Annotated in this window: 53 protein-coding genes and 1 tRNA gene (2 of these 54 only partly in view); 22 read left to right on the top strand and 32 right to left on the bottom strand. The window is 66.3% G+C overall.

Annotated elements, in window-relative coordinates:
• Window positions 1-65: the start of a plastocyanin gene (locus J4O73_RS06750; protein ID WP_426215773.1), read on the bottom strand. The gene continues 313 nt to the left of window position 1, outside the view; the window shows 65 of its 378 coding nt (coding positions 1-65); its start codon is at window positions 63-65; its stop codon lies beyond the left edge, outside the window.
• Between the two features lie 205 nt (window positions 66-270).
• On the opposite strand from J4O73_RS06750, the gene J4O73_RS06745 reads away from it, so the two are divergent.
• Window positions 271-3,105 carry an EAL domain-containing protein gene (locus J4O73_RS06745; RefSeq protein ID WP_426215771.1) on the top strand — a complete coding sequence of 945 codons (2,835 nt, stop codon included), beginning with the start codon at window positions 271-273 and terminating at the stop codon, window positions 3,103-3,105.
• 41 nt (window positions 3,106-3,146) lie between these two features.
• Here the strand turns inward: J4O73_RS06745 and J4O73_RS06740 are convergent, their stop codons facing one another.
• The 7 genes from J4O73_RS06740 to J4O73_RS06710 form a co-directional block, all read right to left on the bottom strand.
• Entirely contained in the window at window positions 3,147-4,529 is a 1,383-nt protein-coding gene (locus J4O73_RS06740; RefSeq protein WP_426215768.1) for a class II 3-deoxy-7-phosphoheptulonate synthase, read from the bottom strand.
• A 133-nt stretch (window positions 4,530-4,662) separates the two neighbouring features.
• On the bottom strand, window positions 4,663-4,986 hold the full coding sequence (locus J4O73_RS06735) for an RNA polymerase sigma factor region1.1 domain-containing protein (protein ID WP_378965947.1): 324 nt from the start codon (window positions 4,984-4,986) through the stop codon (window positions 4,663-4,665).
• 77 nt (window positions 4,987-5,063) lie between these two features.
• Entirely contained in the window at window positions 5,064-6,443 is a 1,380-nt protein-coding gene (gene gor, locus J4O73_RS06730) for a glutathione-disulfide reductase (RefSeq protein ID WP_426215767.1), read from the bottom strand.
• Window positions 6,440-7,654: an O-antigen ligase family protein gene (locus J4O73_RS06725; protein WP_426215765.1), complete on the bottom strand. Its 1,215-nt coding sequence runs from the start codon at window positions 7,652-7,654 to the stop codon at window positions 6,440-6,442. The genes gor and J4O73_RS06725 overlap by 4 nt, the downstream gene beginning before the upstream one ends.
• Before the next feature lie 6 nt (window positions 7,655-7,660).
• On the bottom strand, window positions 7,661-8,206 hold the full coding sequence (locus J4O73_RS06720; protein ID WP_426215763.1) for a DUF2059 domain-containing protein: 546 nt from the start codon (window positions 8,204-8,206) through the stop codon (window positions 7,661-7,663).
• 29 nt (window positions 8,207-8,235) lie between these two features.
• Window positions 8,236-8,946, bottom strand: a complete 711-nt coding sequence (gene rpiA, locus J4O73_RS06715; RefSeq protein ID WP_426215761.1) for a ribose-5-phosphate isomerase RpiA — start codon at window positions 8,944-8,946, stop codon at window positions 8,236-8,238.
• 127 nt (window positions 8,947-9,073) lie between these two features.
• Window positions 9,074-9,538, bottom strand: coding sequence for a hypothetical protein (locus J4O73_RS06710; protein WP_426215759.1), 465 nt, complete (start codon window positions 9,536-9,538; stop codon window positions 9,074-9,076).
• A 161-nt stretch (window positions 9,539-9,699) separates the two neighbouring features.
• Here J4O73_RS06710 and J4O73_RS06705 point away from each other — a divergent pair, with 161 nt between their 5' ends.
• Complete coding sequence (locus tag J4O73_RS06705) at window positions 9,700-10,377, top strand: HAD-IA family hydrolase (RefSeq protein ID WP_426215757.1); 678 nt, start codon at window positions 9,700-9,702, stop codon at window positions 10,375-10,377.
• A 6-nt stretch (window positions 10,378-10,383) separates the two neighbouring features.
• Here the strand turns inward: J4O73_RS06705 and J4O73_RS06700 are convergent, their stop codons facing one another.
• Window positions 10,384-11,538 carry a pyridoxal phosphate-dependent aminotransferase gene (locus tag J4O73_RS06700; protein WP_426215755.1) on the bottom strand — a complete coding sequence of 385 codons (1,155 nt, stop codon included), beginning with the start codon at window positions 11,536-11,538 and terminating at the stop codon, window positions 10,384-10,386.
• A gap of 122 nt (window positions 11,539-11,660) precedes the next feature.
• Between J4O73_RS06700 and J4O73_RS06695 the strand changes: the two genes are divergently transcribed.
• From J4O73_RS06695 to aat, 4 genes are all read left to right on the top strand, one after another.
• Window positions 11,661-12,437, top strand: coding sequence for a DsbA family protein (locus J4O73_RS06695; RefSeq protein WP_426215753.1), 777 nt, complete (start codon window positions 11,661-11,663; stop codon window positions 12,435-12,437).
• A 160-nt stretch (window positions 12,438-12,597) separates the two neighbouring features.
• Window positions 12,598-13,062, top strand: coding sequence for an acetyl-CoA carboxylase biotin carboxyl carrier protein (accB, locus tag J4O73_RS06690; protein ID WP_426216001.1), 465 nt, complete (start codon window positions 12,598-12,600; stop codon window positions 13,060-13,062).
• Window positions 13,063-13,082: 20 nt separating this feature from the next.
• Window positions 13,083-14,435, top strand: a complete 1,353-nt coding sequence (gene accC / locus J4O73_RS06685) for an acetyl-CoA carboxylase biotin carboxylase subunit (RefSeq protein ID WP_426215751.1) — start codon at window positions 13,083-13,085, stop codon at window positions 14,433-14,435.
• Window positions 14,436-14,494: 59 nt separating this feature from the next.
• A complete protein-coding gene (aat, locus tag J4O73_RS06680; protein WP_426215749.1) occupies window positions 14,495-15,175 on the top strand; it encodes a leucyl/phenylalanyl-tRNA--protein transferase in 681 nt (226 codons plus the stop codon).
• Between the two features lie 25 nt (window positions 15,176-15,200).
• Here the strand turns inward: aat and J4O73_RS06675 are convergent, their stop codons facing one another.
• Together J4O73_RS06675 and J4O73_RS06670 are read right to left on the bottom strand one after the other, a co-directional pair.
• Entirely contained in the window at window positions 15,201-15,779 is a 579-nt protein-coding gene (locus J4O73_RS06675) for a DUF2155 domain-containing protein (RefSeq protein WP_426215999.1), read from the bottom strand.
• Window positions 15,780-15,938: 159 nt separating this feature from the next.
• Entirely contained in the window at window positions 15,939-16,352 is a 414-nt protein-coding gene (locus tag J4O73_RS06670) for an NADH:ubiquinone oxidoreductase subunit NDUFA12 (RefSeq protein WP_426215747.1), read from the bottom strand.
• Between the two features lie 483 nt (window positions 16,353-16,835).
• On the opposite strand from J4O73_RS06670, the gene J4O73_RS06665 reads away from it, so the two are divergent.
• From J4O73_RS06665 to J4O73_RS06655, 3 genes are all read left to right on the top strand, one after another.
• Entirely contained in the window at window positions 16,836-20,540 is a 3,705-nt protein-coding gene (locus tag J4O73_RS06665; protein WP_426215745.1) for a vitamin B12-dependent ribonucleotide reductase, read from the top strand.
• A gap of 270 nt (window positions 20,541-20,810) precedes the next feature.
• On the top strand, window positions 20,811-21,170 hold the full coding sequence (locus J4O73_RS06660) for a glycosyltransferase family 2 protein (RefSeq protein WP_426215743.1): 360 nt from the start codon (window positions 20,811-20,813) through the stop codon (window positions 21,168-21,170).
• A gap of 138 nt (window positions 21,171-21,308) precedes the next feature.
• Complete coding sequence (locus J4O73_RS06655) at window positions 21,309-21,890, top strand: hypothetical protein (RefSeq protein WP_426215741.1); 582 nt, start codon at window positions 21,309-21,311, stop codon at window positions 21,888-21,890.
• Window position 21,891: 1 nt separating this feature from the next.
• Here J4O73_RS06655 and J4O73_RS06650 read toward each other — a convergent pair whose 3' ends face one another.
• From J4O73_RS06650 to J4O73_RS06625, 6 genes are read right to left on the bottom strand one after another with little or no spacing between them, the layout of a single operon-like run.
• Window positions 21,892-23,601, bottom strand: coding sequence for an alpha/beta fold hydrolase (locus tag J4O73_RS06650; RefSeq protein ID WP_426215739.1), 1,710 nt, complete (start codon window positions 23,599-23,601; stop codon window positions 21,892-21,894).
• 4 nt (window positions 23,602-23,605) lie between these two features.
• Complete coding sequence (locus J4O73_RS06645) at window positions 23,606-26,044, bottom strand: glycosyl hydrolase 2 galactose-binding domain-containing protein (RefSeq protein ID WP_426215737.1); 2,439 nt, start codon at window positions 26,042-26,044, stop codon at window positions 23,606-23,608.
• Between the two features lie 4 nt (window positions 26,045-26,048).
• Window positions 26,049-27,059, bottom strand: coding sequence for a DUF1839 family protein (locus tag J4O73_RS06640; protein WP_426215735.1), 1,011 nt, complete (start codon window positions 27,057-27,059; stop codon window positions 26,049-26,051).
• Window positions 27,023-27,991 (bottom strand): amino acid--[acyl-carrier-protein] ligase, encoded by a 969-nt coding sequence (locus tag J4O73_RS06635; RefSeq protein ID WP_426215733.1) that lies wholly within the window; start codon window positions 27,989-27,991, stop codon window positions 27,023-27,025. The genes J4O73_RS06640 and J4O73_RS06635 overlap by 37 nt, the downstream gene beginning before the upstream one ends.
• The gene (locus J4O73_RS06630) at window positions 27,991-29,157 is read right to left on the bottom strand and encodes an acyl-CoA dehydrogenase family protein (protein WP_426215731.1); all 1,167 of its coding nucleotides are present in this window, start codon (window positions 29,155-29,157) and stop codon (window positions 27,991-27,993) included. The genes J4O73_RS06635 and J4O73_RS06630 overlap by 1 nt, the downstream gene beginning before the upstream one ends.
• Entirely contained in the window at window positions 29,154-29,408 is a 255-nt protein-coding gene (locus J4O73_RS06625; RefSeq protein WP_426215730.1) for an acyl carrier protein, read from the bottom strand. The genes J4O73_RS06630 and J4O73_RS06625 overlap by 4 nt, the downstream gene beginning before the upstream one ends.
• 549 nt (window positions 29,409-29,957) lie before the next feature.
• Here J4O73_RS06625 and J4O73_RS06620 point away from each other — a divergent pair.
• The 3 genes from J4O73_RS06620 to J4O73_RS06610 are packed head-to-tail and all read left to right on the top strand — an operon-like array spanning window position 29,958 to window position 35,267.
• Window positions 29,958-30,539, top strand: a complete 582-nt coding sequence (locus J4O73_RS06620) for an ImuA family protein (RefSeq protein ID WP_426215728.1) — start codon at window positions 29,958-29,960, stop codon at window positions 30,537-30,539.
• Window positions 30,505-31,983 (top strand): DUF6504 family protein, encoded by a 1,479-nt coding sequence (locus J4O73_RS06615; RefSeq protein ID WP_426215726.1) that lies wholly within the window; start codon window positions 30,505-30,507, stop codon window positions 31,981-31,983. The genes J4O73_RS06620 and J4O73_RS06615 overlap by 35 nt, the downstream gene beginning before the upstream one ends.
• Window positions 31,980-35,267 (top strand): error-prone DNA polymerase, encoded by a 3,288-nt coding sequence (locus J4O73_RS06610; protein WP_426215724.1) that lies wholly within the window; start codon window positions 31,980-31,982, stop codon window positions 35,265-35,267. Before J4O73_RS06615 ends, J4O73_RS06610 begins: the two co-directional genes overlap by 4 nt.
• 30 nt (window positions 35,268-35,297) lie before the next feature.
• Here J4O73_RS06610 and J4O73_RS06605 read toward each other — a convergent pair whose 3' ends face one another.
• On the bottom strand, window positions 35,298-35,474 hold the full coding sequence (locus J4O73_RS06605; RefSeq protein WP_378965989.1) for a hypothetical protein: 177 nt from the start codon (window positions 35,472-35,474) through the stop codon (window positions 35,298-35,300).
• Window positions 35,475-35,607: 133 nt separating this feature from the next.
• Between J4O73_RS06605 and J4O73_RS06600 the strand changes: the two genes are divergently transcribed.
• Window positions 35,608-36,057 carry a hypothetical protein gene (locus tag J4O73_RS06600; RefSeq protein WP_426215722.1) on the top strand — a complete coding sequence of 150 codons (450 nt, stop codon included), beginning with the start codon at window positions 35,608-35,610 and terminating at the stop codon, window positions 36,055-36,057.
• Window position 36,058: 1 nt separating this feature from the next.
• Here the strand turns inward: J4O73_RS06600 and J4O73_RS06595 are convergent, their stop codons facing one another.
• A complete protein-coding gene (locus tag J4O73_RS06595; protein ID WP_426215720.1) occupies window positions 36,059-36,223 on the bottom strand; it encodes a hypothetical protein in 165 nt (54 codons plus the stop codon).
• A 145-nt stretch (window positions 36,224-36,368) separates the two neighbouring features.
• Window positions 36,369-37,274: a histone deacetylase family protein gene (locus J4O73_RS06590; RefSeq protein ID WP_426215718.1), complete on the bottom strand. Its 906-nt coding sequence runs from the start codon at window positions 37,272-37,274 to the stop codon at window positions 36,369-36,371.
• A gap of 141 nt (window positions 37,275-37,415) precedes the next feature.
• On the opposite strand from J4O73_RS06590, the gene J4O73_RS06585 reads away from it, so the two are divergent.
• A complete protein-coding gene (locus J4O73_RS06585; RefSeq protein WP_426215716.1) occupies window positions 37,416-38,558 on the top strand; it encodes a ceramide glucosyltransferase in 1,143 nt (380 codons plus the stop codon).
• A 25-nt stretch (window positions 38,559-38,583) separates the two neighbouring features.
• Here the strand turns inward: J4O73_RS06585 and J4O73_RS06580 are convergent, their stop codons facing one another.
• The 4 genes from J4O73_RS06580 to J4O73_RS06565 form a co-directional block, all read right to left on the bottom strand.
• Entirely contained in the window at window positions 38,584-39,072 is a 489-nt protein-coding gene (locus J4O73_RS06580; RefSeq protein WP_426215714.1) for a hypothetical protein, read from the bottom strand.
• 265 nt (window positions 39,073-39,337) lie between these two features.
• Complete coding sequence (locus J4O73_RS06575) at window positions 39,338-39,808, bottom strand: hypothetical protein (RefSeq protein ID WP_426215712.1); 471 nt, start codon at window positions 39,806-39,808, stop codon at window positions 39,338-39,340.
• A 28-nt stretch (window positions 39,809-39,836) separates the two neighbouring features.
• A complete protein-coding gene (locus tag J4O73_RS06570; RefSeq protein ID WP_426215709.1) occupies window positions 39,837-41,573 on the bottom strand; it encodes a chromosome partitioning protein ParA in 1,737 nt (578 codons plus the stop codon).
• A gap of 337 nt (window positions 41,574-41,910) precedes the next feature.
• The gene (locus tag J4O73_RS06565; RefSeq protein ID WP_426215707.1) at window positions 41,911-42,750 is read right to left on the bottom strand and encodes a metallophosphoesterase; all 840 of its coding nucleotides are present in this window, start codon (window positions 42,748-42,750) and stop codon (window positions 41,911-41,913) included.
• Window positions 42,751-42,958: 208 nt separating this feature from the next.
• Here J4O73_RS06565 and J4O73_RS06560 point away from each other — a divergent pair, with 208 nt between their 5' ends.
• Both J4O73_RS06560 and J4O73_RS06555 read left to right on the top strand, forming a co-directional pair.
• The gene (locus J4O73_RS06560; protein ID WP_426215706.1) at window positions 42,959-43,489 is read left to right on the top strand and encodes a hypothetical protein; all 531 of its coding nucleotides are present in this window, start codon (window positions 42,959-42,961) and stop codon (window positions 43,487-43,489) included.
• Window positions 43,489-44,034 (top strand): hypothetical protein, encoded by a 546-nt coding sequence (locus J4O73_RS06555; RefSeq protein ID WP_426215704.1) that lies wholly within the window; start codon window positions 43,489-43,491, stop codon window positions 44,032-44,034. Before J4O73_RS06560 ends, J4O73_RS06555 begins: the two co-directional genes overlap by 1 nt.
• A 9-nt stretch (window positions 44,035-44,043) precedes the next feature.
• Here the strand turns inward: J4O73_RS06555 and J4O73_RS06550 are convergent.
• Window positions 44,044-44,128: transfer RNA gene (locus J4O73_RS06550), tRNA-Leu, on the bottom strand.
• Window positions 44,129-44,289: 161 nt separating this feature from the next.
• Between J4O73_RS06550 and J4O73_RS06545 the strand changes: the two genes are divergently transcribed.
• Together J4O73_RS06545 and J4O73_RS06540 are read left to right on the top strand one after the other, a co-directional pair.
• On the top strand, window positions 44,290-44,871 hold the full coding sequence (locus J4O73_RS06545; RefSeq protein ID WP_426215702.1) for a YqaA family protein: 582 nt from the start codon (window positions 44,290-44,292) through the stop codon (window positions 44,869-44,871).
• Window positions 44,872-44,873: 2 nt separating this feature from the next.
• A complete protein-coding gene (locus tag J4O73_RS06540) occupies window positions 44,874-45,362 on the top strand; it encodes a disulfide bond formation protein B (protein WP_426215701.1) in 489 nt (162 codons plus the stop codon).
• Here J4O73_RS06540 and J4O73_RS06535 read toward each other — a convergent pair.
• From J4O73_RS06535 to cpdR, 4 genes are all read right to left on the bottom strand, one after another.
• Window positions 45,359-45,817: a DUF1178 family protein gene (locus J4O73_RS06535; protein ID WP_426215699.1), complete on the bottom strand. Its 459-nt coding sequence runs from the start codon at window positions 45,815-45,817 to the stop codon at window positions 45,359-45,361. The two genes, J4O73_RS06540 and J4O73_RS06535, sit on opposite strands and share 4 nt — an antisense overlap.
• Window positions 45,818-45,836: 19 nt before the next feature.
• Window positions 45,837-46,676 carry a carbon-nitrogen hydrolase family protein gene (locus J4O73_RS06530; protein ID WP_426215697.1) on the bottom strand — a complete coding sequence of 280 codons (840 nt, stop codon included), beginning with the start codon at window positions 46,674-46,676 and terminating at the stop codon, window positions 45,837-45,839.
• Entirely contained in the window at window positions 46,669-46,938 is a 270-nt protein-coding gene (gene grxC, locus J4O73_RS06525; protein WP_426215696.1) for a glutaredoxin 3, read from the bottom strand. The genes J4O73_RS06530 and grxC overlap by 8 nt, the downstream gene beginning before the upstream one ends.
• Window positions 46,939-47,040: 102 nt before the next feature.
• Window positions 47,041-47,397 carry a cell cycle two-component system response regulator CpdR gene (gene cpdR, locus J4O73_RS06520; protein WP_003603128.1) on the bottom strand — a complete coding sequence of 119 codons (357 nt, stop codon included), beginning with the start codon at window positions 47,395-47,397 and terminating at the stop codon, window positions 47,041-47,043.
• 210 nt (window positions 47,398-47,607) lie between these two features.
• Between cpdR and J4O73_RS06515 the strand changes: the two genes are divergently transcribed.
• Window positions 47,608-48,519: an N-formylglutamate amidohydrolase gene (locus tag J4O73_RS06515; RefSeq protein ID WP_426215692.1), complete on the top strand. Its 912-nt coding sequence runs from the start codon at window positions 47,608-47,610 to the stop codon at window positions 48,517-48,519.
• 201 nt (window positions 48,520-48,720) lie between these two features.
• Here the strand turns inward: J4O73_RS06515 and J4O73_RS06510 are convergent, their stop codons facing one another.
• A complete protein-coding gene (locus J4O73_RS06510; protein WP_426215690.1) occupies window positions 48,721-49,587 on the bottom strand; it encodes a UTP--glucose-1-phosphate uridylyltransferase in 867 nt (288 codons plus the stop codon).
• A 166-nt stretch (window positions 49,588-49,753) separates the two neighbouring features.
• Between J4O73_RS06510 and galE the strand changes: the two genes are divergently transcribed.
• The 3 genes from galE to J4O73_RS06495 all read left to right on the top strand — a co-directional run bounded on the left by galE (window position 49,754) and on the right by J4O73_RS06495 (window position 53,404).
• The gene (galE, locus tag J4O73_RS06505; RefSeq protein WP_426215688.1) at window positions 49,754-50,746 is read left to right on the top strand and encodes a UDP-glucose 4-epimerase GalE; all 993 of its coding nucleotides are present in this window, start codon (window positions 49,754-49,756) and stop codon (window positions 50,744-50,746) included.
• Window positions 50,747-50,748: 2 nt separating this feature from the next.
• Window positions 50,749-51,936 (top strand): lytic murein transglycosylase, encoded by a 1,188-nt coding sequence (locus tag J4O73_RS06500; protein WP_426215686.1) that lies wholly within the window; start codon window positions 50,749-50,751, stop codon window positions 51,934-51,936.
• A gap of 76 nt (window positions 51,937-52,012) precedes the next feature.
• A complete protein-coding gene (locus J4O73_RS06495; protein WP_426215684.1) occupies window positions 52,013-53,404 on the top strand; it encodes a DUF459 domain-containing protein in 1,392 nt (463 codons plus the stop codon).
• Window positions 53,405-53,416: 12 nt separating this feature from the next.
• On the opposite strand, the gene J4O73_RS06490 is transcribed toward J4O73_RS06495, so the two are convergent.
• Both J4O73_RS06490 and gltB read right to left on the bottom strand, forming a co-directional pair.
• On the bottom strand, window positions 53,417-54,850 hold the full coding sequence (locus J4O73_RS06490; protein WP_426215683.1) for a glutamate synthase subunit beta: 1,434 nt from the start codon (window positions 54,848-54,850) through the stop codon (window positions 53,417-53,419).
• 106 nt (window positions 54,851-54,956) lie between these two features.
• On the bottom strand, window positions 54,957-55,906 hold the 3' end of the coding sequence (gltB, locus tag J4O73_RS06485; RefSeq protein ID WP_426215681.1) for a glutamate synthase large subunit. The gene runs 3,745 nt beyond the window's last position; the window shows 950 of its 4,695 coding nt (coding positions 3,746-4,695); its start codon lies off the right edge, out of view; its stop codon occupies window positions 54,957-54,959.

Raw genomic sequence — 55,906 nt, 5'->3', positions numbered from 1 at the left:
GCGAGGCTGGGAAGCAAAAAGGCGAGACGGGACTTCCGTTGCTTGGCTGTTGCTAGGCTCAGCATGTCGGCTCCCGAGTTCTCGCAGGTCGTACGCCGACAAGGTTGAGAAAAAGCTTATGCACAATGCTCTTGGCAGCGATCGTTCGGTTCCACCTGCACAAGCGATGCCAGCGGGGCACTTATCTAGATCAAACAAAGGCTGAGCTAATCACACTTTAATATGTAGCCCATAGGACTGTGCACGACGACCGAGCGGTGACCCGGCGAGATGCAATATTCCGAGGCGGTAATTCCGACGAAGGCGAGGCCGTCCGTTCGCGGACGGGTTTTGTCGCTCGGCACCTTCGTCGCCACGATCAAGGCGAGGATCTTCATCGCCTTCTTCGTCATGAGCCTCCTGTCTGGAGCGCTCGGCATCTATGCCATCATCGCGATCGATCACGTCGGCGATCTCGTCGGTAAGACGTACGATCAGTCGCTGATGTCTATCAATTACGCACGAGCGACGGCGGCGGATTTTGCCAAGATGCGTGCGGTCTTCGCCCGCCAGGGTCTGACCAGCGACAAAGCCGCCATCGCCAAGCTCGATGCCACCATCGTCGAATTGCACACCACGCTCGCCGAAGACCTGACCATCGCCGTCGAGCGCGCTCAGTCCGATCGGGCCGTGCGGGCGGCCCATGCGGTGCAGGCCGGCGTCGCAGCCTGGGACGATATCCGCCGTGGCTTCGGGGATCTCTCTACGGTTCGCCAGGACAGGTGGGATGCGCTCGACCATCAGGCCGATATCGTCGACGCGCAGCTGGATATGCTGGTAAATTACACGGCGGGTGATGGCTTCACCTTCCGTCAGGCTGCGCGCATGGCGGTGAACAGCGAATTGCGGCTGAATATGGCGGCTGCGGCGCTGGCCATCTTCGGTTCGGCCCTCATCGCCTGGCTTCTCCATCGGCGTATTCGCGGACCGATCGTCTCGGCCTCGATCGCCGCCGAGCGGATCGCGGCGGGCCATCTCGACGATTCAATCCCCACAGATGGACGGGACGAATTGAGCAGCCTGCTGCGGTCGATGGCAGCCATGCGGGACAACATTCGCGTGATGATGGAACGGGAGGTGCGTCAGCGCCGCTCGGCCGAGCGCTTGCTCACGGACGCGCTGCAAAGCTCGCGCGAAGGCGTGATCGTCATCGATGCGGCGGGTCAGATCGCGTTCGCGAACCCGGTTGCTCTTCAGTTCTTCGACGGAGTCGAGTCGCAGGGCGATGCGACCAGAGAGGCCATTTTCCGCGAAGCACTCTGGCAGGACGGCGAATTCCGCTTGCCGAACGGGCGATGGCTGCGCGTGAGCCGCAGCGCAATCGAAGAAGGCGGCTTTATCGCCGTGTGCAGCGACATCAGCGTCGTAAAGGAACAGGAAGACCAGCTTCGCGAGACCAACCTGCGCCTTGATGCGGCCCTGGACAACATGTCCCAGGGCCTGTGCCTGTTCGATGCCAATGACCGGCTCATGGTGGTGAACCGCCGCTACGCGCAAATCTACGGATTGCCGGTCGGCGCCGTCGCACCCGGGATGACGGCGAAGCAAGTGATGGCGGTCAGTTTCGCCGGGCCCGATGCGGGACGCATGCTGACCGAAGTTGCCCGCGGACAGCGCGACGGATCACACGGACCGACCTCCTTCCCGGTCATCGACGAACTGCCCAACGGCAAGGTCATCGCCATAGAGCGCCGGAACACCGCCGATGGTGGATTCGTAGCGACCTATGAGGACGTGACGGAACGGCGCCACGCGGAGGCGCGGATCGCCTTCCTCGCCCATCATGACGTATTGACCGGCCTGCCCAACCGCGTGGCCCTGGAACAGCAGATCACCTCGGCCGTCGCTCAGGCCGGCCGCGAACAGGGCTTCGCCCTCTTCGCCATCGATCTCGACGATTTCCGCCCGATCAACGACATGTTCGGCCACGCGGTCGGCGACGAATTGCTTGTGGCCGTCGCGAACCGGCTGAGCGCCTGCGTCCGCGAGATCGATTGTGTCGCGCGCATCGGCGCCGACGAGTTTGTGGTCGTCCAGCGTGCCGTCGAGCGGCCCGAAGATGCGGCCGTGCTGGCGCGCCGGATCATCGACGTGGTCAAGGCGCCCTACGTTCTGTCGAACCATGTCGTCAGCGTCGGCGTCACGCTGGGAATCACCGTTGCGCCGGGTGACGGCACGAGCGCGGGCAAGCTCCTGAAGAACGCCGACGTTGCCCTGGCCCGTGCAAAGGCTGAGGCGCGCGGCTCGTTCCGTTATTTTGAGCCCGACATGGATGCCCGGCTCCAGGCCCGCCGCGTGCTTGAGAACGACCTGCGTCACGCCCTGGAGACCGAGGCGTTCGAGGTCTACTATCAGCCCATCTACAGCCTCGGTGCAGAGCGTGTTTGCAGCTTCGAGGCGCTGTTGCGGTGGAAGCACCCGGTTCGGGGCTTCATCTCACCCGCCGAGTTCATTCCCCTGGCGGAGGAATTGGGGCTCATCATCCCACTCGGGGAATGGGTGCTCGCCAAGGCCTGTGCCGATGCTGTGCGCTGGCCGGATGGATTGAAGATCGCCGTGAACGTCTCGGCGGTGCAATTTACCTCCGCGAGCCTCGTCTCCGCCGTGCGCGATGCCCTGCGTGTCACCGGCCTGCCGGGACGACGCCTCGAACTGGAGATCACCGAATCGGTCCTGGTGGCCAATCCGGGGACCACCACCGCGATTCTGCACAGCCTCAAGGGGCTCGGGGTGCGCGTCTCGATGGACGACTTCGGGACGGGTTACTCGTCGCTCAGCTACCTGCGCAGCTTCCCCTTCGACAAGATCAAGATCGATCAGTCCTTCGTCCGGGATCTGTGCGAGGAGGACGGCACGGACTTCATCGTTCGCGCCGTCATCAGCCTCGGTGCCAGCCTCGGCATGACGACAACAGCAGAGGGCGTCGAGACGGAAGCACAACTCGCCCGGTTGCGGGCGGAAGGCTGCGACGAGGTGCAGGGCTACCTGTTCAGCCGCCCGGTGCCGATCACTGAGGTGCCGAACATCCTGACGAGGTGGAACGGCGCGGCCAGGGCCATCGCCTAATCCAGACAGGAAAGGCCGGGCTCATCACCCGGCCTTTTGCCTTATTCAGCCGCGTCGAGGCGCGGCGTGTCGAGGTCGGCGCGCTCGCGCTTCACCAATTCGGCCGTGCGGAAGGCCACTTCCAGCGCCTGCTCCGCGTTGAGGCGCGGGTCGCAGTAGGTGTGGTAGCGGTCACGCAGATCGTCCGCCGTCAGTGCGCGGGCGCCGCCAGTGCACTCCGTCACGTCCTTGCCCGTCATCTCCAGATGGATGCCGCCCGCGATCGTGCCCTCGGCCCGGTGGACGCCGAAGAAGCCTTCGATCTCCTGCATCACCCGGTCGAACGGACGGGTCTTGTAGCCGCCCGCCGAGATCGTATTGCCGTGCATCGGATCGCACACCCACACGACCGACCGCCCTTCCCGCTCCACCGCCCGCACGAGGTTCGGCAGGTGCTCACCCACCTTATCGGCGCCGAAGCGGCAGATGAGGCTGAGGCGGCCAGCCTCGTTCTCGGGGTTCAGGGCGTCGATTAGCTTGATCAACCCCTCGCCCGTCATGGATGGCCCGCACTTCAGCCCGATCGGGTTCTTGATGCCGCGGGCGTATTCCACATGGGCGTGGTCCGGCTGCCGGGTGCGGTCGCCGATCCACAGCATGTGCCCCGAGGTTGCGTACCAATCACCGCTCGTTGAATCGACGCGGGTCAGGGCCTGCTCGTAGCCGAGCAGCAACGCCTCGTGGCTCGTGTAGAAATCGGTAGTCCGCACCTCCTGGTGGGTCTCTGGATTGATGCCGATGGCGCGCATGAAGCCGAGCGCATCGCTCATGCGCGAGGCGACATCCTGGTAGCGCGAGGATTGCGGCGAATCCTTCACGAAGCCGAGCATCCAGCGATGCGCGTTCTCGAGATTGGCATAGCCGCCGGTGGCGAAGGCGCGCAGCAGGTTGAGCGTGGCCGCCGACTGGCGGTACGCCTCAAGCTGGCGGCGCGGGTCCGGTACGCGGGCCTCTTCCGTGAAGCCGATGCCGTTGACGATGTCACCCCGGTAGCTCGGCAGCGACACCTCGCCCTGCGTCTCGTTCGGAGACGAGCGCGGCTTCGCGAACTGACCGGCGATGCGGCCGACCTTCACCACAGGCGAGCCGCCCGCGAAGGTCAGCACCATCGCCATCTGCAGGAACACGCGGAAGAAATCGCGGATGTTGTCTGCGGAGTGCTCGTCGAAGCTCTCGGCGCAATCGCCGCCCTGCAGCAGGAAGGCCTCACCGGCCGAAACGCGTGCCAGAGCCGCCTTCAGCTTGCGCGCCTCTCCTGCAAAAACCAGCGGCGGAAACGTCGCGATCTGCGCTTCGACGGCAGCCAGGGCAGCAGCGTCCGGATAGGCCGGCACCTGCTGAATCGGCAGGTTCCGCCACGTCGTCGGTGTCCAGCGCTCGCCCATGATCTTTCTCCACGCACCTCGTTCGTGCGACCGCGCCCACCGCGCGGATGGGGGCTTATAGAGAAGTTCACATCGGATCGCGAGAGCCCGAACACCATCACGGCGTGTCGAATGGCTGAGTTGCGTCGCCGTCCTAAAGGCCGGGGTCGCCGTCCTCGACCTCGATGCCGTGTTCGGCCAGAATCCAGAAGATCGCTTCCAGATCCTCCGCCGAGACGTCCCTCGGCGGCAGCGCCTCCTCCAGATCGTCGTAGGTTAGGCAGCGGCTTCGCTGCGCCTCGGCCTTCGCCAATAGCTGGTCGATTGCCCGCCTGATGTCGGCGGGCAACGCATCCTGACTCGGCAGGCGATACGTGAAAGCCGGCCGTAAGGCATCGGCCAGAAGGCCGTCTATGATCGCTTGACGCCGCGTTTGGGCGTCATCGCGCTTTCCGTCGCCAGAACCGTGCTTGCCCATGAGGCTGATATGGCTCAGCGATTGGGCGCGTCGAGACCCAACCGGTGCGGCTTCCGTCGCTATCCCTGAACGAGAGCCTAACCGACCCCGACCGGATGCTTCGTGACGGCGGGTACCCGCATGGTCACGAGTTCCTCGGCGGCGGTGGGGTGGACCGCGATGGTGCGGTCGAAATCCGCCTTGGTCGCCCCCATCGTGACGGCGATCCCGACGGCCTGAATCAACTCGCCCGCATCCTGCCCGAAGAGATGCACGCCGAGCACACGATCCGTCGCGCATTCGACGATGACCTTCATCATCACCCGCTCGTCACGTCCCGATAGCGTCGCCTTCATCGGCCGGAACGACGCTTTATAGACGTCGATCTCCCCGCATTGCTGGCGAGCCGCCGCCTCGGACAACCCGACCGTCCCGATCTCGGGTGTCGAGAACACGGCGGTGGGGATGAGGTGATGATCGACGCTCGTCGGCTTGCCGCCGAATTCCGTATCCGCGAAGGCGTGTCCCTCCCGGATCGCGACCGGCGTCAGGTTTGCCCGGTTCGTCACGTCGCCCACGGCATAGATGGACGGCACCTGGGTCCGCGAAAATTCATCGACGGGAATCGCGCCAGCGGCATCCGGCACGATGCCGACCCGATCGAGACCGAGCCCACCGATGTTCGGCTTGCGGCCGGTAGCGAGGAGGATCTGGTCCGCCTCGATCACGCTGCCGTCGCTCAAGGTGGCGGCGAGGCCGCCATCGTGGCGCTCGATCTTCGACAATGTCGCACCGAGGCGGAGGTCCATACGCTTCTCATAGGCATCGGCCAGGGCATCGCGCACCTCGTCATCGAAGCCTCGCAGGAGCTTGTCGCCCCTGTGCAGCAGGGTGGTGCGGCTCCCGAGGGCCGCGAACACGCCTGCGAATTCGACCGCGATGTATCCGCCGCCGACGACGAGAATCCGCTCCGGCAGGCTCTCCAACTCGAACACCTCGTTCGAGGTGATGGCGAATTCGACGCCCGGCACGGCGGGCTCCTTCACGGGATGGGCGCCCACCGCCACGAGGATGCGTTGCGCACGCACGAGGCGGCCGGACTTCACGAGGCGGACCGTATTCTCATCCTCGATCACCGCCCGCTCGGGCACGATCTCGACGCCCGCCCGCATCAGGTTCGCGTCGTAGATGCTTTCCAGCCGCGTGACCTCGGCGTCGCGCCGGGCTTTGAGCACGCTCCAATTGAAGCGCGGCCTCTCCACCGTCCAGCCGAACCCGGCAGCGTCCTCGAATTCGTCGGCGAAACGGCCCGCATAGACCATCAGCTTCTTCGGCACGCAGCCGCGGATCACGCAGGTGCCGCCGACACGGTATTCCTCGGCCAGCATCACCTTGGCGCCGTAACCGGCGGCGATGCGCGCGGCCCGGACACCGCCGGAGCCGCCACCGATGACGAAGAGATCGACGTCGAAACTCATGTCGGCAGGTCCGTCGTAGATGAAGCTGTGTGAGCGCGGGCGGCCCTCGCCCAGGTGATGGCAGCACCGAGCCCAGCCGTCCACCAGCCCGCCCAAGCGTTGTGTTCCACAAAGGCGATGGCTGCTGCGCAAGCCACGAGGCCCAATCCAACGGCAAGGTCGGCGATCGGTAGCACGCTCAATCGGGAGAGCATCAGCATCAGCACGAGGGCGGCAAGAAAAGCGCCGGGCAGGCCGAGTTCGGCCCAGACCTGAAGGAAGCTGTTATGCGGATGGCCGACGCCGAGCAGGATGCGCATTTCCGGCTCGATCCTGGCCGCGACGGGCGTCTCCGCGAAACGCCCGCTGGTGCCGAACCCGGCGCCACGCCACGGTGAGAGCGCCACCGCCGTGCCGAAGCTCCGGGCGATGGCGACTCGCGCCCGCGACGAGGATTGCGTGAGCTGGGCATGCGCCGCCTCGGGCATCACCTTCGACAGGAGGTCGCCCTCGATTGGCGCCAGCGTGACCGCGAGGCCGAGCCCTAGCCCCGCCAGGGCCACGGCGCCCCGCCGCGGCAGAATCCGGCTCAAGCCAGCCATGGCGAGACCGGCGAACAGGCCCATCGCCGCCGCGCCGCTGATCGACTTCAGGATGCCGAGCCCGGCACAGGCGAGCATCGCCAGGGCAGCCAGCCGCGAACCCCGTCTCCACAGCAGCAGAGCCAATGGGGCGGCCACGAGATCGAGGATCATCGCGGGCCGGTTGTGCACGAAGGCCGCGACACGGCTGCCGAACAGCCGCTCCACCGGAAGATCCAAAGCGAGGTCGATCGCGATGAACGGACCCGCCAGGAAAATCGCGAAACACGCGAGTCCCGGCGCGAAATCCGGCAGACGCCCCGGTGCGAGCCGCGCGAGGAGATAGGCGGCGACCAGCGTCGGGAGGAACTCGCCGAGCATCCGGAGCGAAGAGCTCGGGAAGGGGCTCCACGATATGGAGACGACGCACCAACCGAGAAAGGCCACAGATGCCAAACCCATCGGCGTCCGCAACTGTGCGACGAGCAGGGCCAGCAAGTCACCCCGCTGCTCTCGCCACCGCCCGGCGAGGAAGGCCAGGGCGGCGATGGCCACGACGGCGGGGCTCGACCGGTTGGCCAGCACCATCACGAGTGGCAATAGCGCCAGGGCCGCCCCGCCCAGGGCGTAGAACGGCCGTGCCGCCTGCATGTCGGTTTACTGGAGTTCGTGGCCGCGCTTGGCCATCTCCGCGCGGACGCGGACCATGATGTATTCCGAGACTTCCTCGGTCCAACCCTGCATCGCGCGGACCATCTCATCGAGCAGCGCGGGCTGCATCTCGACGTAGCGCTTGCCTGCGGGCGAGCGGAAGAAGTTGGCGATGTCGGTGAGTTCGGCCTCGCTGAACTTCGCGGCGTAGGTGCGCGCGGCGATGTCGATCAGGCGCTGCTTCTGCAACTCCATTTCCGGCTGGATCGCGATCAGAACCTCTTCGAGGTCCTTCTGGATCTCCGGCCGGGTAATCGCCTGCTTGCGGATCTGATCCGCGAAGGATGGTATGATCGAATCGAACGACCGGGCGATGCCGGAGCTGAGCATGACCTCCCGGGCGAGTGCGAGGTGATTCGCGCTGTAGGTCGGCGCGGCCGGGGCAGCGGTTGCGGGAGCGGCTGCCGGGGCAGGCTTCTTCACCTGGGCGAGAACCGGCGTGACGGGCGCCGCAAGCGCGAGGCCGAGCAGAGCGGCGAGAAGGCGGGACATCGATAGGTCCTGTCGGTTGGAGAATCGGTTCAGGCGAGGGAGCCGAGGACGGTCACTTGGGCTTTCCCGCCGACATCGGCGGCGAGGATCGCGGCGGAGGCGATTCCGAGGAACAACCCATGCTCCACCACGCCGGGCACGGACCAGAGGGCAGCCCCGAGACGTTCGGGATCGGGAATGCGGCCGAGCCGGGCATCGAGAATCATGTGACCGCCATCGGTCATGACGGGACGGCCATCCTTCTCGCGCAGGATCACCGGGCCTTCGCAGCCCGAAGCGGACAAGGCCGCCTCGACGGCCAGGCGCGTGGCGGCGAGGCCGAACGGGTTCACCTCGATGGGCAGCGGGAAGGCACCGAGAGTGCCGACGTGCTTGGCGGCATCCGCGATCACCACCATGCGGCGGCTGGCGCAGGCGACGATCTTTTCGCGCAGCAGAGCGGCACCGCCGCCCTTGATCAGACGCAACTGGTCATCGACTTCGTCCGCACCATCGATCGTGAGATCGAGTTGAGGCTGCTCGTCCAGGGTGGCGAGGCGGATGCCAAGCCCTTCGGCCTGGATGCGCGTCGCCTCCGAAGTCGGCACGCCGACGATGTCGAACCCATCACGGACTTTCGCGCCGAGCAGATCCACGAAGGCAGCAGCCGTCGAACCCGTGCCGAGCCCAAGCTTCATGCCGGGCTGAACCAGTTCGAGCGCACGGGCAGCGGCGGCGCGGCGGAGGTCGGGACCGCTCATCACAGATCGCTCCGGCGGGGCTGAACGGGGATCGAAACGGACATGGTCGGGCTGGCCCTGAGGGATGCTCGCCGCGCCCCTAACACGCCGAATGCCAGACCGGAACGGGCCTGCGGCGCGTGGCTGGTCACGGACGCCCACCCTGTGAAGGGGTGACGCTCGTTCCCGGCCGCCCGGCCGAGGTGCCGGGAATCGGTGCATTGTCCGAAGCCTCGGCACCTGGGCGCGACTGCTGCGTGCAGACGACCTGTTGGTTCTTCACCAGCACGAAGCAAATGCTCATCTCGCCGGTGCGATAATTGACGCGGAACACGCCCGCCTCGCGGCCGTGGCGACTCGCGACGAGGCCGTATTCGGAAGGCGCCTGCGGCCCTGCTCCCTCGCCCGCGCCGAAGCACACCGTCTGACCGATGCCGCCGCCGGATTCCTGTAGGCCGTACTGACAGGAGATGACCTCGCCGGTCACCTTGTCGATCCGGTACATGCGGTTCAGGTCGGTCTGGGGGGCGGGCACGAATTCGTAAGAGGTCGCCGCCGCCGGGAGAGCGTGCAGCAGGCCGCAGACGATGAGCGTCGGCAGAATGGGGCGCATGGGACTTCCGCTGAAGGGAGGCCCCGCTTTCGCGGAGGTTTCAGGCGAGTCTTAGGCAGGGATGGCGGAACAGGATTGCCTGCTGCTTCGCCGCGTACCCTTGCCGGGTCGCCGCGTCGCCGGTAGCCAAGCGCCACTTTCCGAACGAGTGGATCTCCGACATGGTCGCCCCGCCCATCGCCGTCTTCGACCTCGACGGCACTCTCGCCGAAACAGCGGGCGACCTGATCGGTACGCTCAACGTGCTCCTGACCCGCGAGGGTCTGGCCGAACTCCCCCTGTCTCAGGCTCGCGAATTGATCGGGGCCGGGGCGAAAGCCTTGATCAAGCGCGGTTTTGAGGCGGAGGGCCGTGCCCTCGCACCGGCCGAGCACGACAGGCTGTTCGATGACTTCATCACCCATTACGGCGAGCACCTCGCCGATTCCTCCCACCTGTTCGATGGCGTGGTCGAGTCGCTCGATCGGCTTGCCCAAGCGGGCTTCACGTTGGCCGTCTGCACCAACAAGTACGAGGGGCAGTCCGTTAAGCTCCTGAACATCCTCGGCATCGCCGATCGCTTCGCGGCGATCTGCGGCCGGGACACGTTCCCGGTCTACAAGCCCGATCCCCGCCACCTGACCGATACGATCGCTCAGGCGGGCGGCGATCCGGCGCGCGCCGTGATGGTGGGCGATTCCCGCACCGACATCGATACGGCAAAGGCGGCGGGCATCCCCGTCGTCGCCGTCACCTTCGGCTACACAGACACGCCTGTCAGCGAGTTGGGGCCCGATCGCGTGATCGAGCATTTCGCCGATCTCTACGAAGCCGTGACCTCGCTGGTCCCGCAGCACTGAATCGGGTCAGCGAAGCCACGTCCTGAGACGGGCCACCGTATCCCGGCAATCCTTCTCCGATCCGGCGAAGGAGAAGCGGATGTGGTGGCCGCCCGCCGAGGGGTCGAAATCGAGGCCGGGCGTCGCGGCGATGCCGGCCTCATCGAGCATGCGCCGACAGAACCCCGCGGCATCGTTCGTAAGGTTCGACACGTCGGCATAGATGTAGAACGCGCCGTCCGCCGGGTGGACCTTGCCCAGGCCGAGGCCGGGAAACGCATCGAGCAGGATCGCGCGGTTGCGCGCATAGCCTTCGCGCACTGCCTCCAACTCCTCGGTCGCGTCGAAGGCAGCGAGTGCCCCGATCTGCGAGAGGTAGGGTGCGGAGATATAAAGGTTCTGCGCCAGCCGCTCGACGGCCCGCACCAGCCCTTCCGGCACGACCATCCACCCGATCCGCCAACCGGTCATGCAATGGTACTTGGAGAAGGAGTTGATGATCACCGCATCCGGCTCGAACTCCAGCGCGGTGGCGGCAGGCGCGCCGTAGGTGAGGCCATGATAGATCTCGTCCGAGATCAGCGGCAGGCCGAGGCGGCGGGCGCGCGCGCAGAGATCGCCGAGGGCATCCGGCACGATCACCGTGCCAGACGGATTGGCCGGGCTCATCACGAGGACGCCGTTCAGGGCTCCCATCTCGTGGGTGGATTGCAGCAGATCGGCCGTTGGAGCGAAGCGGTCCTGCTCGCGCAGCACCATGGGCACCGGTTCGATGCCGAGCGAGGCGAGGATGTTGCGATAGGCCGGATAGCCCGGCTGCGGCACGCCCACCCGGTCGCCCGCATCGAACAACGCCATGAAAGCCAGAAGGAATCCGGCCGAGGAGCCTGTCGTCACCACGACCTGCTCCGGCGCGACCGTGACACCGTACCGCCCCCGGTAATCCTGCGCGATCCGCTCGCGCAGGGCCGGCAAGCCGAGAGCCTCGGTATAGGGCACGCGCCCGAGCGTGAGCGCATTGCGTGTCGCCTCGATGACCGGGCGGGGCGCCCCCGCCGAGGGCTGGCCGACCTCCATATGTACCACGTCGAGGCCCGAACGCTCCCGCGCCGCGGCGGCGCTCATGACGTCCATGACCATGAACGGCGCGACCTGCGAGGACCGGCGGGAGGGGTTTGGCATAGGATCCGTCTGCTCAGGGTGCCCATTGGGCGCAATCGGTCTATTTGACCGCGCGCCGCGAAAACGCCAAACCCGGCGGCAATAGGCTCAGCCAGTCCGACGCCCGCGTCTCGCGAGGAATCATGTCTTTCTTCCGCCCCCTGCCCGTCCTCGCTCTCGCGCTCAGCCTCGGCGCCTCAGCCACGGCCCTGGCGCAGAATGCCGCCGCGCCCTTCACCGACGCACAGCGTTCGGCGATCGAGGGCATCATCAAGGATTACCTGATCAAGAACCCCGAGGTTCTGCAGGATGCGATGGCCGAGGCCGAGAAGCGGCAGGTCGAGACGCAGCGCCTCGCCCAGGCCGCTGCCCTCAAGGAGTCGCGCGAGCTGCTGGTGAACGGCAAGCACGATGTGGTCGCGGGTAACCCGCAGGGCGACGTCACCCTCGTCGAGTTCTTCGATTACAATTGCGGCTACTGCCGCAAGGCCCTCGGCGACGTGCAGACGCTCATCAAGTCGGATCCCAAGCTACGGGTCGTCATCAAGGATTTCCCGGTGCTCGGCCAGGAATCCCTGGAGGCGAGCCAAGTGGCCGTCGCCGTGGCGCAGCAGCTGAAGGGTGATAAGCTCTTCGAGTTCCACCAGAAGCTGCTCGAGTCCAAGGGCCGCGTGAACGGCGCCAAGGCCCTCGACGTCGCCAAGCAGATGGGCCTCGACACCGCCAAGCTCCAGAAGGACATGTCGTCCCCGGAGGTGAAGGCGGTGATTTCCGAGAATCGCGGCCTCGGCGACCGGCTCGGCCTGTCGGGGACGCCCGCCTTCATCGTGGGCGACGAAGTGATTCCCGGCGCGGTCGGCGTCGAGCCGATGCGCAAGACCATCGCGGATGTCCGGCAGTGCGGCCACGCCTCTTGCTGAACCTCTGAACGAAACACCATTTCATCGCGGCTTGTCGCGGGGCTGTCTGGTCGTCTAAGACCACAAGGCCCGCGGCGAAGCGCGGTGTTCCCGGCGCCCGGTTGAGCCTGAGCCCCCGCCCGCCGGACGATCGGACCCGATGCCAGACGAAGAAGGCCGGATGCCCAAGCACGATTCCATCGATCCCGAGCTCGTTCGCGAGCTCGCCCACCTCGTCACGGAGACGGGTCTCTCCGAGATCGAGGTCGAGAAGGGAGATCTGCGCATCCGGGTCGCCCGCCGGATCGAGCCGGTCTCCGTCCAGGTCGCGGCGCCCGCCCCGATCGCGGCGGCGCCCGCCCCGGTTCACATGCCGGCGGCCCTCGCCCCGGCCGAGCCCGTCCGCACCGATCCGGGTACCGTGCCCTCCCCCATGGTCGGCACGGCCTACCTGCGTCCGTCGCCCGACGCGAGACCGTTCATCGAAGTCGGCACGCGAGTCGAGGTCGGCGACAAGCTGCTCCTGATCGAGGCGATGAAGACCTTTAACGAGATCGTTGCGACCCGCGCCGGCACCGTGACGGCGATCTTCGTCGAAGACGGCCAGCCGGTCGAGTTCGGCGAGGCGCTCCTCGTCATCGCCTGACGCCCCGGGAAGCAGCCGCCATGTTCGACAAGATCCTGATCGCCAACCGGGGCGAGATCGCGCTGCGGATTCTGCGGGCGGCGAAGGAACTCGGCATCGCCACCGTGGCGGTGCATTCCACCGCCGACGCGGACGCGATGCATGTGCGCCTCGCCGACGAGAGCGTCTGCATCGGCCCGCCCGCCGCGCGGGACAGCTACCTCAACATCCCCTCGATCATCGCCGCCTGCGAGATCACCGGGGCGGATGCCGTCCACCCCGGCTACGGCTTCCTCTCGGAGAATGCCCGCTTCGCCGAGGTGCTGGCACACCACGATATCGGTTTCATCGGCCCCAAGGCGGAGCACATCCGCATCATGGGCGATAAGATCGAGGCGAAGCGGACGGCGCTCCGCCTCGGCATTCCCTGCGTTCCCGGTTCCGAGGGCGGGGTTGAGACGGGCGACGAGGCCAAGCGCGTCGCCGCCGAGATCGGCTATCCCGTGCTGGTGAAGGCCGCCTCCGGCGGTGGTGGGCGTGGCATGAAGGTCGCGCGTACCGAGGCCGATCTGGATCAGGCCATCGGCATGGCCCGGTCGGAGGCCAAGGCCGCCTTCGGTGACGATGCCGTCTATCTCGAAAAGTATCTCGAGAAGCCGCGCCATATCGAGGTTCAGGTCCTGGGTGACGGCAAGGGCGGCGCCGTCCACCTCGCCGAGCGCGACTGCTCGCTTCAGCGTCGTCACCAGAAGGTGTGGGAAGAAGGCGGTTCGCCCGCCCTCAATGAGGCGATGCGGGCCGAGATCGGCGGCATCTGCGCCAACGCCATGAAGGAGTTAAGCTACCTCGGCGCGGGCACGGTGGAGTTCCTCTACGAGGACGGCCGCTTCTACTTCATCGAGATGAACACCCGTATCCAGGTGGAGCATCCGGTGACGGAGATGATCACCGGCATCGACCTCGTGAACGAGCAGATCCGGGTTGCGGCGGGAGCGCCGCTTTCGGTGGCGCAGAGCGACATCAAGGTCGAAGGCCACGCCATCGAGTGCCGCATCAATGCCGAGGATCCGGAGACCTTCCGTCCTTCGCCGGGGCAGATCACCTATTATCATCCGCCGGGCGGCCTCGGGGTTCGCGTCGATTCCGCCGCGTTCCAAGGCTACAAGATCCCGCCGAATTACGACTCGCTGATCGGCAAGCTCATCGTCCATGGGCGCACCCGTAACGAGTGCCTGATGCGCCTCCGCCGTGCGCTCGATGAGTTCGTCATCGACGGTGTCGATACGACACTGCCGCTGTTCCGTGCCCTGGTCCGCAATCAGGACGTGCAGAATGGACTGTACGACATCCATTGGCTCGAAACGGCCCTGGCGAATGGCGTCCTGAAGACCTGAGCGGGAGCGGCCATAGGACCCTCTGGCCTTTCCCCTTTGAGCGGGCGACAGTCATCGCCATGCATGACGGCGCCCGCATCGACATCACGCCCGAAATCCTCCTGAGGGCCTACGCCGCGGGGATCTTCCCGATGGCGGAGGATGCTGACGATCCAACCCTCTACTGGGTCGAGCCGCGCGCCCGGGGCATCCTGCCGATCGACGGGTTCCGCATTCCCCGGCGCCTCGCCAGGACCGTGCGATCTGACGTGTTCGAGGTCTGCTCGGACACCGATTTCCAGGGGGTGATCGAGGGCTGCGCGGGGCCGCGTCGCGATAGCGAGCGCACCTGGATCAATCAGCGCATCCGCGACCTCTACGGCGCGCTGTTCAATGATGGCTACGTCCACACGATCGAGGTCTATGCCCGCGAACCGCGCCGACTCGTCGGGGGTCTCTACGGCGTCTCGCTCGGATCGGCCTTCTTCGGCGAGAGCATGTTCCACCTTGCCCGCGATGCATCCAAGGTGGCGCTCGTTCACCTGATGGCCCGCCTTCGCACCGGCGGCTACCGGCTGGCCGACACGCAATTCGTGACCGACCATCTCGCCCAGTTCGGCGCCGAAGAGATTCCGCGCCACGCCTACAAGCGCCGTCTCGCCACCGCGCTCGATGCGGAGGCGGATTGGAACATCTGGCCCTGCGACGGGACCGTCACGGGGGAACAGGTGTTGCTGGCACTCGACCCTGTCGAGGAGTGATCCCCGCTCGCCGAAGCGAGTCCGGCTAGCGGAAGATCGCGTCGAAGATCGATTGTGGCTGGGGCGGCGCCACGGGGGCCGGGGCCGGACCTTCGTTCGACGGGAAGAATTTGCGCGAGGGCTTCTGCTTCGGTTGAACCGGCACGCCGCGCGGCGCCTCGACATCCACCTGCCCGGACGAATTGACCTGCTGGGCCGTCTTGGTCGCGTCCTTGCGCTTGCCCGGCTTCTCGGGCTTGGCGGCCATGGCAGGGACGTCTTCCTGCTCCTTGGCCTCGGCGATCACATCGTTGCCGCCCTTACAATCGACCAGCCACACATCGTAGATCGGATGCTCGATGGCGTGCAGGCCAGGGCTCGACGCGAACATCCAGCCCGTGAAGATCCGGCGATACTTGTTGTCGAGGGTGACCTCATCGACCTCGAGAAAGGCCGTGGTCTTGGCCGGCTCGGTCGGCGGGCGCGAATAGCAAACGCGAGGCGTCAGTTGCAGGGCGCCGAACTGGACGGTTTCGTCCACTGCGACCTCGAACGAAACGATGCGGCCGGTGATCTTGTCGAGGCCGGAGAACACCGCGGTCGGGTTCTTGATCTTGTCGGCCATGGCCGGAACGGCCGCGAGGCAGACGGCGCCGAAGCAGAGCGCCCGAACGGTGCGGGAAGAGGTGCGGCTCAAGGCGTCTGCCTTTCGGCGGTCGGGACTAAGCGGGTTGCGCCCGGTTCAACACCGCAACGGTGGCGGCAAAAGGGCGCCGCGCAGGGCCTATTCCGGCGACCAGGGGGCGTAATCGCCCGTCGCGGCCGGCCGGGAGCCCCAGGAAAGCTGCGAGCCCTGCGGCCGGTAGGCGTTGGCCGTGCCGGTCTGGTTCTCGACATGCGGCTTCTGCCAGGGCTTGGGCGTGTACTGCTCCTCGCTCGGCGCTACATCGACGTTATGGCAGAGCCAGCCGCGCCAGCCGGGCGGCACCTTCGAAGCGTCCGCATAGCCGTTGTAGACCACCCAGCGTCGCTCGCTGCCGACCGAACGGTCGATCAGTGCGCCCTGCGCCTTGTAGTACTTGTTGCCTAGCTCGTCCTCGCCGACGAAGATTCCCGAGCGCGCGGTATCGACGGCGACCGAGACGGTCTGCCCGTTCCACCACGTGAAGATGCGCAGCAGGGTATCCTTGAGAGCCATCACCCGATCCGGTCCGTGGCCGCGCCCGCAGGCGCGTCGGACGCGGTTATGGGCAGGCAACGCGCGCGAGTCCAGTGCTGCGATGCGAAGGGCCCACCTGTCGCATGGATGACACGCCAGGGCCGCTGCGAAAATCGGGTCCGGCTCAGACCCATGTGGACGCAAAATTTTCCCGGCGGGAATCCTCGACGTGCAAAGGACACTTACGCGGATCGACGCCGATATCCACAGGCTTTTTCCTCACACCACAAGATGTAGCGGGAAACCTTCCGCCCGCACACCACTTGTTGACGTGAAAGGCGGGTCGGCGTTAATCTCTTGGACATGGTGGTGCCCCCTCGGTCACGGCGTTCAGTGGGCCGCCCCCGTCTCTAAAATCAACGTTGCGGAACCGAACCGAGCCTAGTGCGGGCCGGGTCGGAACCGCTGCCCCCGCTTGTGGCGGGATCGGGGCCCTGTGCCCCGTCGGGAGAGGTGTGACTTATGCGGTTCGAACGTCGCTTCACCACGGCCGGGCAGTCGCCTTACGCGGAGATCGCGTTTCGCAAGGCGCTGAGCGAGATCCGCAATCCGGACGGGTCGGTCGTGTTCCGCCTCGATGGGATCGATGTGCCGGACAGCTGGAGCCAGGTCGCGAGCGATGTGCTGGCCCAGAAGTATTTCCGCAAGGCGGGCGTCCCCGCGCGGCTGAAGAAGATCGAGGAGAACGACGTCCCCTCCTTCCTATGGCGCTCGGTGCCGGACGATGCGGCGCTCGCCGAGGTTCCGGTTGAGGAGCGCTTCGGCTCGGAAACCTCCGCGACGCAGGTGTTCGACCGTCTCGCGGGCTGCTGGACCTACTGGGGCTGGAAGGGCGGCTACTTCTCGTCGGAGGAGGATGCCAGCGCGTTCATGGACGAACTGCGCTTCATGCTCGCCCGGCAGATGGTGGCACCGAACTCGCCGCAATGGTTCAACACCGGCCTGCATTGGGCCTACGGCATCGACGGTCCGGGCCAGGGCCACTTCTATTGCGACTACCGCACCGGTGAGTTGACGCGCTCCAGCAGCGCCTACGAGCACCCGCAGCCGCATGCCTGCTTCATCCAGTCGGTGCAGGACGACCTCGTGAACGAAGGCGGCATCATGGACCTGTGGGTCCGTGAAGCGCGCCTCTTCAAGTACGGCTCGGGCACGGGTTCGAATTTCTCGATGCTCCGCTCGGAGAACGAGAAGCTCGGCGGCGGCGGCAAGTCGTCCGGACTGATGTCCTTCCTGAAGATCGGCGATCGCGCGGCGGGCGCGATCAAGTCGGGCGGCACGACACGCCGCGCGGCCAAGATGGTGATCGTCGATATCGACCACCCGGATATCGAGGCCTTCATCGACTGGAAGGTGAAGGAAGAGCAGAAGGTCGCCGCCCTGGTGACCGGCTCGAAGGTCGTCTCCAAGCACCTCACCGCCGTCATGAAGGCCTGCACGCAGTGCGAGGCCGAAGGCGACGCCTGCTTCGATGCCGAGCGCAACCCGGCGCTCAAGCGTGAGATCAAGGCCGCCCGCAAGGCGATGGTGCCGGATTCCTACATCAAGCGCGTCGTCCAGTTCGCCAAGCAGGGCTTCACCAAGATCGAATTCCCCGTCTACGACACTGACTGGGATTCCGAAGCCTACCTCACCGTCGCCGGCCAGAACTCCAACAATTCGGTCTCCCTGACCGACGACTTCTTGCGCGCCGTCGAGGCCGACAAGGAGTGGAACCTCACCGCTCGCGTCACCGGCAAGGTCGCTAAGACCCTGAAGGCGCGCGACCTGTGGGAGAAGATCGGCGAAGCAGCCTGGGCCTCGGCCGATCCGGGCCTGCACTTCAACACCACGATGAACGACTGGCACACCTGCCCGTCGGGCGGCCGGATCCGGGCCTCGAACCCGTGCTCCGAGTACATGTTCCTCGACGACACCGCCTGTAACCTCGCCTCGACGAACCTACTGACCCTATACGACCGTCAGGCGAAGCGTTTCGACGTGGTGGGCTATGAGCACGTCAACCGCCTCTGGACGGTGGTTCTCGAAATCTCGGTGCTGATGGCGCAGTTCCCGTCCCGCGAGATCGCGGAGCTGTCCTACCGGTACCGCACCCTCGGCCTCGGCTACGCCAATATCGGCGGTCTGCTGATGACGATGGGCCTGTCCTACGACTCGCATGAGGGCCGCGCCCTGGCCGGTGCCCTCACCGCCATCATGACCGGCGTCTCCTACGCGACCTCGGCCGAGATGGCGGCGGAACTCGGCCCCTTCCCGGCCTATGACGAAAATGCCGACGCGATGCTGCGGGTGATCCGCAACCATCGCCGGGCCGCCCACGGCGAGGCCGACGGTTACGAGTTCTTGCAAATCGCCCCGGTCCCCCTGGATCACGCCAACATCCCGCAGGACGATTTGGGCCAGCACGCCCGCGCCGCGTGGGACCGCGCCCTGGCGCTCGGCGAGGAGCATGGCTACCGCAATGCCCAGGCGACCGTCATCGCGCCCACCGGCACGATCGGCCTCGTGATGGATTGCGACACCACCGGTATCGAGCCGGACTTCGCCCTGGTGAAGTTCAAGAAGCTCGCGGGTGGCGGCTACTTCAAGATCATCAACCGCGCGGTGCCGGATGCCCTCCGGGCGCTGGGCTATCGCGAAAGCGAGATCGCCGAGATCGAGGCCTATGCCGTGGGCCACGGCTCGATGGGTCAAGCTCCGGCGGTCAATCCGGCGAGCCTGCGTGCGAAGGGCTTCACCGACGAGAAGATCGCGGCGGTGGAGAAGGGTCTCAAGTCGGCCTTCGACATCAAGTTCGTGTTCAACCGTTGGACGCTCGGTGACGACTTCCTGACGAAGGACCTCAAGGTCCCGGCCGAGAAGCTTGGCGACCCGACCTTCGAGCTGCTGCCTTTCCTCGGTTACACCAAGAAGGAGATCGAGGCCGCCAACACCCATGTCTGCGGGGCGATGACGCTGGAAGGCGCGCCGTTCCTGAAGACCGAGCATTACGCGGTGTTCGATTGCGCCAACCCCTGCGGGCGGATCGGCAAGCGGTACCTCTCGGTCGAGAGCCACATCCGCATGATGGCGGCGGCGCAGCCCTTCATTTCGGGGGCGATCTCCAAGACCATCAATATGCCGAACGACGCCACGGTCGAGGATTGCAAGGCGGCCTACCTGCTGTCCTGGCGCCTCGCCTTGAAGGCGAACGCCCTCTACCGCGACGGCTCGAAGCTCTCGCAGCCGCTCAACTCGGCCCTCATCGCCGATGAGGAGGAGGATGCGGACGAGGCGGTCGAGGCTCTGGTCCAGGCCCCGGCGGCGGCCAAGGCTGCGGCGGCGGCCGAGCGAATCGTGGAGCGCGTCATCGAGCGGGTCGAGCGCATCCGTTCGCGGGAGAAGCTCCCGGGCCGCCGGAAGGGCTACACCCAGAAGGCCGTGGTCGGCGGGCACAAGGTCTATCTCCGCACCGGCGAGTACGACGACGGTCGCCTCGGCGAGATCTTCATCGACATGCACAAGGAAGGCGCCGCCTTCCGCAGCTTGATGAACAACTTCGCCATCGCGATTTCGCTCGGCCTTCAGTACGGCGTGCCGCTGGAAGAGTTCGTGGAGGCCTTCACCTTCACACGCTTCGAGCCCTCGGGCTTCGTGCAGGGGAACGACGCGATCAAGAACGCGACCTCGCTGCTGGACTACGTGTTCCGTGAGCTGGCGATCTCGTATCTCGGCCGCACGGACCTCGCGCACGTCAACCCCAACGAGATCGGCAACACCGTGCTCGGCGGCGGCGAAGCGGGGGACACCACCCGCGAGGGCCCGAAGTCGACCTCGGCGGCGTCCATCGTGTCGCGCGGCCTGCTGCGCGGCTCGGCCGATCGCCTGACCGTGATCCAGGGCGGCCCGGCGGGCCAGACGCTCGCCGTCTCCCCGGCTCCGGTCACCGGCACGGTCCACGCCGTGCGGGGTGCGACGGCTCTGAAGGCTGAGCCCGTCGAGATGGCCCAAATCGCCGAGACCCTGCCCTTCGCCGCGCCGACGCGCTCGGTCGAGGACCGCCGGGCCGAGGCGAAAATGAAGGGCTATGTCGGCGAGGCTTGCCCGGAATGCGCGAACTTCACGCTCGTCCGGAACGGGACATGCCTGAAGTGCGACACCTGCGGCGGCACCACCGGCTGCTCGTAACGTAGCACGCCGGGCGAACTCAGCCCTGCCCGACTGTAAATCAGTCGGGCAGGGCTTTGTTTTGTGTGGTCAATCTCGATGCGACCTGACACTTCATATCGAAACGACATGGCACTGTAGGCCATGGGAAACAGCAAAAGTTGTAATCCGATCGAAAGTTTCAATCTTGAGCTTGTTTTAGTCGAGATCGATAAATCGTAGGGAAAATGATCTCCGCCCGCTGAGGCCGGAGCATGCTTTGCCCGCGCGGACGCGCCTGGACTTCGTGCGATGTCTTCCCCTCGTTTGTCGATCGTTACGCCGACGCGGAACGCGCCGCACTTATTGGACCGTCTGTTCTACAGCCTGGTCAATCAGACCTGCCCCGACTTCGAATACGTTCTGGTGGACACAAGTTCGGATGATCTGACCATGGAGCGATGGTGGCGGGATTTCGCGCCCCATCTCGATCATCGGTTTCGCTATGCGAGGGTCCATCTGCCGTCACCGAACATGGCCGATGCCTTCGAGTATGCCTTCGGCCAAGCCAAGGGTGAGTACGTTTGCCCGATGACCCATAAGGCGATGTGGCGCCCGGACGGCGTGGAGAACCTTCATCGGATCATCGATCGTCACCCGGAACTCCCCTGATTCGCCTTCAAATCCCTCTACACCGACTACGATATCCATCAGGGAAGCTTCGCTGACCTGGAACCGATCGAGTTCGGAAGTCCTTGGGACGGCTCAGGGCCGGAAGTCTTCGACAGTCGCGCGATATTTGCGGAAAGCGTGGCCGCATTCGCAGATCACGGATACGAACCTGACTATACAGATATGCATCTCACCATGCCGTTCAGCTCTCATGCCGTGTTTTCAGCAGAGTTGCTGACTCGGGCGAAGGACCGGTTCGGGGCGATCGTGGCGGGACGATTTGCTGGAGATTCTCGGCTCGGCTATCGCATCATGGATCTTGAGGAGCATGTGCACCTTTTCAGGGATTTCGAGCCGCGCATCAGCAGTATGCTTGCACGAACCGGCGCGGCGGGCGCGCAACTGAATGATTGGCGCTATCTTTCGTCCGTCTTCTCTACATTGAGTGTCGAGACGAAACAGGTCATCTCGCGCTCCCCCTTCGGCTACATGCCTCTCTGGGCCGTTTTGACGACATGGGAACTGTTCTCGAACGTAAAGGAAGCGCAGGGACACCTGCGAATGACGCTCGAGTTTCCGGCGGTCAAAATAAAGGCGATGCTCGTTCGTGAATTGTCACGGCTGAGGAACGTTGACGAGCCGGTGCGGGCAGGCCTGTTGCGCCATGTCGAGGCGATCGCCGCGCGTCTCGAACCACACGGTCTGCGCGCGTGGTTCTGATTCACGTCGATGAGATGGCGTCGATGATGATCCGTTTCATCCGCTCCTGAGCACCTGCGGTGCTCATGTTGTGATCTGTATCGGGCATCAGGATCACCGGGTGGCCGAGGCGCTTCGCGACCTTGGAGGGCGAGCGGCCGAGATGCATCGCGACTTCGCCGAGCCCGGCTTCCCCTTCACTGAAGATGAGCAAGAGACGCGCCCCGCGCTTGCGGAAGGCGGCGCAGCGGCCCGCGACGCTGGCCGCCGAGGGAAAGGGTTGCAGAATCTTCGCCGCCATCTGGCCGATGCGGCCGAGGGCGACGGAGACGAGACGCGAGGCGATGGCGCCAACCTTCACCTCTCCGCGCAGCGCACGCTGCCACGTCCCCTTCTGACGAAGCAACGAAGCGTAGGTCGCCGGGCTCCGAAAGCTCGGCTTCAGGGCCGCGCTGAGATCCGTATTGGGGTCCCAATCGAAGCAATAGAGGTTCGAGATCACAGCGGTCCGCACCCGGGGATCGGTGCAGAGCAGGTGAAAGCCGAAATAGGCGCCGCTGCAATTGCCGGTGACGACGACCCCCCTGCCCTCGTCCAGCCGGTCGATGCCCGCCCGCGCTTCGTCGAGGGCGTCGGCACTGTAGAGCGGCGGCTTGCCATCCGGCCGATCGCCGCTGTCGCCGACGCCGCGTAGATCCACGCGCAGGGACTTGATGCCGAGAGCGGCCAGGGACCGGGCGAGTTCCGTGGTCTGGCGGCCGTAGCCTGAGCGCGGGTTGACCCCGGAATTCAGGAACAGGACCGGCGGCTTGTCTGAAGCCGGGATCTCCGGCGCGCAGACGATGCCGACATTCTCGCCGAAGCGGATAACCGTCTCCGTCCAGCCGGGTCCGGTGATGGGCGAGGCGGGCGCCGGGAGTCGTGGAGCGCCCAGCGGGGCCGCAGCGCCCTGTTTGGCGAAGGCAACGACCTGCGCGAACACCTCGGTCGGGGTTTCGGAGATCAAGGCGTTCGACAGGAATGGCGCGAGGCCGGGGAACGGCCCGGCCGTGACGTGGCTGCCGCCCGCCCGGAGGCGCCCGGCGAGCCCGGCCGGATCCGCGCCGAGGATGAGGACATCCGGCACGGGCGCGGGCGGAAGTTTGGCGAGATCGACCTGGCCGAGAGACGCGAGCAGGCCTGCCGCCGGGCGGAAGCCGCCGAACACCGGAGAGGCCGGGTCCTGCGGGAAAGGGCGGCCATCGGGCAATTGGTCGATGGTCTTCGCGCGGATGTTCATCTCGCGCAGATAGGCGCGGCCGGAGGCGAAGGGCGCCAGGAGGACCAGCCTGTCGATGCCGCCGTCCTCGGCGGACAGGAGAGCGAGGGTCGCCCCGACGCGCAGGCCGACAAGGACAATCTCTTCGACGCCCCCCTGCTCGCGCAGGAAGCGCACGGCGCTCTTGATGGCACGCACCATCGTCTCGACAGCGGGCTGATCCGGATCGGCGGAATCACCCTCCCCCGGGTAGTCGAAGCGCAGGGTCGGGAATCCGGCGGCCGAAAGGTCGGCGGCGAGGCGCCGCCAGCCGCGACCGGCCGAGATCTGCTCATAACCGAGGGTGCCGCACAGGACGATTCCCCGGCGGGAAAAGCCTGCGCCGTACCAGCCGAGCATGTTCTCGAAGCTGACCGGCATGCCCGAAACCGGGGTGGCTCCGGCGAAGGCTTTGTCGGGCGTGGCCAGCGTCATCGCGTCAGAGCCTTACGGATGAAACATCGTTGAGGGCGCGCACGCAGCCTTCCGGCCGCCGGGACAGACCGGTAAGGGCGATGCGACGCGGATACCCGGGCAGGAGGTGGAAGCCGTTATCGGCGGGCCGCCCCTGCCCTTCGAGGTCGATCTGCACGTTGAGGGCCGGACGCTCGGTGGAGAGACGCAAGCCCCAACCGTCCGGCCCCTCGGCGATCTCTGCCGACAGCCCGGTCTCGACGGGCGTCACGTCCCGCCCGGTGGGATGATGGATCGCGTCGGCGATCACGTCCCCCGCGCCGTCGAGCAGCGCGGCATGGGCAAGGCGGTGCTGCGCCGGTCCGAAGCGATAGGCCGACGTGGCATCAAAGAACCGGCCGAGCAGTTCGGCGGAACTGAAGGTCAGCGCACCGCGCGGAGGGATCTCGACCGGCCGCTCGGACTTGGCCACCGCCTTACCCGAGGCATCGAGGAAAGCGAGGCGCAGGGTCGCCCCGACACTCTCGGCGGTCTCGTTGATGAGGTGAACGTGAAGTCCGTTCAGCCCCTCGTCGGACAGGATCAGCTCCACCGGCCGGAAGGCGCGCTTCAGGGCATACCAAGCGGATTTCGGCAGGCCATCATGGGCCACCACCCCCCAACCCGCGCCGGGAGCGAGATCGCGCCAGGACAGGACGAGCCCCCCCATGGTCGGCGAGCGAGCCCGCCGCCACTCGGCAAAGGTCGCCTCCATGCATTCGGCTACGGCGGCCCGGCCGAGGGCGAGATAGCGCTCTGGGTCCTCCCGGCGCAGGCGGTCGGGATCGGCCCCGTAGAGCGTAGCGACGTAATGGTCGCGGACCGTCTCGAAATCCCAATCCGCGCCGCGATCACGGGGGACGCCCGCCGCCCAGCGGGGATCCGTCGGGTCCGTCAGGTCGGCGCGGCGCAGGCTCTCCGGCTCCGGTACGTTGGCAAAGGCTAGGCACTCGCTCGCGAAGCCGACCTCCGCCCGGCGGGCATCCTCAAACGGGCGCAGATAGGCGCCGACGCCGAAGTAATGCGCGACACCCGCGCTCACCGAGAAGGGCAGATCACCCCCAGAGGGTGAGTTCGGCACCACGATCAGGTCCGGTCGCTTGTCCGCCACGAGCCCCGGTAAGGTCTCGCCGGGAAAGCCGCCGCTCCATGTTTCACGCGGCAGCCCGAGCATGGAGGCCTGCTGCCAGACCTCGCTGCCGCCGCAGACGACGCAGAGGGAGGGCGAGGTCTGCGTACGGTCGAGGAAAGCAGCGATCTCGGCGGCGAGGTTTTCGCGGAATGCCGGATCCTCGTGGGGATAGTCGAAATTGGCGAGCATCAGGTCCTGCCAGACCAGGATGCCGTATTCGTCGCAGAGGTCGTGGAAGGCATCGGCCTCGTAGAGGGTGATGCCCGGCACGCGCAGCATGTTCACCCCGGCCTCGCGGGCGAGGTCGAGCAGGGGCCGCAAGGTTTCCTGATCGCCGGAGAGGCCGACGAGGTCGGCGGGCGTCCAGATGGCACCCCGGCAGAAGACAGGAACGCCGTTGATGGTGAGGCTCAGACCCTGCTCGAATGGCCGGGTCATGGTGAGGCTGCGGAAGCCGACACGACCGAGCGAGAGGCGTCGGCCGCCGATCTCCGCCTCGACCGTGTGGAGGGTCGGCGTGCCGTGGGTATGCGGCCACCAAGGCGCGATACCGGGAAGCGTCAACGTGCCGACGAAGAGACCAGGCGCCTCTTCCGTGAGGTTCATCTCGCATCCGTCGCAGCGGAGCACGGCCTTTCCGCCCTCCGAACCCGGCAGGCGCAGGCGGGCGACGAGCGTGCCGACGTCACCGTCGAGGCTCGCGCGAAGATCCGCCTCGTACGGGGCGCCGGTCTGCCGGGTGATGGGCCGGAACGGACCGACATGGTCGATGACCGGCGACCAGCCGGGCATGAAGCCGAGGAGCGTGGTGCGGGCATTCCGCAGGGAGCCCGGTGTCGCGAGGCGCGGACGCCAGCGCCCGCGCTTGTGCGGCTTGGCCAGCGACGCCGAGAGGGAGCGGAAGCAGAGGACGAGTTCGCTCGTCTCCGTCAGGTCCGCTTCGACGGTATAGGGCCGGAACATGGAATCGGTCGCGAGAACCTTATCGCCGTCGATCCAGATCTCGGCATTCGTCGCCAAGCCCTCGAAAGTCAGGCGCTCGCGGCCGGAGCCGGAGATCGGCACGCGATACCAGATGTCCTGATCGTGGATCGGCGCGGGGTCGGCCTCACGCCACAGACCCGCGTCGCTCAGGGCAGAGGCTGCGGTGCCGGGGACGGCGGCAGGGATCCAGCCTTCACGCCCGGCGCAATCGGCGGGCGAGGCGCAGGCACCGGCTTGCGTAGCGAGGAGTTGCCACGGGCCATCGACGGCGCGAGGGGCCGCCCCGTCGATCGCGCGGATCCGGGCCATGGTGTCAGGCCAGGGCGTCGCGGAGGGCGCCGAAGACCTCGTCGTAGGTCTCGGTGGCTTTGTCGAGCCGCTGTGGCAGGCCCACGGCACTGCGCTTGGCGAAGGCACGGGCCAGTTGGAACTGGAACGCCTTGGCCTCGCTGCCGAGCCGCGTCGCGGCTTCGGCGGCGGCAGAGAAGTCGCCCGCGCCGGTTGCCGTCAGCCACGCGAGATGGCTTCCCAGCATCTCGAAGTTGGCGCCGAGCTGACGCGTCGTGTTGAACGCGTATTTGTGGAACACCGAGAGCGGACGCACCACGAGCCCATCGCCGATTTCACCGAGCGCGGAGGCGAAGCCCTTCACGGGGTTATGGTTGGGTGCCCCGGACAGGTTGGCCCGCAAGAGGTCGAGAGCTACCGCAGGCAGCCGACCGGCCAGGACCGGATCTGCGACCGGGCGGACGAACTCGGCATAGGGAGGTAGCGTCGTCTCCGCGAAGATGCCGTCGTAATCGGCGCCTTCCAGGGTGAAGCGCCCGGCATTGTGCAGATAATCGAGCCGACGCCCGGCCTTGTCGATGGCGAGGATGCCGATCGTCGTCTTGGAATGCTCGCGGCCGTAGGTCGTGCCCGCCGTATCCGGCAGGAAGATCGCATCGACCTCCACCAGTACGACGTTACCCCGCGCGGCCTGAATCACGGCGTGGCGTTCGAGGCCATCATAGATCGCGAGTTCATCGAGACGCAGACCATAGAGGGCCTCGATCTCGGCCATCGACGGTTTGAAGAAGGTGAATTGGTCGCCTTCGAAATCCTGCCGCAGGGTGAAGCCGAGCATCGCTTCGGGCACGAGGCCGCGATGATGCAGAAGCTCGATCCAGAGATCGACGTAGCAATTGGTTTCGGGCCACGCCCGATCCTGCCCGTGCAGCGGATGGGAGGCGAAGACCGGCGCATCCGGCCGGTCTTCACGGATGGCGAAGCTGGCGGACAAGGCGCTCAGCCCCAGAGGGTGGCGCGCACGTCGGCGGGCCATTGGGCGAGGTCGAGCCCATGGTGGCGCAGCAGGGCGAGGGTGATGCGCTCCAGGCCGAAGCCGACGCAGGCCGTGTGGGCGACGCTGCCATCGGCCTGTGTGAGCCCCCAGGTCGTACCGAAATGGTCCTGGTGGTAGTTGAAGCTCAGGCAGGCGGTCGGCTTCTCGACGCTGTTGACCGGCACGTTCAGCTCGAACTTCAGGTTCTGGTTACGCTGGTTGTTGGCGAGCATCTTGCCCGCGCGACCGAAGAACGGATCGTTGGCGAGATCGACTTCCAGCGGCAGGCGGAGACCGGCCATCATCTTGGTGCCCCGGTCGAGCCACTTTTCGCGGAAGGCCAGCACTTCGTCGGGGCTGCCCATGCGCACGTATTCGCGCATCCGGAACAGCTGCATCCGGGTCGGCTCCAGCGAGGGCTCGTGCCGGAAACAGTAGGATTGCAGGTCGAACAACAGGCCGCCCTGTGGGAGAGGGCCGCGCGCCGCGGCCGTCGGGTAGAGCGGGTAGCAGGCCGCAGGCGTCAGGACGATGTCGGTCGCCGCCTGCTTCTCCGTCCAGTCCTTACCGGCCTCGACGCAGGCGAGCATGCGCGCATGGTCGGCTTCGTTGCCGCAGAAGCTGTGAACGGTGCCCGCAAGGTGCGGGAAGCCCTTCAGGTAGCCGCTGCGCTCGAAGGCCGAGCGGCTCATGCCCGGCGGGAAGCGCATCACCTCGGCTCCGTCATCGCCGCCGAGGCGGGAGACGAGACGGTCGAGGGCCTCGACCACGGATTCGAACGCGCCGCTGCGGCCATAGAGGCCATCCACGCCGGTGCGGACGAGGAGACCGGCATCGAACAGCCGGTCGAGGAAGGTCGGGGATTCCACGGTCGTGGAATCCTGCGGCACCTCGGTGGAGGCGACGGCGTCGAGGGCGGGCAGGCTGTCCATCAGGCGCTCAGGAGCTGGCCGCCGCCCTTCTGCACCAGCAGGAGGTTGGCGGTGTTGGAGAGGATGCGATCGTTGGCGATCATCAGCGGGGCCGACATCACGTCACGCAGCGGACGGCCGAGGCTGAACGGCGTGTCGTTGCGGTATCCGGCGATGCCGACGATCCCGAGGGACTTCTGGACGATGTCGACGGCCATGCTGGACGAGGTCGTCTTGACGTTGTTCAGGCTGACCGCGAACCCGAGGGAGCTGAGCTCGTCGGGCTCATGCTGGGCGCCCTCGTAGCGGCGCAGCCCGCCGAGGACGGTGGCCTTCATCGCCTGAAGGGCGCTGGCGGCCTCGGCGAGACGCAGGGCGCTCGGCGGCACCGTGCCGGGGCGGCGGCGGGCTTCACCCTGGACGAAGCTGCGCGCCCGGTCCACGGCATAGGTCGCGATGCCGAACCACACGCTGCTCCACAGCAGGTGTGAGGAGGCGAGCATCGACTGCGCCGCGATCTCGGCGAAGGGCTTCGGCAGGATCTGGACCGTGGGCACGCCCTTGGCTTCCAGGCGGAAGCCTTCGCTGCAGGTGCCGCGCATCCCGAGCGTGTCCCAGGTCGAGGTCCGGGCCAAGCTCATCTGATCGCGCATCAGCGCGACGAGCACCTGGTCGGATGTCGGAGCCTCCGGGTTGCGCCGGGCCGTGACGAGGATCACGTCGGCCTGCGATCCGTAGGAGATGACGCTGGCATCCTTGCCGAGGGAGAACACGTCACCTTCGGCCTCGACGGCGCACAGGCTGTTGCGCAGATCGCCGCCGATGCCCGCCTCGGTGGTGGAGGAGGCGATGAGCAATTGCTCGTTGGCGACTTTGGCCATCAGGCCGCAATGCCAATCGCTCGTGAGCCCGTGGGTCACGAGGCTCGCGAGCTTGATGTGGTGCATGGCGAAGACCATCGCCGAGGCGCTGCACGCCTGGCCGAGGGTGCAACACACTTCCGCGATCTGGGCGAGGCCTGCGCCCTCGCCACCGTATTGCGTCGGAATCTGGAGGCCGAGCAGCCGCTCCGTCTTCAGGGCGGCGACGGCCTCGGCGGGGAAGCGGCCCTCGCGATCGACCGCATCGGCATGAAGCGCAGCGACCTCTGCGACGCGCTTCGCCCGGCGAGCGAGGTCTGTGCTCACGCGGCGGCTCCCATGGACAGCTTGGTGACCGTCTCGCGGATGATCCGGATGGTCGAGAAGGAGCGACGGTTCAGGAGCGTATCCGGGAACTCGACCTCGAACTTCTCTTCGAGGCCCAGCATGAGCTGCACCGAACCGAAAGAGTCGAGCCCCTTCTCGAACAGGTCGTCGTCTTCGTTCAAGCTATCGACGATGGGAGACATGGCTTCATTCTGCCGAAGGATGTCCCTGATGACTTCGTCGGAGACCATTGCGATGCCCTCTATTGATGTTGTCACTCATACGCCGCAGATGATGATTGTCAAATCTAGGTATTTTCTATCGTAAATTTTGATCATTTTGCGGCGCCGGCATTAAGCTTTGATTTCGGATTGGGCTTTTGCCTCGTGAGCACACACTCGCAGACCTTCACGAATGAATCGTTCCACCAAACGGCGAGATCCGCAGAATCACCCCCTTGAGTTGTGGAAGCGGGGACGCTCCGGGGGGCGTCCACAGCCATCCACACCAGTCCACAGGCCAAGGCGCTGACACCACGTTCAAATCCGGGACGGCTCAGGATCCGGTTGAGTTTGTTCTTGTTATGTTCCTATCTCACAGCATGACCAGACCCAGCGACGATGGCACAGGTGCCGATGAGCCCCCCGAGATCGGCGAGCGTGGTGGACGAGCTTGCACGCCTGAGGGCGGAGCTGTCCGCAAGGCATTCTCCCGCGATCCCCGTCATGCCCCTCGGGCTGGCCGCGCTCGACGCACATCTACCGGGGGGTGGTCTAGTCCTGGGACCTCCTCACGAAGTCGTGCCCGCCGAACCCGACGACGCCATCGCCGCCCTGGCTTTCGCCATGGCCCTTTGTGCCCGCCGCCTCGGAGAGGATCCGGGCGAGGCGATGATCGCCGCCGCCTCGGGCCATTCTCTCCCCTATGGCCACGGCCTCGCCTCCCTGGGCCTGGATCCGGGTCGCATCCTGCTGCTGGAGGCGGGCGGCGACCGGGAAGTGTTTCGCGCCCTGGAAGCCGCTCTCCATGCGAACTGCCTGTCGGCCCTGATCGGGCTCGTCGGCGAGGGGATGCCGCTCAAGGCGGGGCGACGGCTGCAACTGGCGGCCGAGACGGGCGAACCGCCCCTCCTCCTCGTCCTGCGTCAGCCAGGGCCGGGGCTTCCCAACGGAGCCGCCACCCGCTGGCTCGTCTCCGCCGCCCCAGAGGGCCCCGGCCTCTCCGGCGGTCTTCTCGCCCCGCGCTGGCGGGTGCGCCTCGAACGATGCCGCAACGGGCGCGGCGGATCCTGGCTTCTGGAGTGGGACAGTGCCGCGCATCGTTTGCATCTGCCTGAACGATTGGCCGATGACGCGGCTCAGGCGAGCCGGGCTCGCTCCTGAGGACGGGCCGCACGCCGTCGCCGCCGCCGGTCCGGGGGGCCTGCGTCTTGTCGCCGTCGATGAGCAGGCCCGCGCCCTCGGCCTGCAGCCGGGGGATCTGCTGGGTCGGGTGCGAGCACGGATCGGCGTACCTCTGCGCGTCCACCCCGCCGATCCCGATGCGGATGCCCAAGCGCTGGCCCGGCTGTGCCGCTGGGCGATGCGCTACGCGCCCATCGTCGCGCCTTTCGGTCCTGCCGAAGGTGGGCACGGCCTGTTCATCGACATCGAAGGCGCGGCCCATCTGCTGGGCGGGGAGGCGGCGTTGCTCGAAGACCTCGCCACGCGGCTCGCACGATCACGCGTCCCGGCGCGGATCGCCCTCGCCGACACGCCGGGCGCAGCCTTCGCCCTGGCCCTGTTCGGCCAAAAGCCGCCGATTCTCGTCCCTCCCGGCCAGAGCGAGCCTCACATTGCCGTCCTCCCCGTGGAGGCCCTGCGTCTCGATGCCGATGTCGCGGCCGGGCTGAGACGCCTCGGGCTGCGCCGGATCGGCGATGTCGAAGTCCTGCCCCGCGCCGCTCTGGCCCGGCGTTTCGGGTTGGCGCCGCTTCTGCGGCTCGATCAGGCCTTTGGCCGTCGGCCCGAACCTTTATCGCCCTTGGACGAGGAGCGAACCTTCTCGGCGGCGCGTGGCTTCCTTGATCCAATCGGACGCCAGTCCGACGTGGTCGCCGCCGCCCGCGCCCTGATGGAGGAGATCGCCCCACGCCTCGAGCGGGCCGGGCTTGGAGCCTTGGGCCTGCGCCTGACCCTGCATCGGGTCGACGGGGCCGTGCGATCCCTCGATCTCGGCCTGTCACAGCCGGAGCGTTGCCCGGATCGGATCGCGACCCTGGTCGGGTTGCGGCTCGACAGGCTCGGCGCGGGTCTCGATGCCGGGTTCGGGTTCGAGACGGTCGACATCGCCGTCACATCCGCCGAGTCGATGGTGGCCCGGCAAGCTGATTTCGGCGGCGCTGGTGCAGGGGAGCGTGTCGCGGGGCTCGCGGACATCCTGGCTCAGCGGATCGGACGGCGCCTCATGCGCCTCACCCCGCGCGAGAGCCACATTCCGGAACGGGCCGAGGGCATCGTATCGTTCGTCGCTCCGCCCCTGCCCTATCCGGCCTTCCTCCCGGCCCGGCCCCTGGTGCTCTTCGCCCGCAGCGAGGCGGCGCACGATGTCTTCGCCACCGCGCCGGACGGGCCGCCGCACCGCTTCCGCTGGCGGGCACGTGAATATCGCGTGGCCCGCGCCGAGGGACCAGAGCGGATCGCTCCCGAATGGTGGCGCGAGCAGGCCGAGCCGCGTGACTATTACCGCATCGAATGCGAGGCAGGGCGCCGCCTCTGGCTCTACCGGGACGGGGCACACGGGCCGGATCGCCCAGCCGCGTGGTTCGTCCACGGGATGTTTCCGTGAGCGCGGCCTATGTCGAACTCGCCGCCACGACGAATTTTTCCTTCCTGTGCGGCGCGTCTCATCCGCAGGAATATGTGGCGCAGGCGGCCGCCTATGGACTCGCAGGGATCGGCGTCGCCGATCGCAACACCATGGCCGGTCTGGTGCGGGCTCATACGGCCGCCCTGCAAGCGGAGAAGGAGGGCACGCCCATCCGCTTCCTGCCGGGTGTGCGCCTCGTGACGGAATGCGGTTTCGAGGCGATCACCTATCCCATGGACAGGGTGGCCTGGGGACACCTCTGCCGCCTGCTGACGCTCGGCAACCGCCGCGCCCGCAAGGGCGAGTGCCGCTTCTCCTTCACGGAAATGCTCGATGCGGCGGAAGGCTTGGTCTTCATCGCCATGCCGCCGGGCAAGAAGCCCGAACCCCCCGCCCCTTTTCTCGCACGCCTGGAATCCCTGGCCGCCACCGCACCGGGGCGGGTCTGGCTCGGCGCCAGCCATCGCCGCCGGGGCGACGAGCGCACCCGCCTTCGTCTGTTGGACGAAGCCGGGCGGCGCTGTGGCACGCCGATGGTGGCCCTGGCCGATGCTCTCTACCACCACCCCGAAAGACGCCCGCTTCAGGACGTGCTGACCTGCATCCGCGAGGGCTGCACCCTGGACGCGGCGGGCTACCGGTTGGAGGCCAATGCCGAGCGCCACCTGAAGCCTGCTGCCGAGATGGCCAAGCTGTTCCTGGACTATCCGGAGGCCCTGGCCCGTACGGCGGAGATCGCCGAGCATTGCGACTTCGACCTGGCGCAACTTCATTACGAATACCCGGACGAGCCTGTCCCGCCCGGTCGCGAGGCGCAGGATTATCTTGAAGAGAAGACTTGGAAGGGCGCGCACTATTGGCGCTACCCGAACGGCATCCCTAAAGAAGTGAGCGACACCCTGCGGATGGAGCTGGACTTCATCCGAGAGCAGAAATTCGCTCACTACTTCCTGACGATCAGCCAGATCGTGGATCACGCCCGCGACCGGGGCATCCTCTGCCAGGGGCGCGGCTCGGCGGCCAATTCCGCGGTGTGCTTCTGCCTCGGCATCACAGCGGTCGATCCGACGAAGCACAAGCTGCTCTTCGCCCGCTTCATCTCCGAAAACAGGGGTGAGCCGCCCGATATCGACGTCGATTTCGAGCACGAGCGGCGCGAGGAAGTGATCCAGCATCTCTACGAGCGCTACGGCCGGGAGCGGGCCGCGCTCTGCGCGACGGTGATCCATTACCGGCCGCGCATGGCGATCCGTGAAGTGGCCAAGGTGCTCGGGCTGTCCGAGGACGTGGCGGCGGCGATCTCCGATACGGTGTGGGGCTCCTGGGGCAAGGATCTGCCCGATGCCCACGTCACGCAATCCGGCCTCGACCCGAACAATCCTGCCCTGCGTCAGGCCCTCGACCTGGCCCATCAGCTCATCGGCTTCCCCCGGCACCTGTCACAGCATGTCGGCGGCTTCGTGCTGACGCGGGGGCGCCTCGACGAGACGGTGCCGGTCGGCAATGCGGCCATGCCGGACCGCACCTTCATCGAGTGGGACAAGGACGACATCGACGCCCTCAAGCTGATGAAAGTCGACGTTCTGGCGCTCGGCATGCTCACATGCCTGAGGCGCGGCCTCGATTTCCTGAAGCGCGACCACGGCATCGATTTCCCGACCCTCGCGGACATCCCGCAAGCGGACGAGCCGACCTTCGCCATGCTGTCGAAGGCCGATTCCATCGGTGTGTTCCAGGTCGAGAGCCGGGCGCAGATGTCGATGCTGCCGCGCCTGAAGCCGAAGGAGTTCTATGACCTCGTCGTGCAGGTCGCGATCGTGCGTCCCGGCCCGATCCAGGGCGGAATGGTCCATCCCTACCTGCGCCGCCGCTGTCATCAGGAGACGGTCGAGTACCCCTCCCCCGCCGACGATCCGGCGCGGGCCGACGAGTTGAAGGCGGTTCTGGAGAAGACCTGCGGGGTGCCCCTGTTTCAGGAACAGGCGATGCAGATCGCGATCATCGCGGCGGGCTTCACCCCGGCCGAGGCCGACGGGCTAAGGCGGGCGATGGCGACCTTCCGGCACAACGGCGAGATCGGCGGCTTCGCGGATAAGTTCATCGGCGGGATGACCCGACGCGGTTATCCGAAGGATTTCGCCGAACGCTGCTTCCAGCAGATCCGCGGCTTCTCCACCTACGGCTTTCCCGAAAGCCATGCGGCGAGCTTCGCCCTGCTGGTCTACGCCTCGGCCTGGATGAAGTGCCATCATCCAGATGTCTTCCTGGCCGCCATCCTCAATGCACAGCCGATGGGCTTCTATCAACCGGCCCAGCTGGTGCGCGATGCGCGCGCTCACGGAGTCGAGGTGCGCCACGTTTGCGTGAACGCGAGCGATTGGGATTGCACCCTCGAGCCCTGCGAGACGCCACGCCTCCATGCCGTCCGCTTGGGGCTACGGCTGGTGAGCGGTCTGCCCGAAATGGCCATGCGGCGTCTCGTACGCCTGCGGGCCAACGGCTATGCCAGCATCGAAGGATTGCAGGCCGCGCTCGCCCTGCCACGGAACGTGCTGGAACGCCTCGCGGATGCGGATGCCTTCCGCGCCTTCGGCCTTGCCCGGCGGGATGCGCTGTGGGCGGTGCGGGCGCTGGAAGGGCTATCGCGGAGGGCTCTTCCGTCCCGAGAGGACGGACGCAGGGCGGACCTGCTCGAAGCCCCGCTGCCGCTGTTCGCGTGGCATGCCGATGACGGCCTGTTCCGCCACGAAGCGGCGGCCGACCTGCCCGCCATGGCGCCCTCCGAAACGGTGGCAGACGATTATGCCACGACGAGCCTGTCCCTGCGCGGCCACCCGGTGGCGTTCTTCCGAGAGCGCTTGGCGCGGATCGGCGCCATGACCGCACGCGCCCATCTCGACCCCATCCTGCCGCAGAATGCACGGGCCATCGTGGCGGGGATCGTGCTGGTGCGGCAGAGGCCGGGCACGGCCAAGGGCGTGGTGTTCCTCACCATTGAGGACGAAACCGGCACGGCCAACGTGATCGTGTGGAAGAAGGTGTTCGAGGCCAACCGCCGGATCGCCATGCAGGCGCGGTTCCTGGCTGTGAAAGGGCGGATCCAGCGTGCAGGCGAGGTGGTTCACCTCGTGGCCGAAGGATTTCGGGATCTGACTGGGTCCCTGAGGGACCTGCGAGAGGCAGGGCTGAAATTGCCGCCGGAAACCACCGACTTCGGGGCGCCGACGCATCGGCACCCCTATCGCAGCCGTGATTTCCACTGACGCCGCCGAAGGCGGCGCCGGGGTGATCACTCAGCGCTGCGCAGACTCATCCAGGCGGATCGTCGGGAGCATTTCAAGAGCCTTGGCGGTGATCCGCTCGAGGTGCTCACCCTGAAGACCCTTCTCGGCACCGAGCTTCTTGATGCGCTCGCGGTGCTGCGCAAGGGTCAGCCCGTAATACGTCTGTTCGGTGGTCTGCTCAGCCATTCATAACTCCTGTGGCGGGGAGGCTCAGATGGCAAAAGAGGTCCATCTTTACAAGGGACTGAGACACCCGTCAGGGCTCTCGACAGCGCATGCGTGCCACGCCAAAACGAGGCTCGCTTTCAGAGAGCTTTCCATGCCGCGTCTGCCTATCCTCCTCGCCGCCTGCCTCGCCCTGGCACCCGCTGTGGCCCACGCCGCCTCCTGCGACGACCTCACCCGGCAGATCGCCGGAGCGATTGGCGGCAAGGTGGGGCGGCGGTCTGGACCGAGCATCGACATCCGCATGGCGGGACCGAACAAGTTCGACGTGACCTGCCGGGCCGAGCCCATCGTGCAGGCGATCTCGGCCGAACCGCAGCCCTCCGCAGCCTTCTTCCGCGAACTCTCGACGGCGTCTGAAATCCTGACCGGAGAATTGGCCTCGACCGTGGAGCCGATCATCGCCAAGGCCTACCGCACGGCCCTCTCAGAGGGGCGGAAGTCCTTCATCCAGCAGGACGGCTGGTCCGCGAGCTGCTACGCCGATCCGACGAGCAGCACCATGCGCACGCTCTGCTCTGTCGGGCGCATCCCGCCGGGCTGACCTATCTGATCGGGGCAATGGCCCCGGTGACGACCGGCTCGACCAGGGACGCGCGCGCGGGCGCGGTCTTTTCGCGGTCGAGCTTGTCCGCCGACACCAGGGCGGCGGCGATCAACGCAGCGACCGCCAAAGTCGCCTTGATCGCTTCCCAAACCCGCGTCCACATGACGGACTCCCGACGCACTCCGGTTGAACGCCCCCTCGACAAGGAGCGGGCGTCTCAATTCCGGTGATCCTTGGGGTCGCTCCTTCCCAAAACCTTACGACGGTGAGATTTCACCGCATTGCACAACATTCGTGGCTCAAACGCCTCAACCCGCCGCCTCGGCGGCGAGGGCTTCGAAGACGAGCGCGTGGCGGTTGGCCAAAGCCTCGACATCGTGCGTGTAGCCACCTCCGATCACCCCGACGATGGGTAGCCCCCTCGCCCGCACCGCCCGGACCACGAACCGGTCACGGGCGGCAAGCCCTTCATCGGTGAGGTTCAGCCGACCGAGCCTGTCATCCCGGTGGGGGTCCACCCCCGCGTTATAGAAGACGATATCCGGCCGAACGGCATCGATGAGCGGAGGCAGGCGCGCTTCCAGCATCGCGAGGTACTCCGCGTCCTCCAGCCCATCCGGCAGGCCGATATCGAGATCGCTCGGAATCTTTTGGGACGGGTAGTTCTTCTCGCAATGAATCGAGAGGGTGAAGAGGTCGGGCTCGCGAGATAGGCAGTCGGCTGTGCCGTCGCCCTGGTGCACATCGAGATCGACCACCATCGCGCGACCGATCAAACCCTCCGCGCGCAAGGTCAGTGCCGCCACCGCCACGTCGTTCAGCACGCAGAAGCCGGCCCCTTGCGACCGCCGGGCGTGGTGGCTTCCCCCCGCAGCGCTTCCCGCGCAGCCATGCGATAGAGCGAGCCGGGCGGCCAGCACGGTCCCGCCGACACTGGCCCGGGAGCGGCGGACCAGCGCCTCGCTCACTGGCAGGCCAATATCCCGCTCGATGGCGCGCGGCACATCGCAAGCCAGGACACCGGCCACATAGGCAGGATCATGCGCCCGCTCCAACATGGGCGCATCCGCCAGTTCGGGCTGCACGAACCCATCCGGCACGAGGCCGCGCGTGCGTAAGGCCTCCGCCAGCAGGCCGTATTTGCGCATGGGAAAGCGATGGCCCTCGGGCAGGGTCGCCTCATAGGCGGGATGGAAGCAGATGGGGGGTCTCATGCCTCTCGCAACGATCCTTTCCGGGGCGGCGAACAAGCTGCACCGCGTCACACAACTGATATGCTGCGGCTGGTACCCGGCCGCCACGGGCGTAGGTGCGCCCCCACGACGCGCCCGGACCGGCGCCGACGGCTCTTTCGCATGATCAGTGCGCTGGACGGCCCTTTCCTGGCCTTCGTCGGCTGCCTCGCGATGTTGCTGGTCAATCTCGTCAGCCTCTCACTGGCAGGGCTGCGGCTTAGGCGCGCCATGCCGCGCTCGATCTTTCCCGAAGACGCGCCGGTCTCACTCATCCGCCCGATCTGCGGGCTGGAGCGTTTCAGCGAGGAGACGCTGGAAAGCGGCTTCCGCCTCGCCTACCGCGATTACGAATTAATCTTCTGCGTTGCCGATGCGGGCGATCCCGTCCTGCCCCTGGTGCAAAGGCTCATCGCCAAGCATCCGCATGTGGCGGCGCGGATCATCGTCGGGGAAGAGCGGATCAGCGACAATCCCAAGCTCAACAACTGCGTCCGCGGTTGGGACGCGGCGGCGCATGACTGGATCGTGCTGGCCGATTCCAATGTTCTGATGCCGCCGGACTATCTTCAGTCCCTTCAAGCGGCGTGGCGGCCCGATACCGGCCTCGTCTGTGCGACGCCCATCGGCGCCCAGCCGGACGGATTCTGGGCCTTGGTCGAATGCGCTTTCCTCAATACACTGCAAGCTCGCTGGCAATATGCGGGTGAAGCGGTCGGCCTCGGCTTCGCGCAGGGCAAGAGCATGCTCTGGCACCGGCCGTTCCTGAACTCGGTCGGCGGCATCCGGGCGCTTGCCCTTGAGATTGCGGAAGACGCCGCCGCCACCAAGGTGGTGCGCGCGGCTGGGAGGCGGGTCAACCTCGTCGCGGCCCCGTTCTCGCAGCCCCTCGGTAGGCGCAGCTTTGCGGAGATGTGGTCTCGTCAGATCCGGTGGGCGCGCCTGCGCCGCGTGACCTTTCCGCTATTCTTCGCCCCAGAAATCTTGAGCGGAATGCTGGTGCCCTGCCTTCTGACGGCGTCGGCGATCGGCTCTGCTGAGATGGTGCTCGGCCTCGGTCTGATGGTCGCCGTCATCTATGGCGGCGAACTCGCCCTCGCCGCCCGCGCCGGATGGCTTCGCTCTCCCATGCTGCTCGCGGCTTTCATCGCCCGCGACCTGTTCATCCCCTTCGTCTGGTCGATGGCGTGGATGCGCAGCGACGTCGTCTGGCGCGGCAACGCGATGGCGATCGAGACTAAACCGGGCCGTGTCAGGACGGCTTGAGGACGGGGCACCGTCCGCAAGCCGATCAAGGGAAGCTGAGGTTCGAGCGAACCGCTTCGGAGATCCGCGTCAGCCAATCTTCGGCCTCGCGGGCACGGTCCTCGGCCGCTAGGAGCCGATCTTCCAGGGTCTTCACGACGTTCGTCGCCCGGTGTTGGACTTCCTGCAGCATCCGCTCTGCCGCCAAAGCGCGCGCGTTGGCAGCGGCGATCTCGTCCTGCATGTTCGCGAAGATTTTTTGGGCCTGCATCTCCTGCTGATGCCGGCCCGCTTCGAGTTCTTGAATGTACTCGGCGGCATCCTGGATACGCTCGCAGACAGCCTGCCACTCTTCCTGCCCGAACCGCTTCATGTGCGCGGCGATATCGGTTCCGGTCTTCGACACCGAACTGCCCGATGCGCGCTCGACGGGGCTGAGGGACTTCAGTTCCTTGCGCATCGTCGGGGTCATCAAGAGCTGAGCAGGTTCCATGGTCCTCTCGCGCATCTCGACCGTTAGGTTGATCTCAGCCACCGCCCGCTCCGCTCCGGATCGCACCGCCGCTCGCCTGCGGCCACCTTCCGGCGGGAATGGCCCCTCCACCGGAGCCGCTCCCGTCCATGCATTAAGCGGCCCGGCTCGCCTGACCCCACGGCGGCATCCGCCACGGTTGCAGACCGCGAAGATGCCACCCCCGTCCCTCTCGCGGCACCCGGCTTCGTAAGCCAAGCGCGGCCTTAACCTCTTGTTCACCATACGGTTCTAAGACCGAACGGTCACAGAGGCGCCGCGGCAAACCCTAGTGAGAGTCGCTTTCGCCGGGGTGAAGCGGACGACGGAAGCTCGTGATGATCGTGTCGTGAAGACGCGACAGCCACGTTTCTGCATCGTTCGCGCGGACTTCGGCAGCGCGGGCGCGCTCCTCGGATTTGATCAGCCGACGCTCAAGCGCGGCGACCTGCAATTCGAGGGCCTTCACCTGTTCGGCCGAACGGCTGCTGACCTGATGGAGCTGCTGCTCAAGCTCGGTGGCGCGCTCCTCGGAGAAGCGGATTGCCTCGCTCGCTTCCTTGATCAGGTCGATGGCCGACTTGAAGTCGCGAACCGGTCCACCCTCGCTCGGCTGGGGCTGGGACGGGAAGAACGACACGTTGCCCGGCAGCGGGATCGGCTCGAAATTCTGCACGGCTTCAGCCGCAGCGGCGGCCGCTGCCGCATGAGCCTTCAGCGCGGCGTAGGCCGCCGCGTCGGCGTCGTCCTCGATGGGCATGCGAACCTGTTCCATCATGGTGACTCACTCACGCATTCATGTCGTTATTGAGTTTGTTGTCACGCCCTTCCCGCTCTGCAGCGACGAAAGGCGTAACATTGCTGTCTTCGCCGCGCTCTGCGCGAGCCTCCTGAGCCGCGAACCCAAGGAGGGCCGCAGGATCGACGCCGTGGAGGTTACGCACTGCGCGCTTAAGGGTCTCGTGCTGCTTCTGCAACGAGGCACGGGTTTCACGTGCGATATCGAGGGCACCCTGCGCCAGCGCCCGCTCCGACCGTTCGTTCTGTAATTCCTCGACCAGACGCCGGTTGGCGGCTTGCAACTCGGCCTTCTCGGCCTCGTGGCGGCGCCCAAGTTGCTCCATCCGGTCGGCCAGGGCCGTCACCCGGGTCTGGGATTGCTCCATCGCGGCTTCCTTGGCCGCCAGTGCCTTCGAGAGCATGTCGGCCCGCGCGTCGGCCTCAGCGCGCAGGCGCTGAGTTTCAGACACCCGCTCCGTCTGCCGCTGCAGCTCCGCCTGAAGTCCTTCGAGGCGCCGGTCGATCGTGGTCCGCTCGATCTGAAGCTCCTTCAGCGTGCGGTCGGCGGTCCGGGACGTTTCCTCACGCTCGCGCAGCTGGCTGCGGACTTGACTGAGAAGCTGTTCGAGCGTCGCGGCCCGGCCGAGCGACGCATCGAGCTTCATGGCGAGATTCGCACGGTCGGCGCGGATCGCCGACATCTCCGTCTCGTACTGGCCCTCCGCCCGCTCGCGAGCTGCGGTCTCGGCCGCGAGTTGCGCCTCCAGATCGCGGGCGCGCTGGCGCAGCACCTCGATCTGCTGGGTCAGCTCGACCACCCTGGCCTCGGCCTCGGACAGCCGCACGGCCTGCTCGCCGGCCAAGCTTTGCAGGCGGCGGGCATCCTGCTCGCTGAGGCTCAACCGCTCGCTCAGTTCGTTCAACTCGCGCTCGGCGCGAGTCATCGCCTGATCGGCCGCCTGCGCCTCGATACGCAGCGACTTGTTCTCGCCGGTCAGCGCGCGAACCTGCTCCGTCTCGGCGAACAATTGTCGCTCGAGGTTCTCCACCGCGACGGTCCGGTCTCGGATGCGGACGCGAAGCTCCTCGGTTTCGGCCTCTCGCTCGCGCAGCTGACCCTCAAGGCGATGCAACTCGTTCGAGGTGGCGGCCAACTCGTTCGCGCTCGTGGCGGCGCGGCCGTTCACCTCGTTCAACTCGCGATGCAGGTTGCGCATGTGCTCCTGCTCGCGGGCGAGCAGCACTTCGAGCTCAGCGATCTTGATTTTCGCCTGCGGTAGCTCATCCGCGACGCCCGCCAGCGGCTCGAGAATCTGGGCGAAATCCGTCTGAAGCGACTTCAAGTCGTCCAGCCGCTCCATCATCTGGCTGATGCGTACGCGCACCATCTCGTTGCGCTGGCCGATCGCGTCGAAGGCGCTGTAGGGATCGACCGGGGGTGCGGGCGGGGGCTCCGGCTGACGCTTCGCTTCCTGACGTCGCTCGGCCTGCTGCCGCTCCGCAAGCTGGCGCCGCGCCTCCTGCACTGCCTGCGGACTCAGTTCGGGATAGGTCTCGGGCTCCGGCTGATAGGCAGGCTGCGGCTTTTGCGGCGGCTGCTTCTGCTGCGGGGTCTGGCGCTTCGGCTCCGGACGCAGGGCCGACTCGAGCTCAAGTTCCGGAAGCCAGGCGGAGTTGTTACCACGGGAGGAATCAGATGATCCCGATCCCTGCCCGAGCAGACGCTTGATCGGCGTCCATGCCATTGTCCCGAACTCCTTCGCGCCGCGCCGACAAACGGCCGCCCTCGTCCCGCGCGCTGGAAAGACCCTATTGTTTTACCCGTCTCAAGACCAGAGCGCATGCACCCACTTTGAACATCCGAGAGGGCTCGGCGGGAGGTCGCGCGAGGCCTGCCACCGGTTTTTGTCCCTTAAAGTTGCCCCGCCACGATAGTACGCTCGCGTTGATCGTCGAAAGCCATCAGTTTCGGGCTTCAAACGTCGTCGCTGAATTCATCACGACACAAGACGTTTTCTGTTTGTTGCAAATTTGCAACTTTCTCCCACCACGTTTGCGGCCACCATCGCAAGTTGAACCTACCTAGCGGACTTGCAGGATGTCGATCGGGTCGGCCTGCGCGTCGTCGAAGATGCCGCAGGTGAACACCCCCGTATGGCAACCGTCCGTGTCAAGGTTGCAGCGATGCGGCAGGATTTCCGGCAAGCCATCGGCCTGAGGAAAATGACCGTGGACGACGAAGGGTGCCGCCCGATCGGGTGCGGGACTGACGGGTTTTCGGGCGCAGAGCAGGGTCGTGTCGTCCTGAAAGGCCATCTCGCCGACAGTGGGATCGATCGCGGCGTGAACGAAGACGCGCTGTCCATCCTCCACGTATCGGACCAAGCGTTGCCGCAGGTAATCGGTGTACCGCGCCGGGATGTCTGCGGCCTTGGCGACGCCGAAACTACGGAGGGTTTCACCGCCGCCGTGATACTCGAAGTTCCAGATAGACCGGGCATCCCCGCGCGCCGCCGCGAGAAGCATCATGTCGTGGTCGCCACACAACGCGGTGATGGCCGGTGTCTCGATGAGGTAATCGAGAACCTTTCGCGAATCGGGGCCGATGTTGATGTAGTCGCCGAGCACCAAGATCCGGTGCGGTTCGCCTGCAACCTGAGACGCGATGCGATCGAGAATGGCGCGAAACCCGTCGAAGCAACCGTGGATATCGCCGACGGCGTATGTGTTCATCCCACCCAAGCCTGTGAAGATCGAACCCGCGACAGCCCCCTCAGGTTTCGCGCCCGATCCGGCTGTGACGACACGCAGATGAAGGCCCTCCTTCCTTCCACGCGAAAACCTGATCACATTTTTCGTTTTGGCTGAAAAGGTTGGGGCGCCCCAGTTTCCACATTCGCGCCAGTTCTTCCACGCCGCCATCGGCACTGTAATATGTTAGCCCGGTCAGACGCCCCGGCGTGTCTGAGACTAAAATTGAAGATCTGGTGCAGTGCGCAAGATTAACTGTCCTTGCGCTTGAATGCGCAGAAGCCCCGCGAAAACAGGGAAAACAAGCCACGGATAGCACTCCGGGCCTTGAGTCATGGCGCCTTTCAGACAAAATTAATCTCATGGCTCGGTCACGAGCATGGCCTTCGTTCGGGCGTCGTCAAACATGTTTGCGAGCATCAATCCGGCAAGAAAATTACGGCTCGAGCGTGCCGAAGACTTTCAGTCACCCGCTGGTACGGAAAAATCGGCTTTGACGGCCACCAACGGCATCGCGACGATTCTTAAGGCTATAGGGTCATCAATCGATGAAGACCTGCCGAGGACTCCGATGCCCGAACAGAATTCCGACTGGCCGGCTCTGATCGAACGCATCCGCTCGACGGCGAGCCGCATGCGCGAGTCCGAGGCCAAGACCCGCGAACGCGCGATTCAGGTCGAGGATCTTCTCAGCCGCGCCCGAGCCGATATCCGGCTTGCCGAGGAACGGGTTCGCGCGGCCGAGGCCAAGGCTGCCCAGGCGGAGGCCGCAGCGCATGAGCGCGTCCGCGCCGCCGAGGAGCGGGCTTCCCAGGCGGAGGAACGCGCAAACACCGCCGAGGCTTGGCTGCGGCAGATCCACGAAACGATCTTCAGCGAGTTCTCCGTCATAGACGAGGCGACCGGCTGATGGCGCGTAACGTGAAGGATCGTCCGCCCGTGGGCGGCCGCATCGGCGAAGTCGCGCCCCTCGACGGTGAGCGGATGACTGACCGCCCGACCCTCCGGCAATTGCTGGCGCCCACGCGTAACGTGGTCGAGCGCAGCGGCGTGGTTCAACTTTTCCCCGAGCCTGCCGGCTTAGAGACGAACGAGACCGAGGAGCCGAACTGGCCGGCAGCCATCGAACTGATCCGCGATGTCGGCGCCCGCGTCCGTCAGGCACGGCGCTACACGCGCGATGTCGTGGAGCATTCTCAGAGCGTCATCGATGGGGCCATGCATCGCCTCGAAGAGACGGAGCGGCGCCTGCGTCTCGCGGAATCGGCGGCGCGGGACGCCCATCTCCGTGCCGAGCGGGCCGAACTCGCGGCCCAGATGGCCGATGCCCGTGCCCGACGCGCGGAAGAGGAAATCGAACTGAACCGGGCCAAGCTCGCGGAAGCACAGATGTGGCTGAAGCGGCTCTACAGCAGCGTCCAGATCGAGTTTCGCGACCTGAGCGAGGATCCTTGATCCTGACTGTGGTGCGGGTAGAGGGAATCGAACCCCCACGCCTTGCGGCTGGCGATTTTGAGTCGCCCGCGTCTACCAATTCCGCCATACCCGCGCGCCGGGGCTCATGGCACAGGTGAGCCCGATCGGCCAAGGGTTTTTCACGCATCCGATGGTTTCCGAGGCAGGTTTCTTCGCGCAGCGCCCACTCTGGCCTTACGCGGTGGGCTGTGCTTGAAGGGGCGCCGCTTTTCCTCGCTCTCCCCGGACGACTAGATGCTGCGGCGGCTCTATGCCTGGATCCTGGCCCTGAGCGACCGGCCTTCCGCGCCCTACGCCCTCGGGGCGGTGGCGTTCGCGGAAAGCTCGTTCTTCCCCGTTCCGCCCGACGCCATGATGGTGCCGATGTCGGTGAGCCGCCCGGATCGGGTCTGGTTCTTCGCCACCGTCGCCACAGTCTGTTCCGTCCTTGGTGGACTCGTCGGCTATGCGATCGGCGCGCTTCTGTTCGATTCCCTCGGGCAGGCGCTCATCAAGCTCTACGGTCTCCAGAACTCGGCCGAAGCGTTTGAGCGCTCCTACGCCGAATACGGGCATTGGGTGATCCTACTGAAGGGCCTGACGCCGATCCCCTACAAGCTCGTCACGATCACGTCGGGCTTTGCCCATTACAGTCTGTTCTGGTTCACGGTGCTGTCGGTCATCACCCGTGGCGCGCGCTTCTTCATCCTCGCCGCCCTGCTTGGGCGCTACGGCGTTCAGATCCGCGGCGTTCTGGACCGGCATCTCAATGCAGTCGCCGCAATTTCCGTGGCGGTGATCGTCCTCGGTTTCGTGCTGTTCAAGGTGATCCTGTAGCGATGGATACGAAAACCGCCCTTCGCCTCAAGACGACCGGCTTATGGGTCGCCATCGCCGCCGCGCTCACCGTCGGTGGTGCCCTGATGCTGCAATACGTATTCGGATACGCGCCTTGTAAGCTCTGCCTGACAGAGCGCCTTCCCTACTACGCCGCCGTGCCGCTTGGCCTCATCGCGCTGTTCGCGCCGGTCCGCCTCGCGCGTCTCGCTCTCGGTCTCGCCGCCCTCGGCCTGCTCTACGGTGCGGGCATCGGCATCTATCATGCGGGCGCCGAATGGGGCTTTTGGGCGGGTCCGATGGATTGCGGCGGTGGCACGGGCGCGAACCCCGCTGCGGTGACCGACTTCCTCTCTTCTCTGAAGGTGACGAAGGTCGTGGACTGCTCGACCGCGTCGTTACGGGTCCTCGGCGTTTCGCTCGCGGGGTGGAGCGCGGCGATCTCCGCCATTCTCGCGTCGTGGGCCGGAACGGAGGCGCTGCGAGGCTAGTTCCGATCGTCTGGAAGCATGGGCAGGGGAGCGACTTCGATCCCCTCCTCAATCAGGGCGCGGGCCTCGTCCAGGCTCGCCTGCCCATGGATCGAGCGGCCTTCCACCTCGCCATAATGGATCTTCCGGGCCACTTCGGCGAAGCGCTCGCCGACATGCTCGGACGTCGCCGCGACATGTTCGTGGAGCGCCTTGATCATCGCTCGCAGCTTGCGCTCCGGTTCGGAGACCATCGTCACCGTGGCCTCCGCAGGCAGCGCGGAAACGAGGGCCTTCGCAGGCTCGCGGTCCTTGCGTGCGACACGTGGCGCCATCACAGCCTTCGACACGGACGTGCTGCCGCAGTGCGGACAGCCGACGAGCCCCCGCTCGACCTGGGCGTCGTAGGAATCCGAGGAGGGAAACCAGCATTCGAAGCCATGCGCGGCTTCGCAGACCAGATTGTACCGGATCATTCGCGTGAGGATCGATGTGTCAGGACTGGAGCCCGGCCCGGTCGATCGTGAACGAACGGGCATGGCGAAGAGATGGAATACGTGTCCGCGCATCGGCCACGAGAGCGAGGTCGATCTCGGCGAGGATGACGCCCGGCTCGGTGCCACCGTCGGCGAGCACCCGGCCCCAGGGATCGATGATGAGCGAGTGACCGAAGGTCTCCCGGCCATCCTCGTGCGTGCCGCCCTGCGCCGCCGAGATCATGAATGATCCGGTCTCGATCGCCCGCGCGCGTTGCAGCACGTGCCAGTGCGCCTCGCCGGTCTGGCGCGTGAAGCAGGCAGGCCCCGTGAGGACCTCCGCGCCCGCCTCCGCGAGGGAGCGGTAAAGGGCCGGGAAGCGAATGTCGTAACAGATCGTAAGAGCGAAAGTGGCGAGCGGCGTCTCGGCGACGACCGCGCAACTGCCGCCCGTATAGGTCGAGGATTCCCGCCAGCTCTCGCCGCTCGGCAGGTCGACATCGAACAGATGCAGCTTGTCGTAGGAGGCAGCGATACCGCCCTCCGGGTCGATGAGAAAGGCACGGTTGGCAATCTTGTCGCCGTTGCGGACGGCGATCGAGCCGACCTGCACCCAGGCCCCGACCTCACGCGCCGTCTGGCGCAGGGCGGCCAGGGTGATGTCGGAATCCTGATCCGTGACGACGGCAAACAGCTTCTCGCGGCCCCGCTCGACCAGAGAGGTCATCTCCGGCGTCTGGACGTAGCGCGCGCCCCGTGACGCGGCCTCGCGCAGCCCCGCGACCGCGGCGTCGCGATTGGCCGCGGGGTCGCGGCCCGAGCACATCTGGATGCACGCGGCAACGAAACGCTCAGGCATCGGCAGATGCCTTCAGTAGCGGATCGAGCTTGCCCGCCCGGTCGAGGGCGTAGAGGTCGTCGCAACCGCCGACATGGGTCGCACCGACGAAGATCTGTGGCACGCTCGTGCGTCCACCCGCCCGCTCGACCATGGTCGCGCGGGAGCCCGCCGTGCGCTCCACGTCGATTTCCTGGAAAGTCACGCCCTTCTGCGTCAACAGGCTCTTGGCCGCCGCGCAATAGGGGCACCAGGACGTGGTGTAGATGGTGACCGGCTGCATCGTCGCTGCATCTCGCACGGAAGATGCCCCATATAGGGGCTTCCCGAGCCAGTTGCCTATGGCCGCGCGGTCACGCCCGGCGCGGCCCGACCGACTTAGACCTTAGGCCGCCAGCAGCTTCTCGACCTCGTTCACGAGATCGCGGAGGTGGAAGGGCTTGGAGAGGACCTTCGCGTCCTTCGGGGCCTTCGAATCCGGGTTCAGGGCCACGGCGGCGAAGCCGGTGATAAACATCACCTTGATGTCCGGATCGAGTTCGGTGGCCCGGCGAGCCAGCTCGATCCCGTCCATCTCCGGCATGACGATGTCGGTCAGGAGCAGTTCGAACGGTTCTTCGCGCAAGCGGTTATACGCCGAGAGACCGTTGTCGAACGAGAGCACGTCGTAGCCCGCGTTCTGCAGCGCCTTCGCGAGGAACCGGCGCATGTCGTTGTCGTCTTCCGCCAGCAGAATTTTCATCGGACGGTTCCGAGTCCTCGAATCGAAGTGTTGATCCCATAAAGGGACGGGTTGGTAAACAAGTGGTAACCTCAGCGGGAACCGCTCGCTGGTGAACTGCCAGCCGTTGTGTCGCTGCAACGGGGCATCCGCCCAGTGGACAGGGGCGAATCTCCGCCCCAGACTGTGCAGACGGGATACGGGATCGCGACCGGAGCGTCCACGCCGACGATGACAATCTCCGCCACGGAAACGCCGGGGCCATCCGAGCCCGCCAGCCTGTTCGATCCACCCTTCGTCGTGGATGAACCGGACGATCATTCGATCCCCTTCGTCTTCAACACCGGTCATTCCGGGGCGATCTACCCGTCGAGCTTCCTCGCGGCTTCGCGTCTGGACGGATTGAGCCTCCGGCGATCCGAAGATGCGCATGTCGACCGGCTCTTCGCCCCGGTGGTGCGCCTCGGCGCGCCCCTCCTGCGAGCGAACTTTCCCCGCGCCTATCTCGATGTGAACCGGGAGCCCTACGAACTCGACCCGCGCATGTTCGATGGACGGCTGCCACCCTTCGCCAACACACGCTCCATGCGGGTTGCGGGTGGACTCGGCACCGTCCCGCGCGTCGTCGCGGATGGGCAGGAGATCTATCCGGGCCGGATCCCCGCCGGTGAAGCGGTCGCCCGGATCGAGACACTCTACAAACCCTATCACCGCACCCTGCGCGGACTGATCCAGCGAACGGCGAAAAGCCACGGCCGCTGCATCCTGATCGATTGCCACTCGATGCCGTCGACGAGCCTGGGGCGCGATGATGCCAAGGCCGACGTGGTGCTTGGTGATCGCTACGGCACGGCCTGCTCGCCGACGCTGATCGACGCGTTCGAGAGCCAGTTCCAGGCGCACGGGTTCCGCGTGGTGCGCAACAAGCCCTACGCGGGAGGTTTCATCACCGAGCATTACGGTGAGCCGAACCTCGGGCGTCACGCTCTCCAGATCGAATTGAACCGTGCTCTCTACATGAACGAGTCGAGTATGGCCTTGACCCGGAATTTCTCCGGCCTCGTCACGGCGCTCGAAGCCATCGTGACGGCCGTGGCGATAGGATCGGCAGAGATCCCGCTCCCCCGCATGGCCGCCGAATAGGCGATTGGCCAAGAAAAAAGGCCACTCCCGAAGGAGCGGCCCGAAGTCTAGGGAGGAAACGCCCAAGAAGGGCAGCAGGACCGCGACGCCATCGCGTTCCTGCAATGCACAATCTACAGTGCGCCGCACAAAAGACAAGAGGCGTTCGGCTACGAATGCCCGCTTTCAGCGCATGGCTCCCTTGCTAGGCTGACGTCGCTCTCACTGCTCGGAGAGGAGTTTGGCGATCTCGGCCTTGAGCGGGCCCGCGAGGTCCGGCCGCTCCAGCCCATAGGCGAGGTTCGCCGTCAGGAAGCCGAGCTTCGAACCGGTGTCGTAGGTGCGACCCTCGTACTTCATGCCGAAGAAGGATTGCTCGCCCATCAGGTCGATCATGGCGTCGGTGAGCTGGATTTCACCGCCCGCTCCCTTCTTGCCGTGCTCGAGGATGCCGAAGATCTCGGGCTGCAGGATGTAGCGGCCGGAAATGATGTAGTTCGACGGAGCCGTGCCCTGCTTCGGCTTCTCTACCATGCCGGTGATCTGGAAGGTCTGACCGTAGGTCTCGCCGACGCTGACGATGCCGTACTGGTGGGTCTCCTCGGGGGCGACCTCTTCCACCGCAATGACGTTGCCGCCGTGCCGCTCGTAGGCCGCGAGCATCTGACCCATGCAGCCCCGGCTCAGCATGTCCGGAAGAAGGACGGCGAAGGGCTCGTCACCGACGATCTCGCGGGCACACCACACCGCGTGGCCGAGGCCGAGGGGGGCCTGCTGGCGGGTGAAGCTGGTCTGGCCGGCCTGGGGCAGATCCTTCTTGAGCTCTTCATAGATAGCCTGCTTGCCGCGCTCCTGGAGGGTGCGGTCGAGTTCGTAGGCGATGTCGAAGTGGTCCTCGATCACGGCCTTGCCCCGGCCGGTGACGAAGATGAAATGCTCGATCCCCGCCTCGCGCGCTTCATCCACCACATGCTGGACGACCGGCCGGTCCACCACGGTCAGCATCTCCTTGGGGACCGCCTTGGTCGCCGGGAGGAAACGCGTGCCTAGACCCGCTACGGGGAGGACGGCCTTGCGGATCGGTTTCATCGTGCGATGGCCTTGAAGCTGTGAGGTGAAACGACGGTGGGACGATGAGACAGACCGCGACGGCCCTCGCAAGGTCCTTTTCATGATACTGCCGGGGCGTCCGCCGTAAATATATCGGCGGACGCTACGTGTAGCGTTAACGCCCACGATCAACGGAGAAATCTGGATGGCAGTCCTCGTAACGGGCGGCGCCGGCTATATCGGCAGCCACATGGTGCTGGCCCTGCTCGATGCTGGACATGATAAGGTCGTGGTCCTGGACGATCTCTCGACCGGGTTCGATTGGGCCGTGCCGGAGGGCGTCCACCTCGTCGTCGGCGACGTGGCCGATCAGGATCTCGTCATGCGCACGATCCGCGAACACGAGATCGACGCGCTCGCGCATTTTGCCGCGAAGATCGTGGTGCCGGATTCCGTCTCCGATCCCCTCGGCTACTACCTCGCCAACACGGTGAAGACCCGCGCGCTGATCGAGGCGGCGGTCGGCGCGGGCGTGCGCCATGTGATCTTCTCCTCGACCGCCGCCGTGTACGGCGAGCCGGAGGCCGTGCCGGTTCGCGAATCCGTGCCGCTCAACCCGATCAATCCCTATGGCCGTTCGAAGCTGATGAGCGAGTGGATGATCGCCGACGCGGCGGCGGCGCTCGGCTTCACCTACGTCGTGCTGCGTTACTTCAATGTCGCGGGGGCCGATCCGAAGGGCCGCTCCGGGCAATCCTCGCCCAACGCCACCCACCTCATCAAGGTGGCGACGCAAGCGGCGCTCGGTCGTCGCGAGCGGCTCGACGTCTACGGAACGGATTACCCGACGCCGGACGGGTCCTGCCTGCGGGACTACATCCAGGTCACCGACCTCGCCGACGCCCATCGTCTCGCCCTCGACCATCTGCGGAGCGGAGGCGAAAGCCTCGTGATGAATTGCGGCTACGGGCAGGGTTACTCGGTGCTCGAAGTGGTCGAGGTCGTGAAGCGCGTCTCCGGCGTCGATTTCGACGTTCGGATCTGCCCGCGTCGGCCGGGCGACCCGGCCCAACTCGTCGCGGGTGTCGACAAGATCCGTGAGAACCTGGGTTGGGAGCCGCGCTACAACAATCTGGAGACGATCGTGACCCAGGCCCTCGCGTGGGAAGATCACCTCTCCAAGCGCAACCGGACCTGACAATGCGCCGGATCGCAGCAGCGCTGTCCCTTCTGGCCTTGTGCGCTGCCGCTCCGGCAGGGGCCAAACCGGGGAGTGGCGCAGATTTCGGTGTCTTCCTCGCCGATCTGCGTCGCGATGCGGCGGCCCGCGGCGTCTCGGAAGCGACCCTCGATGCCGCCTTCCGGGATGTGAAAGCGCCGGATCCGTCGATCCTCGCGCGGACCAAAAAGCAAGGTGAGTTCAGCCGCCCGGTCTGGGACTACCTCGTCGGTGCGGTGACGCCGGGCCGGATCGCGCGAGGCCGCGCCAGGGCGCAAGCGCTCGCCGCGCCGCTCAAAGCGATCGAAGCGCGCTACGGCGTTCCGGAGAGCGTCGTTCTGGCGATCTGGGGCGTCGAATCCGATTTCGGCGCCAGCGCCGGGACGGTGCCGACGATCCGCGCCCTGGCGACCCTGGCCTCGGCAGGACATCGTGGCGATCTGTTCCGGAACGAGTTGCTCGACGCGCTGCAGATCCTTCAACGCGGCGACATCACCCCTTCGGCGATGACCGGGAGCTGGGCAGGCGCGATGGGTCAGGTTCAGTTCCTGCCCTCGACCTATCTCGGCCATGCCGTCGATTTCGATGGCGATGGGCGTCGCGATATCTGGCAGGACGAGTCCGATGCCCTCGCCTCCATCGCATCCTACCTCAAGGATCTCGGCTGGAAACCCGGCCTGTCCTGGGGCTACGAAGTGCGCCTGCCACCGGGTTTCGATCTCAGCCGCTATGCGGCGGACCTATCAGATTTTGCGTCGCGCGGTGTCACGCGCACGGATGGCAGCGCGCTGCCCGGTACCGGAAAGGGAAGCCTGTTCCTGCCGGGCGGGCTCGGTGGCCCGGTCTTCCTGCTCACGGATAATTTCGAGGTGATCCGCGGCTACAACACCTCGGATTCCTATGCGCTGGCGGTCGGGCATCTGGCGGATCGCCTCGCCGGAGGACCACAACTCGCGGCGCCCTGGCCGATCAAGGCGCCACGTCTCGACGGCGCCGGCCTCAAGGCACTGCAGCAAGGCTTGGCCGCGAAGGGCTTCTACAGGGGTGACGCCGATGGCCGCGCCGGGCCGAAACTGCGCGAGGCCGTGCGGCGCTACCAGATCGACGCCGGCTTGCCCGCCGACGGCTATGCCTCGCCCGCGCTCCTCGCGCATCTCAAGGGACCTTAAGTCGGCACTTAGACGAAGACGGTTCATTCCGTTATCGTGAGGAGTGCCTGCGGGCGCACGCGGAAGGCGTGGGTGTATGACGAAACCGCTCTACCCTCTGTCCCTGGCAGTGCTGCTCGGCCTCGCCCTGCTGCCGCCGGGAGAGGCCAAAGCCCAATGGGGCGACGGCTATGCCGATCCGCGCGGGGGAAACTATCAGGCGCCGCCGCGCCGCCGCGCCTACCGCGATGACGCCTATGCCCGCCCGCAGCGCTATGCGCCGCCGCCGGAGCAGCCGCGCCAGTTCTATTGGCCGTGGGAAGACCGGCCGCAGCCGCAGGTCGCGCCGCCGCCTGAGCGTGCCTATCGTCCCCTACCACCGCGACAGCGGAATTACGGCACGGCAGACAGCCAACGCCCACCTGCGAGCGTACGACGCCGCCAGCAACCCACCCGCGCGCCACAGCCGCCGAAGGCTGTCGCCGCCAAGGCGGATCCGAGCGTGCAGATCGCCGTGTTCGGCGATTCCCTGGCCGACCACCTCGCCAAGGGCCTCGACGATGCGTTCGAGGACAATGCCGACGTCGCGGTCATGGACCGGTCCAAAGGCGATAGCGGCCTCGTCCGGAAGGACGTGGTCGATTGGCCGAAGGTCGCGGACGAGTATCTTCAGGCCAACCCGAAGGTACGCTACGGGCTCGTGATGGTGGGCGCGAATGACCGGCAGGTCATCCGCGACGGTGATGCCACGATCGAGCCTCTGACCGATCGCTGGAAGGAACTATACCGAGCCCGGGTCGAGGCGATGGTGAAGCCCTTCACCGACCGCAAGATACCGCTGATCTGGGTCGGGCTTCCGCCGATGCAGAACCCGAGCCTCATGCGTGACCTTGCCTCGATGAACGATCTGGTCCGCGAAGCGGCCACCAAGGCGGGGGCAACCTACGTCGACATCTGGCCAGGCTTCGTAGACGACCGGGACCGCTATGCCTCGTCCGGTCCGGACCCGGAGGGTCAGATCGCGAAGCTGCGGACCTCCGACGGCGTCCATTTCACCAAAGCTGGCGACCGCAAGCTCGCGCATTTCGCCGATATCGAACTGAAGCGGTTGATGGGCACTGCCGCGCCCGCGATGTCCGAACAACCGCCGACAGCAGCCGTGACACCGGGTGCTCCCACGGGCGTTCCGGCCGCGAGCCTGGATGGTGGTGAGGCGCCCCCGTCGGACACGGCCGCGATCGACCGGCAGATCACCGCGATGCTGCCGAGCTTGCCAGAGCCAGCGGGTATTCCCGCCTTGCCGGTGAAGCCGGCGGCAGGGCCGGTCATTCCGCTCTCACGAAACGAGACGTCCCCCGGGGGCGCTTTGATGACGGGGCGCCCCCTCGACGGCGATTCGACCGGAACCGTGGAGCGCACGCTCCTTCGCGGGAACGCTCCCGCGCCGCAGCCGGGGCGGGCCGACGACTTTCGCTGGCCCCCCGGCTGATCCTGCCGCGCCTTAGCGCGGCAGGACGCTCGCGCCCATCAACGCCTCGTCGATGGCGCGGGCTGCTTGGCGGCCCTCGCGAATCGCCCAGACGACCAGGGACTGACCGCGGCGCATGTCGCCCGCCGCCCAGATCTTCGGATCGGAGGTGCGATAATCGTCCTCGTTCGCCGTGACGTTGCCGCGCTTGTCGACGGTGACGCCGGATTGCTCGACCAAACCCTTCTGGATCGAGCCAGCGAAGCCGATCGCCATGAAGACGAGATCGGCAGGCAGGACGAACTCGGTGCCGGGGATCGGCTGACGCTTGGCATCCACGCGGGCGCAGACGACGCCGGTCAGCACACCCTTCTTGTTGCCTTCGAGGCGCAGCGTCGCCGCCTGGAACTCGCGCTCCGCCCCTTCGGCCTGGCTGGACGAGGTCCGCATCTTAGTCGGCCAATAGGGCCACACGGTCAGCTTGTCCTCGCGCTCCGGGGGGCGGGGACGGATGTCGAGCTGCGTCACCGAGAGTGCGCCCTGGCGGAAGGCCGTGCCGACACAATCGGACGCGGTATCACCACCGCCGATGACGACGACATTCTTGCCGTTGGCGAGGATCGGCGCCTCGCCGTTGCCACGCATCGGCTCCTGGCCGACGCGGCGGTTCGACTGCACGAGGTAGGGCATCGCGTAATGGACGCCCTCCAACTCCTGCCCCGGCAGGTTCGGGTTGCGCGGATCCTCAGCGCCGCCGCAGAAGATCACCGCGTCGTATTCCGCCTTCAACTCATCGACAGGCTTCGTGACGCCAATATTCTGGTTGTAGTGGAAGACCACGCCCTCGGCTTCCATCTGCTTCACGCGCCGGTCGATGTGGCGCTTCTCCATCTTGAAGTCCGGGATACCGTAGCGCAGCAGGCCACCCGCCTTCGGCTCACGCTCGAACACGTGGACGGTGTGCCCAACGCGGGCGAGCTGCTGCGCCGCCGCCATGCCCGCCGGGCCGGAGCCAATCACGGCCACCCGCTTGCCGGTGCGGATTTCGGAGATCTCCGGCTTGATCCAGCCCATGTTCCAGGCGCGATCCGCGATGGCCTGCTCGATCGTCTTGATGGCGACCGGCTGGTTCTCGAGGTTCAGGGTGCACGCTTCCTCGCACGGCGCGGGGCAGATGCGGCCGGTGAACTCGGGGAAGTTGTTCGTGGAGTGGAGATTGCGCGAGGCTTCTTCCCAATCCGACTGGAAGACGAGGTCGTTCCAATCCGGGATCTGGTTGTGAACCGGGCAACCCGTCGGACCGTGGCAGAACGGGATGCCACAATCCATGCAGCGCGCCGCCTGCTTGGTCAGGTCATGCTCGTCCAGCGGAAGCGTGAACTCGCGGAAGTGCCGAACGCGGTCGGCGGCGAGCTGATACTTCTGCTCCTGCCGATCGAATTCGAGGAAGCCCGTGATCTTGCCCATCGATCAACCCTTGCGGCCGAGGCGGATCGTGCGGTCCGGTGGCCTAAGTAAAAATGCTGGCTGCGGCGCGCGGCCCTTTCCGCGCGCCGATTGATCGCGGTTCGGATTACTCCGCCGCCACCGGCATCCGCGCCATTTCCATCTCGCGCAGAGCCCGGCGGTACTCCACCGGCATCACCTTCACGAACTTGGTGCGGTAGGTCGCCCAGTCGTCGAGGATCGTCTTGGCCTTGGGGCTGCCCGTGTACTTGAGATGGTTGGTGATGAGCTGGCTGAGCCGCTCCTCATCGTGGCCCGACATGTCGGCCAGGATGTCGACCCGGCCCTTGGTCTCCAGGTCGCCATCTTGGTGGAAGCGACGCATCAGGTCGTCCTCCTCCTCGACGGGTTCCAGATCGACCATCGACAGGTTGCAGCGCTTCGAGAACGAGCCATCCTCGTCGAGCACGTAGGCGAGGCCGCCCGACATGCCCGCCGCGAAGTTGCGCCCGGTCTCGCCGATCGACACCACGACGCCACCGGTCATGTACTCACAGCCATGGTCGCCCATGCCTTCGACCACCGCGATGGCGCCCGAATTGCGCACGGCGAACCGTTCGCCCGCCGAGCCGCGAATGTAGCATTCGCCCGCGATGGCCCCGTAGAGCACCGTGTTGCCCGCCATGATCGTCCGCTCGGACGGGGCCTTGAGGGCGTCGCTCGGCCGGATGATCAGCTTACCCCCGGAGAGGCCCTTGCCGATGTAGTCGTTGCCGTGGCCCGTCAGTTCGAGCGTCACGCCCGCCGCCGTCCAGGCGCCGAAGCTCTGGCCGGCCGTGCCGGCAAGCTGCACCTTGATCGTATCGTCGGGCAGGCCCTCGTGGCCGTGGGCCTTGGCGACCTCGCCGGAGAGCATCGCGCCCGCCGCACGATCCGAGTTGCGGATCGTATCGGTGAGCACGACCGGCTCGCCGGTCTCGATGGCGTTGCGCGCGCCGGCGATGAGCCGCCGGTCGAGCACGTCGTCGATCGGGTGATGCTGGGTCTCGACGTGGCGGATCGCCATTTCGGGACCGA

The sequence above is a fragment of the Methylobacterium sp. NFXW15 genome (genome assembly GCF_049887755.1).
Taxonomy (GTDB): Bacteria; Pseudomonadota; Alphaproteobacteria; order Rhizobiales; family Beijerinckiaceae; genus Methylobacterium.
This window is presented reverse-complemented; position numbering and strand designations above follow the sequence as displayed.

Coding starts and splice junctions, on each gene's coding strand:
- gor (WP_426215767.1), bottom strand. CDS start 6,443: ATGAGTTTCGACGTCGATCTCTTCGTCATCGGTGGCGGCTCCGGCGGT.
- aat (WP_426215749.1), top strand. CDS start 14,495: ATGCATGACGGCGCCCGCATCGACATCACGCCCGAAATCCTCCTGAGG.
- J4O73_RS06625 (WP_426215730.1), bottom strand. CDS start 29,408: ATGGTCTCCGACGAAGTCATCAGGGACATCCTTCGGCAGAATGAAGCC.
- J4O73_RS06665 (WP_426215745.1), top strand. CDS start 16,836: ATGCGGTTCGAACGTCGCTTCACCACGGCCGGGCAGTCGCCTTACGCG.
- J4O73_RS06725 (WP_426215765.1), bottom strand. CDS start 7,654: ATGCAGGCGGCACGGCCGTTCTACGCCCTGGGCGGGGCGGCCCTGGCG.
- accB (WP_426216001.1), top strand. CDS start 12,598: ATGCCCAAGCACGATTCCATCGATCCCGAGCTCGTTCGCGAGCTCGCC.
- J4O73_RS06600 (WP_426215722.1), top strand. CDS start 35,608: ATGCCGCGTCTGCCTATCCTCCTCGCCGCCTGCCTCGCCCTGGCACCC.
- J4O73_RS06710 (WP_426215759.1), bottom strand. CDS start 9,538: ATGCGCCCCATTCTGCCGACGCTCATCGTCTGCGGCCTGCTGCACGCT.
- J4O73_RS06595 (WP_426215720.1), bottom strand. CDS start 36,223: ATGTGGACGCGGGTTTGGGAAGCGATCAAGGCGACTTTGGCGGTCGCT.
- J4O73_RS06530 (WP_426215697.1), bottom strand. CDS start 46,676: ATGCCTGAGCGTTTCGTTGCCGCGTGCATCCAGATGTGCTCGGGCCGC.
- J4O73_RS06615 (WP_426215726.1), top strand. CDS start 30,505: ATGACGCGGCTCAGGCGAGCCGGGCTCGCTCCTGAGGACGGGCCGCAC.
- J4O73_RS06500 (WP_426215686.1), top strand. CDS start 50,749: ATGCGCCGGATCGCAGCAGCGCTGTCCCTTCTGGCCTTGTGCGCTGCC.
- J4O73_RS06575 (WP_426215712.1), bottom strand. CDS start 39,808: ATGCCCATCGAGGACGACGCCGACGCGGCGGCCTACGCCGCGCTGAAG.
- J4O73_RS06555 (WP_426215704.1), top strand. CDS start 43,489: ATGGCGCGTAACGTGAAGGATCGTCCGCCCGTGGGCGGCCGCATCGGC.
- J4O73_RS06735 (WP_378965947.1), bottom strand. CDS start 4,986: ATGGGCAAGCACGGTTCTGGCGACGGAAAGCGCGATGACGCCCAAACG.
- J4O73_RS06605 (WP_378965989.1), bottom strand. CDS start 35,474: ATGGCTGAGCAGACCACCGAACAGACGTATTACGGGCTGACCCTTGCG.
- J4O73_RS06510 (WP_426215690.1), bottom strand. CDS start 49,587: ATGAAACCGATCCGCAAGGCCGTCCTCCCCGTAGCGGGTCTAGGCACG.
- J4O73_RS06495 (WP_426215684.1), top strand. CDS start 52,013: ATGACGAAACCGCTCTACCCTCTGTCCCTGGCAGTGCTGCTCGGCCTC.
- J4O73_RS06560 (WP_426215706.1), top strand. CDS start 42,959: ATGGCCTTCGTTCGGGCGTCGTCAAACATGTTTGCGAGCATCAATCCG.
- accC (WP_426215751.1), top strand. CDS start 13,083: ATGTTCGACAAGATCCTGATCGCCAACCGGGGCGAGATCGCGCTGCGG.
- J4O73_RS06745 (WP_426215771.1), top strand. CDS start 271: ATGCAATATTCCGAGGCGGTAATTCCGACGAAGGCGAGGCCGTCCGTT.
- J4O73_RS06570 (WP_426215709.1), bottom strand. CDS start 41,573: ATGGCATGGACGCCGATCAAGCGTCTGCTCGGGCAGGGATCGGGATCA.
- J4O73_RS06740 (WP_426215768.1), bottom strand. CDS start 4,529: ATGGGCGAGCGCTGGACACCGACGACGTGGCGGAACCTGCCGATTCAG.
- J4O73_RS06515 (WP_426215692.1), top strand. CDS start 47,608: ATGACAATCTCCGCCACGGAAACGCCGGGGCCATCCGAGCCCGCCAGC.
- J4O73_RS06540 (WP_426215701.1), top strand. CDS start 44,874: ATGGATACGAAAACCGCCCTTCGCCTCAAGACGACCGGCTTATGGGTC.
- J4O73_RS06720 (WP_426215763.1), bottom strand. CDS start 8,206: ATGTCCCGCCTTCTCGCCGCTCTGCTCGGCCTCGCGCTTGCGGCGCCC.
- J4O73_RS06670 (WP_426215747.1), bottom strand. CDS start 16,352: ATGGCTCTCAAGGATACCCTGCTGCGCATCTTCACGTGGTGGAACGGG.
- J4O73_RS06700 (WP_426215755.1), bottom strand. CDS start 11,538: ATGCCAAACCCCTCCCGCCGGTCCTCGCAGGTCGCGCCGTTCATGGTC.
- J4O73_RS06675 (WP_426215999.1), bottom strand. CDS start 15,779: ATGGCCGACAAGATCAAGAACCCGACCGCGGTGTTCTCCGGCCTCGAC.
- J4O73_RS06695 (WP_426215753.1), top strand. CDS start 11,661: ATGTCTTTCTTCCGCCCCCTGCCCGTCCTCGCTCTCGCGCTCAGCCTC.
- J4O73_RS06635 (WP_426215733.1), bottom strand. CDS start 27,991: ATGGACAGCCTGCCCGCCCTCGACGCCGTCGCCTCCACCGAGGTGCCG.
- galE (WP_426215688.1), top strand. CDS start 49,754: ATGGCAGTCCTCGTAACGGGCGGCGCCGGCTATATCGGCAGCCACATG.
- rpiA (WP_426215761.1), bottom strand. CDS start 8,946: ATGAGCGGTCCCGACCTCCGCCGCGCCGCCGCTGCCCGTGCGCTCGAA.
- J4O73_RS06645 (WP_426215737.1), bottom strand. CDS start 26,044: ATGGCCCGGATCCGCGCGATCGACGGGGCGGCCCCTCGCGCCGTCGAT.
- grxC (WP_426215696.1), bottom strand. CDS start 46,938: ATGCAGCCGGTCACCATCTACACCACGTCCTGGTGCCCCTATTGCGCG.
- J4O73_RS06490 (WP_426215683.1), bottom strand. CDS start 54,850: ATGGGCAAGATCACGGGCTTCCTCGAATTCGATCGGCAGGAGCAGAAG.
- J4O73_RS06650 (WP_426215739.1), bottom strand. CDS start 23,601: ATGACGCTGGCCACGCCCGACAAAGCCTTCGCCGGAGCCACCCCGGTT.
- J4O73_RS06660 (WP_426215743.1), top strand. CDS start 20,811: ATGTCTTCCCCTCGTTTGTCGATCGTTACGCCGACGCGGAACGCGCCG.
- J4O73_RS06545 (WP_426215702.1), top strand. CDS start 44,290: ATGCTGCGGCGGCTCTATGCCTGGATCCTGGCCCTGAGCGACCGGCCT.
- J4O73_RS06590 (WP_426215718.1), bottom strand. CDS start 37,274: ATGAGACCCCCCATCTGCTTCCATCCCGCCTATGAGGCGACCCTGCCC.
- J4O73_RS06705 (WP_426215757.1), top strand. CDS start 9,700: ATGGTCGCCCCGCCCATCGCCGTCTTCGACCTCGACGGCACTCTCGCC.
- J4O73_RS06640 (WP_426215735.1), bottom strand. CDS start 27,059: ATGGCCCGCCGACGTGCGCGCCACCCTCTGGGGCTGAGCGCCTTGTCC.
- J4O73_RS06535 (WP_426215699.1), bottom strand. CDS start 45,817: ATGATCCGGTACAATCTGGTCTGCGAAGCCGCGCATGGCTTCGAATGC.
- J4O73_RS06565 (WP_426215707.1), bottom strand. CDS start 42,750: ATGGCGGCGTGGAAGAACTGGCGCGAATGTGGAAACTGGGGCGCCCCA.
- J4O73_RS06585 (WP_426215716.1), top strand. CDS start 37,416: ATGATCAGTGCGCTGGACGGCCCTTTCCTGGCCTTCGTCGGCTGCCTC.
- cpdR (WP_003603128.1), bottom strand. CDS start 47,397: ATGAAAATTCTGCTGGCGGAAGACGACAACGACATGCGCCGGTTCCTC.